The sequence below is a fragment of the Nocardia sp. NPDC049190 genome, assembly GCF_040648115.1.
Lineage (GTDB): Bacteria > Actinomycetota > Actinomycetes > Mycobacteriales > Mycobacteriaceae > Nocardia.
Map to the genome: position 1 here is coordinate 165,921 of NZ_JBEZDE010000004.1, position 57,671 is coordinate 223,591.

The window sequence follows — 57,671 nt, forward strand, 5'->3', positions numbered from 1 at the left end:
AAGGTCCTCGTGCTCAACCTCGCCGCCGAGCCCGGGGAGACGGCGGGTTTCTCCGCGGAGCGGCATCTCCATGTATTGTCCCAGCACGCACCGGAGTTCGTGGTCGACGAGGTCCTCGTCGATTCCGGGTCCGTGCCGGAGGGGCGCGAGCGAGAACACGTGGCCAGAGCTGCCGAACAGTTGCGGGCACGGGTAACTTTCTCCGCTGTCGCCGAAGCGGGAACGGACCGGCATCATTCCGGAAAGCTTGCTGCCGCACTGGATCAAGTTATCCGGCAACCCCGGCCGCAAATGGCAGGTCTTCGAGTCGAGGGACGGCACATGGGGCAGGATGTGCGTTCCGGGTTGGGTGGAAAGGAGCGCGTCTCGTGGCGATGACAGCCGATGTGAAAGACGAGCTGAGCAGGCTCACGGTGTCGCAGGTGAGTTCCCGCAAGGCGGAGCTGTCCGCCCTGCTGCGTTTTGCGGGCGGCCTGCACATCGTCAGCGGCCGGGTGATCGTCGAAGCCGAGGTGGATATGGGCTCCATCGCGCGCCGGCTGCGCCGGGAGATTTTCGAGCTATACGGCTACGGCTCCGATGTGCACGTGCTCGGCGCGGGCGGGCTGCGCAAAACCTCCCGATATGTGGTGCGCGTGTCGAAGGAGGGTGAGGCGCTGGCCAGACAGACCGGTCTACTCGACGTGCGCGGTCGTCCGGTGCGCGGGCTGCCCGCGCAGGTGGTCGGCGGCAGCATCGCCGATGCCGAAGCCGCCTGGCGCGGAGCGTTTCTCGCACACGGCTCGCTGACCGAACCGGGGCGTTCCTCGGCGCTGGAAGTCAGCTGCCCCGGGCCGGAGGCGGCGCTGGCGCTGGTCGGTGCGGCGCGACGGCTCGCGATCACCGCCAAGGCCCGCGAGGTGCGCGGTACCGACCGCGTGGTGGTGCGCGACGGTGAGGCCATCGGTGCGCTGCTGACCAGGATGGGGGCGCACGGCACCAGGATGGTCTGGGAGGAGCGCAGGCTGCGCCGCGAAGTTCGCGCGACGGCGAACCGGCTGGCGAACTTCGACGACGCCAATCTCCGCCGCTCGGCGCGGGCGGCGGTGGCCGCCGCGGCTCGCGTGGAACGCGCGCTCGAGATCCTCAGCGAGGACGTGCCCGACCATCTCGCCGCGGCGGGAAAACTCCGGGTGCAGCACCGGCAGGCATCGCTGGAGGAGCTCGGCCAGCTCGCCGACCCGCCGATGACGAAAGACGCTGTGGCGGGTCGCATTCGGCGTCTGCTGTCGATGGCCGACCGGCGAGCCAAGGAACTCGGCGTGCCCGACACCGAATCGGCCGTCACGGCCGACCTGCTCGACGAAGCCTGAGCCGGATGTCCCGGCGGGCATCGGTCGGGGCGGCGGTCGTTCAGGAGCGGCACACGGCTGCGACCTGGCATCCCGTTCGTCCGAATGCCAGGTGCGTGTCGGCGAGGCAACAGCAGGGCACTAGGGTGGGTACGGCATCGGAATGACCCCGCTTGAAAGCTGAGGAGCGATAACGTGACTGTCCGGGTAGGCATCAACGGCTTCGGTCGTATCGGACGCAACTTCTTCCGGGCGGTGGAGGCGCAGAAGGCGCTCGGCACCACCGACATCGAGATCGTCGCGGTCAACGACCTCACCGACAACGCGACCCTCGCGACCTTGCTCAAGTACGACTCGATCCTGGGCCGCCTGCCGAAGGACGTCTCGCTGGACGGCGACGACACCATCGTGGTCGGCGAGCAGCGGATCAAGGCGCTGGCCATCAAGGAGGGCCCCGGGGCGCTGCCCTGGGGTGACCTGGGCGTCGACGTGGTCGTCGAGTCCACCGGCATCTTCACCGACGCGACGAAGGCCAAGGGGCACATCGCAGCGGGCGCCAAGAAGGTCATCATCTCGGCACCCGCCAAGGGTGAGGACATCACCATCGTGATGGGCGTCAACGACGACAAGTACGACGGCAGCCAGAACATCATCTCGAACGCCTCGTGCACCACCAACTGCCTCGGTCCGCTGGCCAAGGTGCTCAATGACGAGTTCGGCATCGTCAAGGGCCTGATGACCACCATTCACGCCTACACCCAGGACCAAAACCTGCAGGATGGCCCGCACAGCGACCTTCGTCGTGCCCGCGCGGCCGCTCTGAACATCGTGCCGACCGGCACCGGGGCGGCCAAGGCCATCGGCCTGGTGCTGCCGGAACTCAACGGCAAGTTGGACGGCTACGCGTTGCGTGTGCCGGTCCCGACCGGCTCGGTCACCGATCTGACCGCGAACCTGGCGAAGTCCGCCTCGCTCGAGGACATCAACGCCGCCTTCAAGGCTGCCGCCGAGGGGCCGCTGCAGGGCATCTTGAAGTACAACGTCGACCCGATCGTGTCGAGCGATATCGTCACCGACCCGCACTCGTCGATCTATGACGCGCCGCTGACCAAGGTCATCGACGACCAGGTGAAGGTCGTCTCGTGGTACGACAACGAGTGGGGTTACTCGAACCGTCTCGCCGACCTCATCGGCCTCGTCGGCAAGTCGCTCTGACGCATATGACCATCAAGACACTCGCGGATCTGCTCGGCGAGGGTGTCGAGGGTCGGGGCGTACTCGTGCGCTCCGACCTGAACGTCCCCCTCGACGACAATGGACAGATCACCGATCCCGGCCGGATCGTCGCCTCGGCGCCGACCATCAAAGCGCTGGTCGAGGCGGGCGCCAAGGTCGTGGTGACCGCCCATCTCGGTCGGCCCAAGGGGGAGCCGGACCCGAAACTCTCGTTGGCACCGGTAGCTGCCAGGCTCGCCGAAGAGCTGGGTCGCAATGTCCAGTTGGCCGGTGACGTGGTCGGTCAGGACGCACTCGCGCGGTCCGAGGGCCTCACCGACGGCGACGTGCTGCTGCTGGAGAACATCCGCTTCGACCCGCGTGAGACCAGCAAGGACGACACCGAACGCGGCAAACTCGCTGCGGCGCTGGTCGATCTGGTCGGCGACGACGGCGCGTTCGTCTCCGACGGCTTCGGCGTGGTACACCGCAAGCAGGCGTCGGTGTACGACGTGGCGAACCTGCTGCCGCACTACGCGGGCACGCTGGTCGCCGCCGAGATCGAGGTGCTGGCCACGCTGAGCGAGGACCCGGATCGGCCGTATGCGGTGGTACTCGGCGGCTCCAAGGTCTCCGACAAACTCGCCGTCATCGAGGCGCTTGCTCCGAAGGTCGACACCCTGGTGATCGGCGGCGGCATGTGCTTCACCTTCCTTGCTGCACAGGGCCTTTCGGTAGGTACCTCGTTGCTGCAGGAGGAGATGGTGGACACCTGCAAGAGCCTGCTCGAGCAGTACGCCGACGTCATCCACCTGCCGCGCGACATCGTGGTCGGCGACAAGTTCGCCGCGGACGCCGAGTCGGAGGTGGTGTCGGCACACGAGATCGAGGACGGCTGGATGGGTCTGGATATCGGCCCTCAGTCCGTAGACCGTTTCGGGGTGCTCCTGACCGAGGCGAAGACCATTTTCTGGAACGGTCCGATGGGTGTTTTCGAGTTCGAGAAGTTCTCGGCGGGCACCCGTGGGATCGCCGAGGCGATCGTGACCGCCACCGGCAAGGGCGCGTTCAGCGTCGTCGGCGGCGGTGACTCGGCCGCGGCCGTGCGTGCGCTCGGGCTCCCCGACGACGGTTTCTCGCACATCTCCACCGGTGGTGGCGCCTCGCTCGAGTATCTGGAGGGCAAGCAACTCCCCGGCATCGCGGTGTTGGAGGACTGAGCATGGCACGCAAACCGCTCATCGCGGGCAACTGGAAGATGAACCTCAATCACCTCGAGGCCATCGCTCTGGTGCAGAAGATCGCGTTCGCGCTGCCGGAGAAATACTTCGACAAGGTCGACGTCGCGGTCATCCCGCCGTTCACCGCGCTGCGCAGCGTGCAGACGCTGGTCGAGGGAGACAAGCTGCTGCTCACCTACGGTGCGCAGGATGTCTCGGTGCACGAATCGGGCGCCTACACCGGTGAGATCAGCGCAGGCATGCTGGCCAAGCTGGGGTGCGCCTTCGCCGTGGTCGGGCACTCGGAGCGGCGTCAGTACCACAACGAGGACGACGTCACCGTCTCGGCCAAGGCCAAGCAGGCGCTGAAGCACGGGATCATTCCGATCGTGTGCATCGGCGAGGGCCTGAATGTCCGCGAGGCGCAGACGCACGTCGAGTACAACTTGGAGCAGTTGCGCGGCTCGCTGAAGAGCTTGTCGGTGGACGACATCGCGAAGATCGTCATCGCCTATGAACCGGTATGGGCGATCGGCACCGGCAAGGTCGCGACTCCCGCTGACGCGCAGGAGGTCTGCGGCGCCATTCGCGCGGAGTTGGCGCAACTGTCCTCGTCGGAGATCGCTGCGGAGGTCCGGGTCCTCTACGGTGGCTCGGTGACCGCAAAGAACGTCGGAGAGTTGGTCGCCCAGACCGACATCGACGGCGCCCTGGTCGGCGGCGCATCGCTGAAGGGCGACGAGTTCGCCACCCTCTCCGCGATCGCTGCTGGCGGCCCCTTGCCCTGACCTGACCACGGGACGACGCGCACAGCCCGGTATCACACGCCGTGATGCCGGGCTGTGTCGTGGAGGTGACCTCCGTCAGGTGAGCGGATCACCGATCGGGAGTGACCGCCCGAAAGAAGGATCCGACGCTTACTGCGCGTGTAACGTCAGGCCCTTGCCGTTCCCGTTGCGCAGGGTCAACGTATCGGCGTCGACCGTGGCGATGACCTTGCCGTCCAATGCTTTCAGCACCGCCTGTTCGACCTCCATCGCCTCGGAAGAGCACAGCATCTTGGTGGTAGCGATACGGAAGGTGATCTCGGAACCCGATACGTCGGCGCTGCCGGTCATGCGGTTGCACCCCGTCGCACCGGAGACGCTGCCGTCCTGGGCGATGGTGAGGGCCGGTTTCACATGGTCGATCGCCTGCGAGCGGATCTGAGCATCCGCGGTGATCAACGCGATGACGAGCCACGAAGTTCCCTTGATGGGCTTGTCGGGCTGGGCGACCTTCTTGTCGAACAGGGTGACGGTGCGGTTGTCGCCCCGCAGCGTGAGCCTCGCGCCCTCGAGCCGCCAGTTGGGCGGGGAGTGCAGCAGGTCGGCGAGCCACGCGTCGGCGCCAACGCGCTCGCCAGCGCAGGCCATGAGTGTGCTGGCCAGACCCGAAACGTGCACCGTGTGGTGGTCCAGCGTGACCGCCCCGGTGTGCTTGTTGCAGCCCGCGTCGGCGGAGATGCGGCCGTCGGTGAAGCTGATCGTCAGCGGCCCGCCGCCGGGGATCGGTGTGCCCTCGACACCGGTGGAGACGAAAGTGCGGCCCATCGGGCTCGGCGTGCTGACGTTGTTGTCCGGTCCGCCGCAGGAGCACGCGACGATCATGCACAGGGCGCAGAGAGCGACCGGACCGACTCGCGCGAAGAGTGCCGCCATGGGGAGATGCTACCGACGTCACCGACACACGGGTAGCCACGACGGGGCTTGGCCGAGTGCACAGGCAAGGTGTTGCGAAAGTCACTGTGACAGCGAGTCGGACGTCGGTGGGCTTGTCGAGCCGCACGCGTCCGCGACATCCGAACTCATGAGATGACCTGATAGTCATAGGATCTGTGTTGTGCACCGATGCTTTCCGATCACCCCGCCGCCCGCTTCCTGAGCGAGGTGTAGGTATCCAGCGCGCCACCGACAGGTGAGTGCGCGCTTCGGGCATTGCTGTGCACCTCGCTTCCGCGACCAGTTCCTCTACTTTGTCGCAGGAGAGCGATCTTTCATGTCCACACCTGTCTGCACGGGCGGCCGTTCCGGGCTGGTCTACCTCGTCGGCGCCGGAATGCTGTGGGGCACCGGCGGCCTACTCGGCACGCTGTTGCACCGGGCCACCGGTCTGTCCCCGATGTCGGTGGCCACCTGCCGGCTCGCCGTCGGCGGGCTGTTGCTGGTGGCCCTGCTCGTCACGACCGGGCGGCCGTGGCCGCGAAACTCGTTGGCGTGGCGCAGAATCGGCGCGGTTGCCGTGCTCGCGGCGATCTTTCAGGCGTGCTACTTCGGCGCCGTCGCGGCTGCCTCGGTCAGCCTTGCCACCCTGATCACCATCGGCATGTCCCCGGTGGTGGTCGCCGTCGTGGAACACGTGACCGGAAGGCGCGCGGTGAACCGACGCCGTGCGGTGACCATCGGCATTGCCCTGTGCGGGCTGGCGTTGCTCGTCGGTGTTCCGTCCGGCGGGCCGAGTACGGGCAGTGTGCTCGCGGGCGTTGGCTTCGCGTCGGCGGCTGCGGCGGCCTTCGCGACGGTCACCGTGATCAACGCGGCACGGGTGCCGGGGCTGGACGCGATGACCACCACAGGTCTCGGGTTCACCGGTGGCGCGCTGCTACTTGCTCCGTTCGCTGCCAGGGCCGGGCTCGCGTTCGATCCGACCCCGGTCAGCATCGTGCTGGTCCTGGCACTGGGGCTGGTGCCGACCGCAATCGCCTACTCGCTGTATTTCCGTGGACTCTCGGACGTCGGCCCCGGGATCGCCGCTGTGCTCGCACTGCTCGAACCATTGACCGGAACAGTGCTGGCAGTGGTCGTGCTCGGTGAACGGCTCACGACATCGGGTTTGGCGGGTGCCGCGTTGCTCATCGTGGCACTGCTGGTCGCCGCGTCACCCGCGCGGGCGGACAGGGGTGACCTGGATGCCGCTCGGGGATGCGCATAGTCCGCGCGGATTCCTGTGCACGGGGAGCGACACTGCGGTCAGACCGCCCACCATCAGGGCGCAGCCGACGACGTCGGTGGGCGATAGGTGCTCGTCGAGCACCAGCACGCCGAGTAACGCGGCAGTCAGGGGTTCGGCGAGGCCGAGGGTGCCGACTGTGGCGGCACTCATGCGAGTCAGGCCGGCGGAGAACAGCCAATACGCGGCGACCGTGGTCGCCAGGCTCAGCCAGGCTATGAGGCCGAGAGTCCGAGTGTCGGAGAGTCCGGCGGTCTCGGCGAGCATCCAGGGCAGCAATATCACGGCGCCGACGGTCAGGGAGACGGCGGAGAGCGTCGGTAGATGCATTGTCGGGTTATCGGCCGCCAGTCGCTTGGCGCAGACGGTGTACAGGCCGTAGCAGGCGCCGGCGACCACTCCGAGCAGCAGGCCGAGGGGATCAGCGGAATGACCGTCGACCGGGGTCATCAGCAGGGTGCAACCAGCGACAGCGGCGCCTGTGCTGACCAACCAGGCGGCACGTACCCGCTCACCGGTGACCCACCGTGCTGCTACACCGGTGGTGACCGGGGCGGTACCCAGTGCGATCACGGTGGCCAACGCTGCCCCGGTCCGTGACACGGCGTACAGGAAGGCTGCCTGGTATACGCAGGTCGACAGCGCGCACATCAGCACGTACGGCCGTGCCGAGCGGGCCGCCACGGCGCGCAGTCGGGTCAGGTCGCGCGCCGTCACGGTCCACAGCACCACGCCTCCGACGAGCATCCGCCATCCTCCCAGGGCCGCCGTTCCCAGCGGGCTGTCAGCCAGCACCTGGGCAGGCCCGACCGTGCCCCACAGCAACGCTGCACCGAGTACCAACCCAGCACCGGCTGTCGTTCCGTTCTTCTGAATAATCATGACGCGGTACGCTAGGTAAACATCTGGGATATTGCACTATGTGCCGAACTTAATGTGGCGAATTGGAGATTTCGTGGAACTTGATTTGCTGGACCGTGCGCTTCTGCGAGAGCTACAGAACGATGCACGGCAGACCAACCGGGACCTCGCCGCCAAGACCGCAGTGTCTCCCTCCACCTCGCTGGAACGGGTGCGACTGCTTCGCGAGCACGGTGTCATCACCGGCTACCACGCCGCCCTCGACCTCGAAGCTGCCGGGCGTCCGGTCCAGGCCCTGATCTCGGTCCGCATCCGACCGCCGGCCCGCCCGGTCATCGAAGGGTTTCGCGAGTGGGCGGCGGGGCTGCCCGAGACCATCGGCCTGTTCGTCACCTCGGGCGCCCACGACTTCCTCATCCATATCGCGGTCCCGGACGTCAACGGGGTGTACGCGTTCGTCATCGACCGCCTCACCGAACGCCGTGAGGTCGCGGACGTGCAGACCACCATGGCCTACGAACACGTCCAGTCCCGCTGCATCGAACCCGCTGGTCCCGCCCGCTCCCGCACCGCCCCCCAGGGAACCCGCTGACTCGCCGGACGGCCCTTGTATCCACCGACCGCCATCCACCCCTGCGGAGCTGTTCCTGTCCACCGCTAAGCTTCGGCAAGTGAACGCTGCCGCACCGACCGTCTCAGGCTCCACCTGGGCGCCGATGCGTTCGTCGGTGTACCGCGCATTGTGGGTCGCCCAACTGGTGTCGAACCTGGGCACCTGGATGCAGACCGTCGGGGCACAGTGGATCGTGGTCGACGAACCCAACGCGGCGGCGCTGGTGGCGTTCGTGCAGACCGCTATCACGCTGCCGGTGATGTTGTTGGCCATTCCTTCCGGAGTGATCGCCGACCTGGTGGACCGGCGGAGGCTGCTGCTCGGCGCGCAGTCGACGATGGCGGTGTTCGCGGTGGTACTGGTGATCTCGACCGCGACCGGGCACACCACCCCCGCGGTGTTGCTGACCCTGCTGTTCCTGCTGGGCTGCGGGCAGGCGCTGACCGCGCCCGCGTGGCAGGCGATCCAGCCGGAATTGGTACCGCGCGAGCAGATTCCCGCGGCTGCGGCACTGGGCAGCATGAACATCAACATCGGAAGGGCCGTCGGCCCCGCGCTGGCCGGCGTGTTGGTGTCGCTGGCCGGTCCGACGCTGGTGTTCGCGCTGAACGCGGTGTCCTTCGGCGGGATAGTCGCGGTACTCACCGTGTGGCGCAGGCCGGTGACCGATCGGAGATTGCCCACCGAACGCCCACTCGCGGCGTTGCAGGCGGGCACCCGGTTCATTCGGGCCGCACCGGCGATCCGTCGGGTGCTACTGCGCTCGATCCTGTTCATCGCACCGGCCAGCGCGGTGTGGGCGCTGCTTCCGGTGATCGCTCGGGATCGGCTCGAGCTGTCGTCCGCCGGTTACGGCCTGATGCTCGGTGCGCTCGGGGTCGGCGCGGTGCTCGGCGCCGCCACGTTGTCGCGACTGCGAAGTCTGCTCACGCCGACACAGCGGCTGGCCACTGCCGCGATTTTGTTCGGGCTCGGGACAGCCGGAACCGCTGTGCTGCGAAACGTGCCGGCGGTCCTGGTTTTGCTGGTCTTCGCCGGGCTGGCTTGGCTGCTCGCGATGTCCACGATGAACGCGACCATGCAACTGTTGCTGCCCGCCTGGGTACGTGCGCGCGGGCTCTCGGTGTATCTGCTGGTATTCATGGGCGGCCAGGCGATCGGCTCGCTGGTCTGGGGTCTGGTCGCGAACGCGCTCGGCTCGGTGTCGGCGCTGCTGTGGGCCGCGGCGCTGCTGGTGGTCTGCGCGTTGAGCACCGTCTGGCTACCGATCCGGCACGACCCGGAGGAACTCGACCTGACCCCGTCGGCGTTTTGGCCGGAACCGCAGTTGGTCGTCGAACCCGATCCCGATGACGGCCCGGTGCTGATTCTGCGCAACTACGACGTGCCGCAGCAAGACGTCGAGGAGTTCCTGGCCGCGATGGTGTTCGTCGGCCGTTCTCGGCAGCGCACCGGCGCGATGGAGTGGCGGCTCTACCGTGACGTCGGGGTGATCGATCGCTTCGTCGAGGCGTTCGTCGTGCGGTCCTGGGCCGAACACATGCACCAGCATCAGGTTCGGCTCACCGCCCAGGACCAGCTTCGCGAGCAGGCGGTCGCACGGTTCACCACCGGCGACGAGGACCAGGCCACCCACCTCGTCGCGGTGGATCGGCGCTAGCCGAACCGGGTGCGGCGGCCGCACGGCGTGCGGGTGCGTGCCTGATTCGGTGGGATTCCGCCGACCGCATACACTGTCGGGCATGCGGATGTTCCTGGATATCCTCCTGATCATCACCAGCGTGCTGCTGGTGCTGCTGGTGCTGCTGCACCGCGCCAAGGGTGGAGGTCTGTCCAGCCTGTTCGGCGGCGGTGTGCAATCCAGCCTGTCCGGTTCGACCGTCGTGGAGAAGAACCTCGACCGCATCACCATCTTCACCGGGGTGATCTGGCTCATCGCCATCCTCGGTATCGGACTGGAGATCAAGTTCGCCTGACCTGACTGGTCACCACGCTCACCGGACGGTGCGATCGCGGCGATGACGAAAGCGGCCCGACGACTGGTCCAGGGCAGGCCCGGTACTACCCCCGAGCGGGTCCGGTAGTGGCCTGTGGCAGGACCCAGCGCCGCGCCCCCCGCGGTCGCGGCATCGTGCACACCGTGGCGGCCGCGCCGCCGATCGACCTCATCATGCCGATCGTTCGGTGCCGGCCGCTGCCACCGGACCGGTGTGACCACGCCGTAGCCGCCGCCCTCCGAGCGGTGATCCGGGCCAGCCGGTCCTGCGTACTTGTCCGGCGCACTCCGGCGTCGCCTATCGCAATGTCGAGTACGCGCAGCTCCACCTGGTCTGGTGCGCTCGGCCAGGCTTGTGGCGTTCGGAACAACGCTTTCTCGCCGTGGTCTGACTGCGGTCATTCGGCTCGCGGAACACGTCCGTCGATATCGGTGAAGCCGTAATAATCGGCGAGATCCGCTACCCGCCAAGCTGATCCGGTACGAGCGCGGCGCCCCGGGTCGGTGGCCAATGCGACGACCGCGCGCCCGGGGAAGTGTGGCGTCTGCGCCTCGGCGAGATCGAATGTCCCTTCGCCGGGCAGCGTGATCAGACGCCGCCCATCGGAATCGGCCGGAACTGATTGCAGCAGTTCGGTATTCACTATTCCAGGCCATAGCGAGACCACGGTCACTTCGGTCTCGGCAAGGTCGTGCGCCAGGTCGGCGGTGAGCCGGTCGAGTGCGGTCTTGGCGACTCCGTAGACCGCGTTGTGTAGGTATCTCCGCGCGCCGGGAGAGGAGATGTTGACGATCAGCCCGGCCGACTCGATCAGTAGCCCGGCGGCGAAAAAGGTCGCCACGTAATGTGATCGAACGCCCACGTCGAAGGTCTCGTCCCATGCCGTCGGGGGAACCTCCCAGAAGGGCTTTCCGAGCCTGCGGGCGGCGGCGGGGGAGTTGTAGACGTTGTTGACCAGCACGTCCAGCCTGCCGTGTTCGGTGCGGACCAGCTCGAACAACCGCTGCACCGCGTCGTCGTCCCGGTGGTCGCAGACGAACGGGATGCCGACGCCGCCCGCAGCGGCGATCTCGGCGGCGGTTTCGTGTACGGTGCCCGGCAGCTGACCGGGCGTGACCGAGCGTCCGGTGACGAACACCGTGGCGCCTGCCGCACCCAGTTCCAGCGCGATTCCTTTGCCGATGCCGCGGCTGGCGCCGGTGACCACCGCGAGCTTGCCTTCGAGCCTGTCGGGTATTCCACTCACGAATCCTGGACATTACCGTGAAACAAGAACGCGTTCTATGTTACGGAGGCCGGAGTGGAGTTCGCGCAGCGGTTCGTGACGACGAACGGGATCCGCATGCACGTCACCGAGCAGGGGGAAGGTGCGCCGGTGGTCTTCTGCCACGGATTTCCGCACACCTGGTACGTCTGGCATCGCCAGCTTCCGGCAGTCGCCGCCGCGGGCTATCGCGCCATCGCCCCGGACCTGCGAGGCTACGGGCAGACCGACATCCCCGATGACCTCGAGGCCTACACGAACCGTGCGGTGTGCGCGGACCTGCTCGGTCTGCTCGACGATCTCGGAGCTGAACAAGCCGTGTTCGTCGGCCTGGATTTCGGCGCCGCCCTGCTGTGGGAGCTGGCGTTGCGGGCGCCGGAACGGGTGCGTGGCCTCATCGTCCTGAACAACCCGTTCACGCCTCGACCGCCACGCGCCCCCTCGCAGCTGTGGTCGAAGGCGGCCGCGCGACACTTCCTGCACCTGAACTACTTTCAGACCCCCGGCATTGCCGACGCGGAACTCGGCGCGTGCCCACGCGAGTTCCTCGCCCGTGTGTACTACGCGCTCAGCGCCGATTATCACTACCTGGACACCTGGCGCTTCCCCGCCGAGGACACCGGATACCTCGATGTCCTTCCCGCGGCGCCCACCTTGCCGTGGCGCTGGCTGAACATCGACGAGTTGGACACTCTGGCGCGAGATTTCGAGCGCACCGGGTTTACCGGCGGATTGAACTGGTATCGCAGCCTGGACCGTAACTGGGAGCTGACCGCCGACTTCGCCGGCGCAGAGGTCACGGTCGCGACGTACTTCCTGTACGGCGATCGGGACCCCGACATGGAGGGCTTCAGCGGCCGCGATCCGCTGGCGACGATGCGCGAGCACGTCCCCGGCCTCCGCGAGGTCGCCGAGATCGCCAACGCGGGCCACCTCGTGCAGTTGGAGCGCGCCGCGGAGGTGAACGAGCTGATCACCGCGCATCTGCGGGATCTCGACGCGCATCCCCCCGGTGCGCTGTTCTGAGTTCAAATGCCCTTGGGCTCAGTGCTGTTCACTGTCGGTGGCCACCGTTACTGTCTGGTGAATGAGCTATTGTCTGAGCGTCTACGTCGTCGAACTGGACAGAACCTCCGGCGCCATCGGGTCTGGGGACGACAAGCTCCGGCGAATGATCGGTGGCCGTTTCAAGGCTCAGCTGGCCCACGACGACGACTGGTTCGCCGAGGAGATCGCGAATGGCGCGCCCACCCGATGCGACGCGGTGCGCGCCGTCATCGATGGCGGCCCTTTCGATCCGTCCTACGGGTTCCAATACGGCTATGCCTATCAAACGATCTGCCAGTTCTACGGCAGGTTTGTGGACACCCGATACTTCTCCGCCTTCCGCGGCCGCTGGCTCGACCACGTCGACGACGGGCTCGCCGCACTCGGCATCAAGGCGATCAGCGTTCGTACCTTCATGTACCACGCCCTGCCCTCCGGGCTGCCTCAGCCCGAAGGCCTGCCCGGCTACGGCGAATGGAGTCCCGAACAGTGCGCCGAAGCCCTGGTCCAATGGGAGTCGACCACGCCGTGCGACCGTGAGGCGGTCGACCACGAGGTGTTGGCCGCCATCGAATCCTGCATCGCATGGATTCGTGAAGCCCAAGCCCGCCCCGGCTGGGGCATCGCCGGGTTCTTCTTCTGAAGCGAGGGCTATCGGTATTCCGCGGCCAGTTTCGGGTAATCCGACCAACGGGGCAGTGGCCGATAGTCGAGGTAGGCGGTGAGGCGGTCGAGCAGGTATTGCCAGCGCGGGCCGACGGCGCTCGCGTCGGCGGGGTAGAGATGACGGCGGGTCAGCTCGACAGTGGTGACTACGCCGACCTGGGTCATGCTGGCCTCGAGCAGGCAACCGTCGATGTGCACGACCAATTCGTGGGGCGCCTGACAGTGGTCGACGCGCACGGCGATCGGGCCGGAGATGGGACCGTCGAGCGGCTCGATCGTGAGGTTGCCGTTGCCGCCGACGACGGTACCGAACCAGCGGGCGAGCTGGCTGCGCTCGGTGGCCGCCGACCATACCTCCAGGACCGGCTTGCGGAAGGAACGCAGATAGTGCAGGAGCACCAGATCGCCGTCCCCGGTGCGATCATGCTCCGGCCGTACCTCTCCGAGCATGGACATCGTGGTCATCGCCGTGTCCTTTCGCTGCTGGTCACCGTCACCATGACGGTATTCCACTATTCCTCGGTCGAATCGAATTCCCGGGAAACCAGCGCGCCGGCGTGCCGTCGGTGCGCACGGGTGACGTCAGCGAGGAGTTCACCCGCCGCGGTTTCGATCACGCTCTCAGCGAGCAGGACGGTGTCGGCGGCCGGGCCGAGCGGGACAAAACTGTCCTCGCTGGCGACCCGCGCGACACGACCCGCGAAACCCGCATCGATCAGGGCCGTGCACACCGCCTCGGACACGCCACCGGAGCGGCGGGTTTCGTCCGCGACGAGGACACGACCGGTTGCGCGGGCGTGCCGAAGCAGATCATCCACCGGCAGCGGCGCTAGCCAGCGCAGGTCGAGTACGCGCGCGTAGATGCCGCGCTCGGCAAGTCGGTGTGCGACGCGCAGGCACATCGGCACGCCATTGGCGAAACTGACCAAGGTCAGATCGGCGCCGTCGCCGTAGACGCGAGCCCGCCCGATCTCGACGTGCTCGGCCGGGCGAGCGGGCGCGAGCCAGCCGCCGTCGCCGGGCCGGTACAGATCGCGAGTGTGATACAGCGCGATGGGCTCCAGGAACAGGCACACTCTGCCGTCCACCCGGGCCGCGGACACGCAGGTGCGCAGCATGGCCGCGGCATCGTCGGCGCGCGACGGTGACGCGAGGATCAGGCCGGGGATATCACGCAGTGCGGCGATCGAGTTGTCGTTGTGGAAGTGGCCGCCGAAGCCCTTCTGGTAGGCGTACCCGGCGATCCGGACCACCATCGGGTTGCGGTAACGGCCATCGGAGAAGAACGACAACGTGGCTGCTTCACCACGCACCTGGTCCGCGGCGTTGTGCAGGTAGGCGAGGTACTGGATTTCCGGGATCGGCACGAATCCGGCCAAACCCGCGCCGAGCGCGGTGCCGAGGACGCTCTGCTCGTCCAGAAGCGTATCGAAGACGCGGCGGGCGCCGAACCGCTTCTGTAAGCCTTTCGTCACGCCGTAGACTCCGCCCTTGCGGCCGACGTCCTCGCCGAAGACGAGTACGTCCCGATCGCGGATCAGTAGGTCGGTGAGCGTGAGATTGATCGACTGGGCGAGGGTCGTCGGATCGCCCGGCGTTGCCGGGTGGGGCACATCGTGCGTGGTCGCGGTGACCGGTGGCCTTACCCGCCCGTTGTCCGCGGTGGCCGACTGTCTATTACCGGAGAGCGCGGCGATCCGCAGTACGTCGGCACGCACCAGGGCGGGGCGCAGTGGTGCGATCGGAGCGGTCACCGCCGTCGTTGAGCTGAGTTTCGGTGCACGCCAGACTTTTTCGGCCGTCGCAGCGGCCTGGCGGCCGAGGTCGTCGTAGCGCTCCACCACTTCGGCGGGTGTCGCGGCGCCGGAGGTAACCAGTAGCCGTGCGGTCGCAAGCACCGGGTCGCGCAGCATATCGGCGGCGATGTCGGCCGGTCGACGATATGCGGCCTCCACATCCGAGCCCGCGTGGCCCAGCAGGCGGACGGTCTGTAGCCGCAGGAACGCGGGCTCGCGGCGGTCCCGGACCCACTCGGCGGCGGTGGCCGCGGTCGTCAGCGCGTCGCGCGGATCGCATCCGTCCGCGCTGAAGTACGCCAAACCGGGCCGGTGGCTGTATGCCTGTTCGATCCAGTCCGGCGGCGTCGGCACGCTGATGCCGATGCCATTGTCCTCGCAGACGAACAGGATCGGCATCGGAATTCCTTGGTGGGCGGTGTGCACGGCGGTGTTGATCGCACCTGTCGCAGTGGAGTGGTTCGCGGACGCGTCGCCGAAGCTGCACAGCACCACCGAATCCGACGGCCACGGTGCGGGTACACCCAGCCGCGCCGCGCGATCGATCGCGAATGCCAGCCCCACCGCACGCGGGAGGTGTGAGGCGATGGTGGAGGTCTGCGGGATGATGTTCGCTGCCGCGCTGCCGAATACCTTGTGCCGCCCACCGGAAATGGGATCCGCCGCCGCGGCGACCACCCCCAGCAACACGTCCCGGATCGGGTCGAGGCCGGGCACGCTCCGGGCGCGATGCGCGAAGAACGCCCCCGACCGGTAGTGCAGCAAGGCGGGATCGGAAGTTCGCAGGGCAGCGGCCAGCGCCGCGTTGCCCTCGTGGCCGGAGGATCCGATGCTGTAGTACCCGCGCCGGGAACTGCCGAGCCGGCGCGCCGCGAGATCGAGATGTCGACTCGTCGCCTGCGCGGCGAACAGCTCCAGGCATGTTGCGCCGGTAATCGTGCTGCCCGGCTCGATCGGCTGACTCGTCGGACGCTCCGGCCGCGGGGAAAGCGCCGAGATCGCGATACGGAACTGCTCGTCCAGATCCGTTGCCTGATCGGTCATCGAACGATCATCCCGTAGAACTGTGCCGGTCGGATGCCTTATCCGACGGCGTGCTTCCGGTAGTGGACGAAGTTTTGGACAACTGTCGATTCCTGCTGTGCGGGGTGGGGTGCGGGCCGCGGCGGGCGACGGCCCGCACGATCAACGCAACGCGGTCCTCGCCTCCTGGTCCACCAGCCACGTGGTGGAATCGATACCGGTGGCGCCCGCCGCCGGAATATCCACCGGGTCCGCACCGCCGAGGGCGGCGGCGACGGCCTCGGCCTTGGCCGCGCCGCTCACCACCAGCACCACATGGCGAGCGCGACGGATAGCGGGCAGGGTCAGCGTCACCCGGACCGGCGGTGGCTTCGGCGAATCCGTCACGGCGACAACGAGTTCGTGCTCCTCGCGCACCGCATCGGTGTGCGGGAACAGCGAGTTCACATGTCCCTCGCCGCCCATGCCGAGCAGATGCAGGTCGAACGCGCCGTGCTCGGCCAGATAGGCGTGCACGACCGCCGAGTACTCGGCGGCGGCCTCCACCGGGTCCGGGTATTCACCGTCGGAGGCTGCCACCGGATGCAGCCGCGCCGGGTCCACCGGCACGTGGTCGAGCAGTGCCTGTCGGGATTGCAGATCGTTGCGGTCCGGATCGCCCGCGGGGACGAATCGCTCGTCGCCCCAGAACACATCGAGCCGGGACCAGTCGATGTCGCCGGGCGACTTGCGCACCCGCTCGAGCAGCCCGATGCCGGTGCCGCCGCCGGTCAGCACCACCGACGCCGAGCCCCGCTCCGCCTGGGCTGCGACGACGACCGCGACGAACCGGACCGCCGCCGCGGCGACCAGTGCGTCGGGGTCGGCGTGGACCTCGACGGTATCACCGGGGAATGTCGAATCGGTGTGGTCACTCATAACTCACCTTCTCGATTCCGGCCAGTGCCTCCGCGTAGATCTCATCGGCATCCAGCCTGCGTAGTTCCTCGGCGAGGCAGTCGCGAGTCTCCCTGCGCGCCAGCGCGATCCGCTGGTCCGGTTCGCCGGTTCGGGTGAGCGTCGCGGTGCGGCCGGTCTGCGGCCGCTCGATCGCGATCGCGGCCGACGTGCGGTGCACCTCCACGCGTAGCGCACCCGAGCGGCGTACCACCGGACATCCGAGCCGGCCGGCCAGCCAGCCAGCCAACATGTCCAGCGCGGGCTCGTTGCGCAGCCCGGACACCAGCACCGACTCCACCGGCTCGAACGGCGGTTCGTCCAGCGCAGCGGCCAGCAACGCGCGCCAGTACGTGATCCGGCTCCACGCCAGATCGGTATCTCCGCTCGCGTAGGAGGCCAGTCGCCCCTTGATCGTCGCCTGCGGATCGGCGGCGAATGTGGCGTCGGTGATGCGACGGGTCGCCAGGCGCCCCACCGAGTCCTTGGACGGGAATTCCGGGGCACCGCGCGGCCACCAGGCGACCACCGGGGTATCCGGCAGCAGGAACGGGATGACAACACTGCTTTCGTGGTTGACCAACTCGCCCCGCAGCCGAAGCACTATCACCTCTGCCGCTCCCGCGTCGCCGCCCACGCGGATCTGCGCGTCCAGCCGAGTCGGGGCGTCCCGGTCGCAGCGCGCGAGCACCACCACTCGACAGGGATGTTCGCGGCTGGCATCGTTCGCGGCGTCGATCGCGTCCTCGGCCTCGGAGCTGTCCAGCGTGCACACGACCAAGGTGAGCACTCGGCCCATGGTGGTCACGCCATTGCTCTCCCGTAACTGCACCAGGCGCTTGGTGACCTCACCGGTCGTGGTGGCAGGCATGTCGACGATCATGGCCGCCGCCATTCCCGCCCGGTGCGGGCGAGCATCTCGTCAGCCGACGGCGGCCCCCAGGTGCCCGCCTCGTACTGCTCGGGTTTACCGTCGGCGGCCCAGTGCTCGAGCACCGGATCCAGGATGCGCCAAGACAACTCGACCTCCGCATTGACCGGGAAAAGTGAGGGCACCCCGAGCAACACGTCGAGGATCAGACGCTCGTAGGCCTCGGGGGAGGACTCGGTGAACGCCTCGCCGTAACTGAAGTCCATGTTCACGTCGCGCACCTCCATACCGGAGCCCGGCACCTTCGAGCCGAACCGCGTGGTGATGCCTTCATCCGGCTGGACCCGGATGACCAGTGCGTTCTGCCCCAGCTCCGCTGTCATGGTCTGGTCGAACGGCAGATGTGGGGCCCGCTTGAAGATGACCGCGATCTCGGTCACCCTGCGACCCAGCCGCTTTCCGGTGCGTAGGAAGAACGGCACGCCGGCCCAGCGCCGGGTGTTCACCTCGAGCGAGATCGCGGCGTAGGTCTCGGTGCGCGACTCCGGGTCGAACCCCGCCTCGTCCAGCAGGCCGACCACATGCTCGCCGCCCTGCCACCCTTCCGCGTACTGTCCACGCGCGGTGGTCTCATCGAGTGGCTCGATGAGCTTGGTCGCCGAGAGCACCTTGATCTTCTCGGTCTGCAGTTGCTTGGGTTCGAAGCTGATCGGCTCCTCCATCGCGGTGAGCGCGAGCAGCTGCAGGAGATGGTTCTGGATCACGTCCCGCGCCGCGCCGATACCGTCGTAATAGCCGGCGCGACCACCCAAGCCGATGTCTTCGGCCATGGTGATCTGCACGTGGTCGACGTAGTTGGCATTCCAGATCGGGTCGTAGAGTTGGTTGGCGAAGCGCAGCGCAAGGATGTTCTGCACCGTCTCCTTGCCGAGGTAGTGGTCGATGCGGAACACCGTCTCCTCCGGGAAAACCCGGTTGACCAGAGCGTTGAGTTCCTGGGCGCTGTGCAGGTCATGCCCGAACGGCTTCTCGATCACTACCCGCCGCCAGGGCTTGCGGCCCGCCTCGTCGGTGCCCGTCGGCTGCGCCAGCCCATGCTGGGAAAGCTGATCGAGCACCAGGGGGAACATATTCGGCGGGATCGACAGGTAGAAGCCGTGGTTGCCGCCCGTGCCGCGTTCCTTGTCCAGGGTTGCCAAGGTGTCGGCAAGGTTGGCGAACGCGGCGTCGTCGTCGAAGCTGCCCTGCACGAAGCGGATTCCCTCGGCGAGGTGGTCCCAGACCTCCTGGCGGAAGGGGGTGCGCGCGTGCGCCTTCACCGCGTCGAGGACGTGCCCGGCGAATTCGTCATCGTCGTAATCGCGGCGGGCGAAGCCGACCAGCCCGAAGCCCGGGGGCAGCAGCCCCCGGTTCGCCAGGTCGTAGATGGCCGGAATCAGCTTCTTGCGGGAGAGGTCACCGGTGACTCCAAAGATCACCACACTGCACGGACCCGCGATGCGCGGGAGCCTTTTGTCCCGCTTGTCACGAAGCGGGTTGTGCCGGGAAATCGTGGCTGGTTTGCCCGTAGCGGCAGTGCCGGCCACCGGATCAGCTGTTCCCGGTCGAGGCCGAGTTCAATTCCTCGGCCGTAGCGGAAAGCAACTCCTCCCAGGACTTCTCGAACTTGTCCACGCCCTCGCGCTCGAGGACCGCGAACACGTCGTCCAGGTCGATGCCGAGCGCCTCGAGTTGGTCGAAGACCTCTTTGGCGGCTGCGGCAGTGCCACTGACAGCATCCCCGCGGTTCTCGCCGTGATCGGCCACGGCCTCGAGGGTCTTCTCCGGCATCGTGTTGACCGTGTTCGGTGCGACCAGTTCGGTGACGTACAGGGTATCGGGGTAGTCCGGGTTCTTGACACCGGTCGAAGCCCACAGCGGCCGTTGCCGATTCGCGCCGGAGGCGGCCAGGTTCACATAGGTGGAGGTGTGCTCGCCGCCGTCGAACACATCCTGGTACTCGGCGTAGGCCAACCGGGCGTTGGCGACACCGGCCTTCCCGCGCAGCGCGAGCGCCTCCGCGGTGCCGATCGCCTCCAGCCGCTTGTCGATCTCGGTGTCCACTCGGGACACGAAGAACGACGCGACCGAATGGATCTTGGCCGGATCGTGTCCGGCGGCCTTCGCCTTCTTCACACCCTCCAGATATGCGCCCATTACCGCCCGGTAGCGCTTGACCGAGAAGATCAGCGTGACGTTCACACTGATGCCCTCCCCGAGCACCGCGGTGATCGCCGGCAGGCCTTCCTCGGTGGCCGGGATCTTGATGAACAGATTGGGCCGGTCGACGATCTTCCACAGTTCGACAGCCTGCGCGGTGGTCTTCTCCGCATCGAACGCCAGACGGGGGTCGACCTCGATCGAGACCCGGCCGTCCACGCCGCCGGTCGCTTCGTACACCGGGGCGAACACGTCACACGCTGCCCGGACGTCGTCGGTGGTGATGGTGCGGATCGCGGCGTCGGCGTCGGCACCTCGGGTGGCGAGCTCGCTCACCTGGCTGTCGTAGGCGTGTCCCTGGCTCAGTGCACCCTGAAAGATCGTCGGGTTCGTGGTGACCCCGACAACGCTGCGGGTGGCGATCAAGTCGGCCAGGTTGCCGGATTGGATCCGATTCCTGGACAGGTCGTCGAGCCACACGGATACTCCCGCCGCGGCGAGGGCGGCGAGGTTTTCGTTCTGTGCCATGAGCGCTTATCCCTTCACGTTCTCGAGCGTGCGCTGCGCGGCGGCAACGACGGCTTCCGGTGTGAATCCGAATTCGCGGAACAGAGTCTTGTAATCGGCGGAGGCGCCGAAGTGCTCGATCGACACGATCTCACCCGCGTCACCGGCGAACCGGTGCCACGGCATCGCGATACCGGCCTCGACCACGACACGGGCGGCGACCGCGGGCGGGAGCACCTCGTCCCGGTAAGCCTTGTCCTGCGCGTCGAACCACTCCACACACGGCATCGACACCACACGAGTTCCGATGCCCTGCTCCTCCAGCGTAGTGCGGGCGGCCACGGCGAGCTGGAGCTCTGATCCGGTAGCGATCAAGAGCACCTGCGGAGTGCCGGTGGACGCCTCGGCCAGGATGTAGCCGCCCTTCGACACGCCTTCGTAACTGGTGCCCTCCTGGATCGGCAGCTCCTGGCGGGTCAGCGCCAGCGCCGAAGGGCCGTCTTGATGCGGCAGTTCCGAGACCGAGAAGTGCGAGGAGTGCTCACTGCTGTCGCGTTCGAGAATGGTGCGCCAGGCGTAGGTGGTCTCGTTGGCGTCGCCGGGACGAACCACATTCAGACCGGGAATGGCGCGCAACGCGGCCAGGTGCTCGATCGGCTGGTGCGTCGGACCGTCCTCGCCGAGCCCGATCGAGTCGTGCGTCCAGACGTAGATCGCGGGTACCCGCATCAGCGCGGCCAGACGCACCGCTGGACGCATGTAGTCGCTGAACACCAGGAAGGTGCCACCATAGGGCCGGGTCGGACCGTGCAGCGCGATTCCGTTGAGGATGGCGCCCATCGCATGCTCGCGGACCCCGAAGTGCAGCGTCCGGCCGTATGGGTTGGCCTTCCACATCCCCGTCGAGATCGACTCGGGGCCGAAGCTCGGCTCGCCGGACATGGTGGTGTTGTTGGACTCGGCGAGGTCGGCCGAACCGCCCCACAGCTCCGGCAGCACCGGCGCGAGCGCGGCCAAGACCTTGCCGGACGCCTTGCGCGTGGCCATACCCTTCGGATCTGCTTCGTAGGTCGGCAGATTCGTCGCCCAGTTCTTCGGAAGTCGTCGCTCGGTGAGGCGATCGAACAGCGCCTTGTTCGCCGGGCTCGCCGCCGCCCACGCGTCGAACGACTGCTGCCATTGCCGGCGCGCGGCCCGACCGCGCTCGACAGCTCCGCGCGTGTGCGCGATGACCGCATCGTCCACCTGGAAGCTCTGCTCCGGATCGAACCCGAGGATCTTCTTGACGGCGGCCACCTCGTCGGCGCCGAGCGCCGCGCCGTGGGCCGCGCCGGTGTTCATCTTGTGCGGGGCCGGGTAGCCGATGATCGTGCGCAGCACGATGATCGAAGGCTTGCCGGACTCCGCCTTGGCGGCGGCCAGCGCGGCCTCGATCGCGACGACGTCCTCGCCGCCCTCGACCACCTGCACATGCCAGCCATAAGCCTCATACCGCGTGGCGACGTCTTCGGTGAAGGCGATGGTGGTGTCGTCCTCGATGGAGATCTTGTTGTCGTCGTAGATCACGACGAGATTGCCCAGCTGCTGGGTGCCCGCCAGGGACGACGCCTCGGAGGTGACGCCCTCCTCGAGATCACCGTCGGAGGCGATCACGTAGATGAAATGGTCGAACGGGCTGGTGCCCGGCGCAGCGTCCGGGTCGAACAACCCGCGCTCGCGCCGCGCCGCCATCGCCATACCGACGGCCGAGGCCAGGCCCTGGCCGAGTGGGCCGGTGGTGATCTCGATGCCGTCGGTGTGCCGGAACTCCGGGTGGCCCGGGGTGAGCGAACCCCACTTGCGCAGGTGCTCCAGATCGACCAACTCCAGACCGAAACCGGCCAGATACAGCTGGATGTACTGAGTGAGGCTGGAGTGACCACACGACAGCACGAACCGGTCCCGGCCCACCCAGCTGGGATCGCTGGGATCGATGCGCATCGTGCGCTGGTAGAGCGTGTACGCCAGCGGCGCCAAACTCATCGCGGTACCAGGATGACCGTTCCCGGTGTTTTGCACCGCCTCCGCGGCAAGCACCCGAATGGTGTCGACGGCCTTGGTGTCCAGATCCGTCCAGTCGTCCGGGTAGTTCGGCTGAGTGAGGGCGCGGATGTCGTCTGTGATCGACACGACCGAGATTCTCCTGACGTTGGTTTCGTCGACGGCGGATGGGTTACTGATGGCGATGAACGCGCACCAGCTACGGCATGCAAACCGGTTTCCCCATCTACCCTAGATGTGCTCGTTGACCGGCACAGCGGTAACCCTGTGTGTGTTGGTTTCGTAGCGTGCTGTGTTGGATCGGCAGTGCCTGCTGTGTCGGATCGGCAGTGCCTGCTGTGTTGGATCGGCAGTGCCTGCTGTGTTGGATCGGCAGCGCCTTGGGCGCTGCGGGTTCGCGGCCCCTTTGTGGCTCGCGTCCGAGCGGCCGAGACTTGCGCCTTCGGCGCGTGCGCTTCGGTCGCTCGGCTCGATGGCCTCGCGCGTTGGTGGCACGTGGGTTGGGAACGGTGCCTTGTGGGTGGCAAACCGTGTGGGGTGGGAGGGTTCCTGGTGGGGGGTCGTGTAGGCAGTGCGGGCTGCGCAGGTGGTCGCGTCGTTCGTGGCGGTCGGTGGCTGCACGAGGAGGGGATTCGAGGTGTCCGAAGGGCGTATGGAGGGGGAGGCGGTAGGTGGTGGAGGCTTCGAGCGAGGGTGGTCGGGGTTGTCTGGATCAGCTGGTCTCGTCGGTCGCATGCCGGCGGGGTGTGCGGGGTGAGGGGAGAGGGAGGGCTGGCGGGGGTCTACCATCCTCTGTAGTAGTAGCCGCGCTGTACCGGGTCGGAGCGGGTGCTGGGGCGGACGAAGGTCCGGTACCGGCGCATCCTTACCCTCCGGTAGGGGCGCGCTGCTGGTCTATGCCGGATGCGATGCACAGCGTGCGAGGAGAGACAGTGCGGATTGGGCAACAGCCGGGTGGTGATGGCGCACACGGCTCCTCCGCGACGACGCTGACGGACCGGTTCACCGGGCCGGGCCTACCGTCCCGACTGATCCGCCGGATGTTGGCGTACATCGCGCTGACCAAGCCCCGCGTGATCGAACTGCTGCTGGTCGCCACCATCCCGACCATGCTGCTGGCCGAGCGGGGCACGGTCGACATCCGGTTGATCCTGGCCACGCTGTTCGGCGGCTGGATGGGCGCGGCCAGCGCGAACACACTGAACTGTGTAGCCGACGCGGACATCGACAAGGTCATGAAGCGCACCGCCAAGCGGCCGCTGGCCAGGGACGCGGTGCCGACCAGAAATGCCTTCGTGTTCGGCGTGGTGCTGGGTGTCGGCTCGTTCGGCTGGCTGTGGTGGCAGGCCAACCTGCTCAGCGGCCTGCTCGTCGTCGCGACGATCCTGTTCTACGTCTTCGTGTACACGCTCGGCCTCAAGCGCCGTACTTCCCAGAATGTGGTGTGGGGCGGTGCGGCGGGCTGCATGCCCGCTCTGGTCGGCTGGTCGGCGGTCACCGGAGGCATCGGGTGGCCGGCCATCGCACTGTTCGGCGTCATCTTCTTCTGGACGCCACCGCATACTTGGGCGCTGGCCATGCGCTACAAGGAGGATTACCGCGCGGCGGGCGTGCCGATGTTGCCCGTGGTCGCCACCGAGAAGGCGGTCACCAAGCAGATCGTCGTGTACACCTGGCTGACCGTGCTCACCACGCTGGCCCTCGTCCCCGCGACCGGTGCGGTGTACGCGGCCGTCGCGCTGGTGGCCGGGGCGTGGTTCCTGCTCATGGCCCACCAGCTGTACGCCGGTGTACGGCGCGGTGAATCGGTGAAGCCGCTGCGGCTGTTCCTGCAGTCGAACAATTATCTGGCCGTGGTGTTCTGCGGCCTCGCGGTGGACTCGGTGCTCGGCTGGGACACCATCGGCAGCGTCTTCAGCTGATCGCGCCGAGATAGCCGTCCGGTCGCACGAGCACCTGGGCCCCCGCGGTCGCGGCGTAGGCGGCGTACGCGTGCCCGTCCACGTCTACCACGTGCGGCCCTGCCACCTGTGTTCCCGGACGGGCCACCGTATACGCGCGGATCCCCGGTGCCGCCACGGCGGTTACGCCGAATGAGAGCAGCGTCGCGTGTCGTCCTCGGAACAGGTCGAACAGTCGAACCGGCCGTCCCGCTTCGTCTTCCAGCGGTGCGTCCGGCGCACGATCTCCCACGGCCGGCGTTCCGGGTGCGGCGGGATCGCGGTAACTGATGTCCAACTGCCGGGTTTCCGGTCCGCGCTGCATCGCGTCTTCGTCACCGTCGACGAGCTTGTCCAGCAAGTCGGAGCTCAGCCCCAGCACCCGGGCGGCAACCGCCCTGCGCTCGGATTCGTAGCTGTCCAGCAAGGTATCGTCGCCGGCGAGGGCGGCGGCCGGTTTCCAGCCGAGGTTGTAGCCGTCCTGGATGCCCGTGTTCATTTCTTGGCCGCCGGTGGGCGGATGCACGTGCGCGGCGTCACCGGCGAGGAAGACGGGTCCGTCCCGGAATCGTCGCGCGAGACGGACATTCGGCCGCCACACCGTGACCCAGGTGAGGTCGGTGAGGGTGATGTCATCGCGTCCGGAATAGTGGTTCAGGTAGTTCTGCAGCAGTTCGAGGCTCGGCTGCGTCTCGCCTGTGAACGGCGCGGCGAACTGGAAATGATGTCCGCCGGGCAACGGGGACAATGCGATCCCCGCCATCGGCCGGTCCGGGGCGGCGAACCAGTAGCCGAACTCGTGGTCGAGCGCATCGGCTCGTACGTCGCCGAGCAACATCCGGATCGACTCGTCGGTGCTGCCTTCGAAGGGGATGCCCAGCATGGTGCGTACGGTGCTTTTGCCGCCGTCGGCGCCGATCAGATAGGTGGCGCGCACAGTCTCGCCCGCGCCAGCTAGCTCCAGCATCGCGGTGACGCCGCTGTCGTCCTGGTCGAAGTCGACGAGTGTGGTGTCGAGTTCGACCTGCACGCCGAACTCGGCGAGCCGATCACGCAGGATGCGCTCGGTTCCGGACTGGCCGAGCACCCACGGGTTCGGGTACGGGATGGTGGGCGTGGGCTCGATCGGCTCCCACATTCTGCGCGTGGTGACGAACGTGCCGTCGAGGTGAACTCGCATCTGCGGCGTCGGCATTCCGGCGGCGTGCACCGCGTCGAGCACACCCAGGTCGTCGAATACCTCCAGAGTTCGTGGCTGGATGCCGTCACCCCGGGAACTCGCGAAGAATTCTGCGGCCTTGTCGATGATTCGCACCGGGATGTTTCGGCGGGCGAGATCGAGAGCGAGGGTGAGGCCGGTGGGACCGGCTTCGCCGACCTGGGGCTACGCCTGCCCAGTACGCCCGATGCCAGCTTGGCGATGATGTTTCTGCTCACGCAGAGTCTGCTGACAGCGGTCGAGGACGGCACCGTCGACCTGACCGACGAACAGGCGGTGGACGGCCTGACCCGGTTCGTCTACCGCGGGCTCACCGGGCGAGATTTCTGAGCGGTAGTGGGAAATCCCCCGAATCACCCACCGCCGTACTTCCGGCCCGGCTCAGGGAAGAAGAACGATGGAACCCGTGGTCTTGCGGCCTTCCAGGTCGCGATGCGCTTGCTCGGCACGGGCGAGCGGGTAGGTCGCGCCGATCCGGATGTTCAGTGTGCCGTCGGCAATCGCCGCGAGCACATCGCCCGCGCGCCACGTGAGTTCGGCGCGGTCGCGGATGTAGTGCGCGAGGGTCGGGCGCGTAATGAAGAGTGAACCGGCCAGACCGAGACGTTGCGGGTCGAATGGCGGTACCGGGCCACTGGCGCCGCCGAACAGTGCGAGCATGCCGCGTACGCGCAACGAGGCGAGACTGGATTCGAAGGTCGCGGCGCCGACGCCGTCGTAGACCGCGGCCACACCGACGCCGTCGGTGAGCTTGCGCACCTGCTCGGCGAGATGCTCGCCGTAACGCAGTACCTCGGCGGCGCCTGCCGCTCGGGACAGCGCCTCCTTGTCGTCCGAGGACACCGTGGTGATCACCCGGACGCCGCGCGCGGTGAGGAGCTGGGTCAGGATCAGCCCGACACCGCCTGCCCCCGCGTGCACCAGCACGGTTTCCCCTGGCGCCGGTTTGTAGATCGACTCGATGAGATAGTGCGCGGTCATTCCTTGCAGCAGCGCCGACGCGGCCACCGGCGGATCGACGCCGTCCGGCACCGCGAGCGCGTCCTGGGCGTTGACCGCCACCTTCTGTGCGTAACTTCCCGGCGCGGCCGCCCACGCGACCCGGTCACCGACCGCGAACTCGGTCACATTCGCGCCGATCTCGGTGACCACGCCGGTGCCTTCGGCGCCCGGGATGTAGGGGACGTCCTGCGGGTAGCGTCCGCTGCGGATGTAGGTATCAATGAAGTTGATGCCGATCGCCTGCGAATCGACCAGCAGCTGATCGGGCCCGATCTGCGCATCGGGTACCTCCACGTATTTCAGGACCTCTGGACCACCGTGTTCGGAAACCTGAATAGCGTGCATGAAATACAGTTCTACACCCAAAGAGGCGGGCCGCTTCCTACCGGTCGGTAAACTGCCTGCCATGAGTGTTCGAACCGCCACCGCCCCAACGAGACTGTCGGCGTCCCTCATCGACTCGGTCAAGGGTTTCGTCGCCGACCACGGCAAATCGGCGACGGCGGTACTTCAGCCACTCGGGCGCGTCGGCGTCCGGGTCACCCTGGTGGGCGCCGACGGGATCCTGGGTGACCGTGTTGTCGCCGACTTGGACACTGCCGAAGAACTGGTCGCCGTCGTCGACGGACTTACCGAGGCCGATGAGTGGGATCGCGAGCTCGTCTCGATCGTCACCCCGCGTCAGGGGCACTGGGCCAAGATGGCGGGATGGGTCGCCCGGCAAACCCGTTTCCCCACCGCACGCAACGAGAACTCCAGCCGTGCGTAGTCGGATTACTCGGCTGTCTTGCCGAGTCGCCGCGGTCTTGGTCGCCGGGGGGACCGCCCTTGTCGAAGTAGCGATTCCGGCGGTTGCGCAGCCGGACAACGGTGTGGCGACAGTGGTGCGTGCCTGTACACCTGGGGACTATCCCCCGTACTCGATCGGTGACGGTGCCGGTGGCTACCGCGGCGTCGATATCGAACTTGCTCGCGGATTCGCCGCCGCACTCGGTCGTCCGATCGAATTCGTGCCCGTGACCTGGGCGACGTTGAAGACGGATTTTGTCGAGCGAAACTGCGATATCGCGGTTGGTGGCATCTCCGACCAGGCGTCGCGTCATGCCTTCGCCGATTTCTCGATCACCTACGGGACCGATGGCAAGGCTCCGATCACCCGCCGCTCGAACGGTGCTGCCTACTCGTCCATCGAGGAGATAAACCGTCCCGGCGTACGGGTGATCGCGAATCGTGGTGGGACGAACGAGGAATTCGCGCGCACGAACTTCCCGCAAGCGCAGCTCACGTTGTGGCCCGACAATCTGACCATCTTCGGTGAGATCGAACAGGGCCGCGCCGATGTGTTCGTCACCGACGCGGTCGAGGGCCGCTATCGAGTTCGTCAGCACCCGGACCTGCAGGTACTGCACCCGGAGACGCCCTACGACTCGTTCGGCAAAGTGCTGTTGGTTCGAAAGAACGATCTGGTTGTGGCCACCGCGCTCAACGCCTACTTGGCGACCCAACTTGCCACCGGTTCGGTGGACCGGCTGTTCGACCAGTGGATCGGGCCGACCGCGTCCGCCGGCTGAGCGTGTTTCGGGGCCGTCGGCGGTGTGAGTTCGCCGCGGTCCGACGCCGATGTCCGCACCGGCCCGAAATGCCTGTGCGACTTCGCTCGCCATGCGCTCCGGCTCGGCTCCGGCCGGCACCTCTATGGCTGACCAGCGTCCGTACGCCGATGGAATCTCGAAATTCGTCGTGATGCCAAGTGTTCGGCTCCGCGACGTCAGTTGTCGCCGGAATGATTTCGCAGACGGTCGACGCCCCAGTACACCAGCCCTCCGGCGATGCTCAGGTAGAGGACACCCGCTGCGATCACCATGATTCCGTAATCGATTGCCCAGCTCGGGATTCTGACGATCGACAACAGCGCGGCGACCATCATCACAAGGCCGAGACCGACCGAGATCGGCGCGAGTGGCGCGAGTTCGGCGTCATGATCGGAGGGGGATAGATGCTCGCTCATGCTGATTGGTCCTGTTCGGGGTTTCACGGTTCGCGGCAGACGACTACCGGGCACGGCGCATGGTGTAGCAGGTTCTGGCTGGTCGAGCCCACCAGAAGTCCCGTAAGGCGGTTGTGCCCCCGGCTGCCGGTCAGCACGGCCTGCGCCCGCTCGGCGTACTCGAGCAATGCCCGCGCGGGCGGGCTCTTCTGGACGACCTTGGTTACGGTGACGTCCGGGTACTTCTCGCTCCATCCGGCTACGCGCTCGGACAGCAGTTCCTGTTCCTGCTCGGCCAGCGTGGCCCAGGCGTCGGGCACCGGTGTCCATTGCAGCAGGTCGGGATCGTTCCAGGCGTGCAGCGCGAGCACACCGACGCCGAGTACCGACGCCAACTCGAATGCCTCGCCGACTGCGGCCGAACTACCGGGGCTTCCGTCGACGCCGACCAGGACGGGCCGGTGGTCCGGCAGCGGGCGATCGGTCTTTCCACGCCACACGGTCACCGGACAGGTCGCCTTGTTCGCGACCATGAGCGCGGTGGACCCGAGCAAGAGTGTGCTGAGCCGGTCACCGAGGTCGGCGGCTACCACGATCATGCGCGCGGTGACACTGTGCTCGATCAGGATGCGGGCGGGAATGCCGTCCTCGACGACCTGATGGACCTCGACCAGCGGGTGATCGCGGTGCACGGCCGCGCATGCCTGTTCGACTTTGTGCTTCGCCGCGGTCCGAAGTTCAGGAAGCATCAGAGTGGTCTCCGCCAGCGCCGTGGCGGTCAGCGGACGGTCGAACGAGGGAGCGACGCCGAGTAGCACCAGTGGAACGCGCTCTCGGTCTGCCAGGGTTGCTGCCCATCGCGCGGCGGCCAGGGCGGTGGCGGTGCCGTTGATTCCGACGACGATTGCCTGGTGGTCCGCTCGGGTGCTCATCTGGTCTCCGGTTGATCGCTTCGACTGTGTCCTCCACATTCGCAGGCGGATCGGGCGGACAACGGGGTCGCTGGGCACCGATGGCAGGGACCTAAGGCCTCATCCTCCGCACCCTATCGGGCAAATCGGGCGATGGCCCGGAGGATCGCAGTGCGCATGGCAGGGCTGCCGGTATGCCCGGAATCCTCGATGACCTGCAGTTCTGCGTCGGGCCATGCCTCGGCCAGCTGCCACGCGGTGTACAGCGGGCCACTCAGGTCGAGCCTGCCGTGGATCAGCACACCGGGGACGCCCGCCAGCCGGTGCGCGTCGCGCAACAACTGCCCGTCCGCCAGCTACGCGGCGTTGGCGAAGTAATGCGTGCAGATCCGCACGAAGGCCAGTCGGTCAGCGTCCGGTTTGGCGCTGTATTGACCTGTGCTGCCGAGGTTTTCGTGCGCGATGACGGCGTCCTCCCAGGCGCACCACCGCTCTGTCGCCAGCTCGCGGGTCGCCGGGTCGGGACTTTCGAGCAGGCGGCGATAGGCTTCGACGAGATCGCCGTCGCGGTCGGCCGCGGAAACGCCGTCGCGGAAGGCTTCCCATTGTTCGGGCAGCAGGCGCGCGACGCCGCGATAGAGCCAGTCGATCTCTTCGGGTCTGGTCATCGTCACGCTGACGAGTACGATCTCGCTGACCCGTTCCGGGTGGCGTTCGGCGTAGGCGAGGATGAGCGTAGCGCCCCAGGAACCGCCGTAGAGCAGCCATCGGTCGATCCCGAGGTGCTCACGGAGCCGTTCCATGTCAGCGAGCAGATGGTCGGTGGTGTTGTGCGCCATGTCGACCTGGGGGTCCGCGGCGTGCGGCAGGCTTTCCCCGCAGCCGCGTTGATCGAACAGGATGATCCGGTAGGCCGCCGGGTCGAACGACCTTCGCGCGCCGCGCTTTCCTCCGCCGCCGGGACCGCCGTGTACGACCAGGGCTGGTTTGCCCTGCGGGTTGCCGCTCGTCTCCCAGTAGATCCGCTGGTCGTCGCCGACGTCGAGTAGCCCATGAGCATACGGCTTCGACAGCGGGAAAGGGTTCCGGGGCTTCCGATTTCGGATCAGGCGTCAGCACGACCGGCTACCGTACCCGGGCCGGTCGGTCAGGCCGCGTGTGTCGCGGGATCCATCGCCGGCGCGCCGACCCGTTCCCTGGTACGCAGCGCGGCCCACAGCGCCGCGGTCCCCGCGGTGCAGGCCGCGGCGCCGCCGACGTGCAGGACGACCAGGGCCGCCGGGACATCGGTGAAGTACTGCACTACGCCGATCAGCGCTTGCGAACAGACGAGTGCGAGCAGCACGAACAGGCGGGTGCGCACGGCCGGCGCGCTGCCGACGGCGAACAGGCCGAAGGCCAAGCCGACGAGCAACGCGAGATACCCGACCAGCAGTTGCGAGTGCAGGTGCACCAACGTGACGATCTCGACCTGCAACCGTTCGACGGGACGGTCGATGCTCTTGTCGCCCGCGTGCGGCCCCGCCGCGGTCACCAGGGTGCCCGCGATCAGCACGGCGCTGAGCGCGACACCGCTGATTCCGGTGAGCCAGCGTAGCGGCGCGGGCGCCTGCACGGTGTCGATGCCGTCGTCGGGTTCGTCGATCTTCGCGTACAGCACCGTGGCGAGCCAGACCATGACCATGGACGCGAGCAGGTGCGTCGCGACCGTCCACCACAGCAGGCCGGTGCGCACCGTGACGCCGCCGATGATCGCCTGCACCACCGTGCCGCCGGGCATCAACCACGCGTACACGAGCACCTCGCGGCGGCGCCGCGCGCGGGTCACCGCGAGCACCACCAGTGCGGCGCACAGTGTGACAGCGAAGGTGAGCAGTCGGTTGGAGAACTCGACTGCTTGGTGGATGGCGGGAACCTCGGAGACCGCGACCGGGGTGAAACTGCCCGGGAAACACTGAGGCCAGGTCGGGCAGCCGAGTCCGGACGCGGTGACCCGGACCACGGCGCCGGTGACCGAGATGCCCGCCTGGGAGAGCAGGACCGCGACCGCGATCAGGCGCTGCACCCGCAGTGAGGGCAGCGGCAGCGTGTCGACGAGTCGCAGGAATGCGCGATACAGCACGTCGAAAATGGTAGCCGGGACCGATTCGGTGGACGCACCCGGTTTACTACATTCCGTCGTTGGTCGGGTCAGTGGAAGCGGAACAGGCGGGTCGCGAGCGCGCCGGAGACCACGCCCCACAGCGCGAGTACGACCAGTCCGAACCAATCGACGCCGGTGCGCATCGCGTCCTCCAGCGATACCGCCAGTGCGCCCGAGGGCGCCAGCCGGGCCAGTACGGTCACTGCGGTCGGCAAGTCGTCGGCGGCGAACACGATGCTGGCAATGCCCAGCATGACGAACCAGAGGATGTTCGCCAGCGCGAGGACGACCTCCGCTTTGAGGGTTCCGCCGAGCAGGAGTCCCATCGCCGCGAAGGTGGCGGTGCCGAGCGCGATCACGACGGCGCCCAGTAGCAGCCCGGCTGGGTCCGGTCGCCAGCCGAGCGCGAAGCCGATCATGCCGAGCAGTATCGCTTGCAGCACGACGACAATGAGCACCGCCGCGCTCTTGCCGGCGATGACGCCCCAGCGGGGCAGCGCGGTGGCGCCGAGCCGCTTGAGCGCCCCGTAGCGGCGGTCGAAGCCGACCGCGATGGCCTGGCCGGTGAACGCGGTGGACATGACGGCGACCATCATCACCGCGGGCACGATCTTGTACACCCGGTCCGCGCCGAGGTCGCCGAACGGCAGCAAACTCAGGCCGACCAGCAGCGTGATCGGGATCAACATGGTCAGCAGCAGTTGTTCCCCGTTGCGGAGCAACAGGATCAGCTCCAGCCGGGTCTGCGCGATCATCATCGCCGAACGCGAGCTGGACCGTGGGGCGGGAGTGAACGTCCCCGGGGCGAACCGGTTGTCGGTCGGATCGTGTCGGTTCATCCGCGCAGATCCCGTCCGGTCAGTTCCAGGAAGACGTCTTCGAGGCGACGCTGATCGATCCGGATGTCGGTGGCCAGCACGTCCATTCGCGCGCACCACGCGGTGACCGTCGCGAGTACCTGCGGGTCGATTTCGCCCTCCACCAGATACGTGCCGGGGGTCGTCTCCCTGGGCGCGAACCCTTCCGGCAGAGCCGCTTTCAACAGTTCGAGATTCAACTTCGGTGGGGCGCTGAATCGGAGCTGCCCGGCCGCACCGTGCGCGGTGACCTCGGCGGGGGTGCCGGAGGCGACGATGCGACCGTGATCAATGATCACCAGTTGGTCGGCCAGCTGCTCGGCCTCGTCCATCACGTGCGTGGTGAGCACGACCGCCACTCCGTCCCGGCGCAGGGCGTCGATCAGCTCCCACACCATCAGCCTGGCCTGGGCGTCCAGCCCCGCGGTCGGCTCGTCCAAAAACACGATCTCCGGCTTGCCCACCAGCGCGCAGGCCAGCGCGAGCCGCTGCTGCTGGCCACCGGACAGGCGGCGGTAGGGGGTGCGGCGGTTGTCCTGCAGGCCGAGTGTGTGCAGCAGCCATTCGGGGTCGAGGGGATCGGCGGAATAGGCGGCCACCAAGTCGAGCATTTCGCCGGCCCGTGCACCCGGGTACGCACCGCCGCCCTGCAGCATCACGCCGATGCGGGGGCGCAGTCGTTCGGAATCGGCCACCGGGTCCAGGCCGAGTACTCGCACCGAACCAGCATCCGGCGCGGCGAATCCCTCACATATCTCCACGGTGGTGGTCTTACCCGCGCCGTTCGGGCCGAGTAATGCGAGCACCTGCGCCGGCTCGACCTCGAAAGTCAGACTATCCACCGCCGTGGTCTCGCCGTAACGCTTGATCACGCCCTCGACACTGACGGCGGGTCCGGAGGAAACGGTCACGATGTCACACCGTAAGAGGTGGGCACCTGTGACGGAGCCGACGCCCCCATCTGCCCCCGCCAGGGCAGCGTGTGGCGAGTGACCACGATGAACAGCACCCCGACGGTCACGGTGGCGATCGCGGCGCCGACGATCTGGAAGACCTCGAGGTCGGCGCCGCGCGGCATCAGGATCACGCTGACGATCGCCGAGAACGCCACTGCCGGAACGCGGAATACCGGTCGGGTCGCCCATGCGGCCAGCGGGACGATCGCCCACAGCAGATACCAGGGCTGCACCACCGGGAACAGCAGCACGATGGCGCCGAGCGCCACGCCCAGCGCGCCGACCGGATGCAGCCGCCCGGTGCAGGTGGCGACCAACATGCGCACGGTGAAGAAGCCGGCGACCACGGCCGCGATCGGCCGGGTGATACTCAGCAGTGCGGTGGTGTGGTCGCCGAGACCGAGTAGTACTCCGCCGAACCCGGTGATGATGCCGAGCACCGTCGGCAACGACATCCAGCTGCGCACGACGCTCGCGGTGTTCAGCGTGTATATCCACCCGAACCCGAGGCCGCTCACCGAACTGATGAAAAGAGTCGTGCCGATGGCGATCGCGCCGAGTATGGCTGCCGCGATCGCGACTGAACTCAGCGATGCGCCCCAGCGTCTGGCCAGGGCCATGCCGACGAAGCCGAGCACGATGATCGAGGTGAACTTGATCGAGGAAGACAGCGTGATGATGACCGCTCCGCTGATCAGCCAGGCGTAGGCGCGTCCGTCGAAGGGGTGGGTGTCCTCGACCGCCCGCAGGCAGAATTCCAGGCCGGCCAGCATCAAGCCCAGCATCAGCGCGTCATTGTGCACACCGCCGACCAGGTGGAACAGCACCAGCGGGTTGGCCGCGCCGAGCCACAGCGCGCTCACCGGTGCGACGCCGCAGCGCACCGACAGTCGCGGCAGCGCCCAGACGATCAGCGCGACCCCGCCCAGTGCCAGTATTCGGTGTACCCACACGCCCGCGATGATGTTGTCGCCGGTGAGTTCGGCGATGCCGCGGCCGATCCAGAGGAACAGGGGGCCGTAGGGCGCCGGGGTGTCGCGCCAGATGGTCGGGACGTTGTTGGTCAGAACATTGTCGATCCCGAGTCCCGCGACCGGACCTTCCTGATAGGGGTCGATGCCGCGTGCGGCGATCTCGCTCTGTGCCAGATAGGAATACACATCGTTGCTGAACAGCGGCGGCGCCACGCTGAGCGGGATGAGCCACAGCAGTAGCGTGCGATCCAGTTGCGAGCGGGTCAGCCGGTGAACAGGGGAGCCGCCGATTCCGCCGACCGCGAACCGACCCAGCAGCAGCCACGCCAGGACGACGATGACAGTGCCGGTCATGCACATGGCCAGCGAGCCGGTGTGCGCGCGGGCGAAGATGCCGAGAATTCGGACACCCGAGGTCGGATTCTGGTGTACCGGCTGCGCGCCGATGCCGAGTGCGCTGATCGCCATGAGCACTGTGCCGGTCGCGCCCATCAGGCGGATTCGGTCGAGCTGGACCAGTTCGTTGTGGTCGAGGCCGGGCACCTCCGACTCGTCCCGGTGCAGTACCGCGATCGTGTGGTCGGCCGTGGGCACGTCCAGTCCGAGTGCCCGGCGCCCGAACGCCAGTGTGCTGCGCCGCGCGCCCTCCAGTACCGCCACGAGACGAAGCCTAATGGGCCCGGCGGTACGGAGCCCGTTCGAAGCCCCGCATCGGGCCGAACGACCGTGCGGCAGCTCTGCGGTCGGCGGTGGCCGTCCCCCGACCGGAAAGGCGCGAGGCTGGTACCGACCGGGAGCGCCCGGGCTCCGGGCGCAATCGACACAGGGTCGACGTCGGCGCAGCGGAACTCGACGTTCGAAAGCGGGGACAGCACGCGCTCGAGCGCCTTTCTCGAGACCTGCCGGTCGATGAATCCGCGCGACACCCGTCGGTTCGTGACCGCCCGATAGACAGCCTTGAAGGCGCGACTCCCTTCGTTACCTGATGGTCGGCGTCACCGGGCTCCCAAGGGTGTTGTGGCCGCGGTGCGGTAGAACTCGGCTGCGGTGACGGTGGCGGGGACGGCGAGTTCGGTGGCGACCGCTGTGATGGCGGTGTCTGCGACAGTGAGGTCGGCCTGGCCGTCGGTCGTGAAGAACGGTGCGATGAACCTGTTGTAGTGGCTTCGGACCTCGGCCGCGGTGTGTCGGCCGAGGAAGGTCTGGATGTGCCGCACCGTGGTGTCGGGATCGTGGTGGATCACCTGCAGGGCGCGCCGGTGAGCGCGCACGACCGCCTGGACCCCGGGGTCGTCCGGCTGGACGTGGGTGGGGTCGACGGCCACGCCCACGGTGGGGATCTGGAAGTGGTCGCCGACCCAGGCCAGCACCTGCCAGCCGTGCTCGGCGGCCAGTGCCTCCGGTGCCACGGTGCTCCCGATGAAGGCAGCGTCGATCGTGCCGTCGTGCAGTCGACGTAAATCCATGCCGTAATCGCCGGGCGCCCGGACGACGCAATCGACGTCCTGGTCCGGGTCGAGGCCGGCGGTGCGCAGCACGATGCGAGCGAAGCACCCGGGCGCGGTGTGTGGGGCGTGTACCGCGAGCCGTCGTCCGGCCAGATCGGTCAGGGAACGCAGGCCGGGGCGGGCGAGGAACCAGAACAGTGGGCGCTGGGTGTTGACGGTGAGCGCTACCCAGGGGATATCGCTGGTCAGCCGGGACAGCAGTGCCCGGCCGAGCCCGATGGTGGCGCCGCGGCGTAGCCGCTGCTCGTCCCAGGCGCAGCCGTCGCGCAGTGCGACGTGGACACCTTCGTCGGTGTAATAGTCCTCCTGGTCGGCGATGTAGGCGATCAGTTCCTCGTGCAGGCCCCGCCCGACGTAGGCGAGATCGATGGTGTGCATGACCGTCTCCCTCTCTGATATCGCTCAGTACATGGCCATTCCGCCGTTGACCGCGGCGGTGGTGCCGGTCATGAAGGCGTTGTCCTCGCCGGCGTAGAAGGCGACCACCTGAGCGACGTCGGCCGGTCGTGCCAGGCGGCCCAGCGGTGTGGCGGCCACCTGCCGCTGCGTCTGCTCCGCGTCGAGCACGTGCGACATCTTGGTCTCGGCGACCGGGCCCGGTTCGACGACGTTGACGGTGATGCCCGCAGGGCCCAGCTCCTGGGCCAGGTAGCGGGCGAACTGCGTGAGCGCGGCCTTGGCCGTACCCAGCGCGATCATCCCGGCCCGAGGCTGGCGGCTCAGGCCGGTGCCGAGATAGATCAACCGTCCCCAGCCCTGGTCGGTCATGGCGGGCAGAACGGCCTTGGTGACAACGAACGCCGCGCGGATTTCGTCGTTCAGCTTGCCGCCCAGTTCCGCCCAGACCATCTCCTGGAACGGTTTGATCGCGTACGGGGTGAGCGCGTTGTGCACGAGCACGTCGACCCCGCTCCACTCGGCCGCGACGTGTTCGATCATCGTGTCGACCGCGGTTGGCTCGCGCACGTCTGCCTGTACGGCCATGGCCTGGCCGCCGGTGGCTTCGATATGGGCCACAACTTCCTCGGCTGCCTGGGCGCTGTGCAGGTAATTGACCACCACTCGCATCCCGCGCGCGGCAAGCGGGCGTGCGGTGGCCGCGCCGATTCCGCTGCTGGCCCCGGTCACCAATGCCACCCTGCCGGTTGCCTCACTCATGAGTCCGACTCCTTGTCACTGCCGGGGCAGATTGCCCAGTAGGCACTGTGTTCACGGTCGCGCGGAAGCAGCATCGGATACCAGGGGGCGGGCCGTCGCCGCCATCGGCATGACCGTAGGCGACCACGTTCTCCCAGCTGTCGCGGTGAACGTCGTGGTCCGTCGATTTCGCGGATCAGCCGTCCCCGCCAGCGGACCACACCGGCTGCCGGACCTTCGACCAGGTTCTACAAGACGCAAAGTTTGGAAGCGGATCCGGCGGCGAACTGGTGACAACGCCGAGGACGCCGGTGCGGCCATCCCGGACCTGAGGGCGCAACCACCAATCCACACCCATCGCCCGCACCCACAGAGTGCCGAGTTCGACGAACAACGCCCCTGCCCGCAGGTACATCACCATCGTACGGTCGCGTCCACCCCGCCACCGAGCAGTTGACGAACAAACCGCCCAGCTGTGTGAGCGGCATCGGGTCAGGTCGAGTGTGACGCATCGCACTGCGATCCGTTTCATGCCGCGCTGAGGTCGCGTGGCATGCGGTGATCAGCCGGTGAAGGAGCGGTCGCCCGCCGAGCCGTTCGGGATCGGGTGACATATCCGCAGGTCAGGGCCCGGGAGATCGGTCCGATTTACCGGAAAGTGCGCGAATCGGCGTGCGGGCCGCTGCGCTGTGTGGTCTCGGAGCGCCACCGTCTCTCCGTACCGCGCTGATCCGCGCAGGTCACCCTGCCCCGAAGTCAGGTCACCCTTATTAGATTTCGGGAAATAATTCCGCCACACTGATGTTGTGAAAACCGTGGGTTTGCGGAGAGGCGACGGAGGGGCTGGTCGAAAGGCCGGTACCTGGTCGGTCGCCGCGCCCGCGACGGTCGGCGCTGAGGGGCATACCCGCGCCGCCATCGTCCAACTGCTCTTGGAGGAAGGGCCGATCACGGCGACCGCTATCGGGAGCAAGCTCGGCCTGGCTCCGGCGGGCGTGCGTAGGCACCTGGACGCGCTGATCGACACCGGTCAGGCGCGGGCCAGCCGATCGGCGCCGTGGCAACAGAAGGGACGTGGCCGCCCGGCCAAGCAGTATCAGCTCACCGCCGCGGGACGGGGCACGCTGGGCCACGCCTACGACGACTTGGCGGGCGCCGCCATCCGGCAACTCGGGGAAATCGGCGGCGAGAAAGCCATCACCGAGTTCGCGCGCAAACGAGCCCGCACGATCGTGGCCGGGATCGAACCTGTCGGGCAGCACACCGCTGATTCGCAGAACACCGCGCATACCGAGGCCAAGGCCGAGGAGATCGCCGAGGCGTTCACCGAAGCGGGTTTCGCCGCCACCACCCGCAAGGTGGGCGCGGGCGTACAGATCTGTCAGCACCACTGTCCGGTCTCGCATGTCGCCGAGGAATTCCCGCAACTGTGCGCGGCCGAACTCGAAGCGTTCCGCGAGCTACTCGGAACCCACGTCCAGCGGCTGGCCACAATAGCCAACGGCGACTGCGCCTGTACTACGCATGTGCCGCTGCTGAGCTTGCCGATCGCCCAGAACAACACGTCAACACAAACCGCTGCACAGCCCGCAGCGGTACGAACGAACGACTCCGGAAGGAGCGCCGAATGACGACGACCACCGACCAGGTGCAACCGCTCACCCAGGAAGAGACCATCGCGTCGCTGGGTAACTACGGTTACGGTTGGGCCGACTCGGATGTGGCCGGCGCCAGCGCGCAACGAGGTCTGTCCGAGGCGGTTGTCCGTGACATCTCGGCGAAGAAGAACGAACCGGTATGGATGCTGGAGCAGCGCCTGAAGGCGCTGCGCATCTTCGATCGCAAGCCCATGCCGCACTGGGGTTCGAACCTCGACGGCATCGACTTCGACAACATCAAGTACTTCGTACGCTCGACCGAGAAGCAGGCCGCGTCCTGGGACGAGCTACCCGAGGACATCAAGAACACCTACGACAAGCTGGGCATCCCGGAGGCGGAGAAGCAGCGCCTGGTCGCCGGTGTCGCCGCGCAGTACGAGTCCGAGGTCGTCTACCACCAGATCCGCGAGGACCTGGAGGCGCAGGGCGTGATCTTCCTGGACACCGACACCGGTCTCAAGCAGCACCCGGAGATCTTTCAGCAGTACTTCGGCTCGGTGATCCCCGCGGGTGACAACAAGTTCTCCGCGCTGAATACCGCCGTGTGGTCGGGCGGGTCGTTCATCTATGTGCCGCCGGGCGTGCACGTCGACATCCCGCTTCAGGCCTACTTCCGGATCAACACCGAGAACATGGGCCAGTTCGAGCGGACCCTGATCATCGTCGACGAGGGCGCCTACGTGCACTACGTCGAGGGCTGCACCGCGCCGATCTACAAGTCGGATTCGCTGCACTCCGCGGTGGTCGAGATCATCGTGAAGAAGGGTGGCCGTTGCCGCTACACGACCATCCAGAACTGGTCGAACAACGTCTACAACCTGGTCACCAAGCGGGCCAAGGCAGAGGCGGGCGCGACCATGGAGTGGATCGACGGCAACATCGGTTCCAAGGTCACCATGAAGTACCCCGCGGTCTGGATGACCGGCGAGTACGCCAAGGGCGAGGTGCTCTCTGTCGCGTTCGCCGGTGAGGGACAGCACCAGGACACCGGCGCGAAGATGCTGCACCTGGCGCCGCACACCTCCTCGACCATCGTGTCGAAGTCGGTGGCGCGCGGCGGCGGTCGCGCCTCCTACCGCGGCCTGGTCCAGGTGAACAAGGGTGCGCACGGTTCCAAGTCGACCGTGAAGTGCGACGCGTTGCTCGTGGACACGATCAGCCGCTCGGACACCTACCCCTACGTCGACATCCGCGAGGACGACGTGACCATGGGACATGAGGCGACCGTCTCGAAGGTCTCCGAGGACCAGCTTTTCTACTTGATGAGTCGCGGCCTCACCGAGGACGAGGCGATGGCGATGGTGGTGCGCGGCTTCGTCGAGCCGATCGCCAAGGAACTGCCGATGGAATACGCGTTGGAACTGAATCGGCTCATCGAGCTGCAGATGGAAGGGGCCGTTGGCTGATGGCGACTGGTGTGATGGCAGCGGTCGAGGGCGAGAACCCGACGCCGAAGCCCGTGCAGAACCCCGGTGCCGGCGCCGCGACCAACAAGGGTGAGGTCTTCACCTCATACGATGTGGACGCTTTCGAAGTGCCCTCCGCGCATGACGAGGCGTGGCGCTTCACGCCGCTGCGCCGCCTACGCGGCCTGCACGACGGCACCGCGGTGCCCGATGGCCGGGCGACCGTCGAGGTCGGTCCGGCGGCCGGTGTGCACGTGGAGACCGTCGACCGGAGCGACGCCCGGGTCGGCGCGGCGGGCGTGCCCGCGGATCGGGTTGCCGCCCAGGCTTATTCGGGCTTCGATTCGGCCACCATCGTGTCGGTCGGTGCGGAGACCGAGGTCGCGGCGCCGATCGTCATCACGGTCACCGGGCCCGGTGCGGGGAAGACCGCCTTCGGTCACCTGCAGATCAGGCTGGACAACTTCGCGGTCGCGACCGTCGTGATCGACCAGCGGGGCAGCGGAACCTACGCCGAGAATGTGGAATTCGTACTGGGTGACAGCGCCAAGCTGACGGTGGTCGCGGTCCAGGACTGGGCCGACGACGCGGTGCACGCCACCGCGCACCACGGCAAGCTGGGCCGTGACGCCACGCTTCGGCACGTGGCGGTCACCCTCGGTGGCGATCTGGTGCGCCTGACCGCCACCGTGCGCTACGACGGCCCCGGCGGCGACGCCGAGCTGCTCGGCCTCTACTTCGCCGACGCCGGCCAGCACTTCGAGCAGCGTCTGCTCGTCGACCACGCGGTCCCGAACTGCAAGTCGAACGTCCTGTACAAGGGTGCGCTGCAAGGCGATCCGCAGTCGCCGAAGGGTGATGCCCGCACCGTGTGGGTCGGCGACGTGCTGATCCGGGCCGCCGCCGAAGGCACCGACACCTTCGAGGTGAACCGCAACCTGGTGCTCACCGACGGCGCACGCGCCGATTCGGTGCCGAATCTGGAGATCGAGACCGGCGAGATCGTCGGTGCCGGACACGCAAGCGCAACCGGGCGTTTCGACGACGAGCAGCTGTTCTATCTGCGCGCCCGCGGTATTCCGGAGGACGTCGCCCGCCGTCTGGTGGTGCGCGGATTCTTCCACGAACTCATCCAGAAGATCGCGGTGCCCGAGATCCGGGAGCGGCTGGAGTCGGCCATCGAAGCCGAGCTCGCCGCGATCGGCGTCTGAACCCGAACCACCCACCCTGCAAAGGAATTCGAAACGCGATGACCATCCTGGAAATCAAAGATCTGCACGCGGAGGTCGCCAACCCGGACGAGTCCGGTGCGCCCATCAAGATCCTGAATGGTGTGAACCTCACCGTGAAATCCGGTGAGACGCACGCCATCATGGGCCCGAACGGTTCCGGCAAATCGACCCTGTCGTATGCCATCGCCGGACACCCGAAGTACACGGTGACCCAGGGGTCGATCACCCTCGACGGTGAGGACGTCCTGGCGATGTCCGTCGACGAGCGAGCGCGGGCCGGTCTCTTCCTGGCGATGCAGTACCCGGTCGAGGTCCCCGGTGTATCGATGTCGAACTTCCTGCGCACCGCCGCGACCGCGGTGCGCGGCGAGGCCCCCAAACTGCGGACCTGGGTCAAGGAGGTGAAGGAGTCGATGAGCGAGTTGGAGATCGACGCCGCCTTCGCCGACCGCAGCGTGAACGAGGGATTCTCCGGCGGCGAGAAGAAGCGCCACGAGATCCTGCAGCTGAGCTTGCTCGAGCCGAAGATCGCCATCCTGGACGAGACCGATTCCGGCCTGGACGTCGATGCGCTGCGCATCGTCTCGGAGGGAGTCAACCGCTACAAGGAGCGCGAGAACGGCGGCGTGCTGCTGATTACGCACTACACCCGCATTCTGCGCTACATCCAGCCGCAGTTCGTGCACGTCTTCGTCGGCGGCCGCATCGTCGCCGAGGGCGGTGCCGAACTCGCCGAAGAACTCGACGCCAACGGCTACGTCCGCTTCACGCACAACTCACCCACCCCGTCGGCTTCGCCGACTGCCGTTCCCCAGTCCGCTACCGCTGGAGCCTGACATGACCGCTACGGTCCGCACTCTCGACGTCGCCCGGATCCGGGCCGACTTCCCGATCCTGAGCCGCACGGTTCGGGACGGGAAGCCGTTGGTGTATCTGGATTCCGGCGCGACTTCGCAGCGGCCCGTCGCAGTACTCGACGCCGAACGGGACTTCCTGACCACGCACAATTCGGCGGTGCACCGCGGTGCGCACCAACTGGCCGAAGAGGCCACCGATGCCTACGAGAACGCCAGGGCCACCATCGCCCGATTCGTCGGTGTCGACGCGGGCGAGATAGTGTTCACCAAGAACGCGACAGAATCGCTGAACCTGGTGACCTACGCGTTCGCCGACGACCGGTTCCCGTACCACCTAGGTCCCGGCGACGAGATCGTGATCACCGAGTTGGAGCACCACGCGAATCTCGTTCCGTGGCAGGAACTCGCGCGCCGGACCGGTGCCACACTGAGGTGGTACGGCGTTACCGAAGACGGCCGAATCGATCTCGATTCGCTCGAATTATCTTCCGCCACCAAGGTTGTCGCGTTCGCTCACCAGTCGAACGTCACCGGTGCGGTCGCGCCGGTCGCCGAATTGGTGCGCCGAGCACACGCTGTCGGTGCGCTCACCGTGCTCGACGCCTGCCAGTCGGTGCCACACATGCCGGTGGACTTCCGGGAACTCGGCGTGGACTTCGCCGCCTTCTCCGGGCACAAAATGCTCGGGCCCTCGGGCGTGGGCGTGCTGTACGGCCGCCGTGCGGTGCTGGAGGAGACCCCGCCGTTCATTACCGGCGGCTCGATGATCGAGACGGTCACCATGGAACTCACCACCTACGCTCCGCCGCCGCAGCGGTTCGAGGCGGGTGTGCCGATGACCTCACAGGTGGTCGGATTGGGCGCAGCGGTGCGGTATCTGGAGGCGATCGGCATGGATGCCGTCGCGGCGCACGAGCACACCCTCGTGAGTGCCGCGCTGGACGGGCTCGGCGCGATCGACGGAGTGCGCATCATCGGTCCGACCGACAATCTCGACCGTGGTGGCGCGGTGTCCTTCGTGGTCGACGGCATCCACGCACACGATGTCGGGCAGATCCTGGACGACGAAGGAGTGGCCATCCGGGTCGGGCATCACTGTGCCTGGCCACTGCATCGGCGTTTCGGCATCGCGGCCACCGCACGCGCCTCGTTTGCGGTGTACAACACCGTGGACGAGGTGGATGCGCTGGTTGCCGCGGTGCGGAAGGCTCAGAGCTTCTTCGGAGTTGCATAAGTCATGCGCATGGAGCAGATGTACCAGGAAGTGATCCTGGATCATTACAAGCACCCGCACCATCGCGGGCTGCGCGAGCCGTTCGGTGCCGAGGTGCACCACGTCAATCCGACCTGCGGTGATGAGGTGACCCTGCGCGTCCAGCTCGATGACAACGGCGATGTCGCGGACGTGTCCTATGACGGCCAGGGCTGTTCGATCAGTCAGGCCGCTACCTCGATCCTCACCGACCAGGTGATCGGACTGCCGGTCCAGCAGGCGCTGAAGGTCGTCGATTCCTACGGCGAGATGATCTCCAGCCGCGGCACCATCGAGGGTGACGAGGATATGATCGGCGACGGTATCGCCCTCGCCGGTGTCTCGAAATACCCGGCGCGTGTCAAGTGCGCGCTGCTCGGCTGGATGGCATTCAAAGACGCGGTGGTCCGGATCACCTCCGCGGAAGAGGCCAAGCGGATTATCGGAAACGGGGAACGTCATGAGTGAGACACCAGCAACCGAAACGGTCGAAGAGGTCGAGTTGTCGGCAGACGACATCAAACTCCTCGAGGACATCGAAGAGGCGATGCGCGACGTCGTCGACCCGGAGTTGGGCATCAATGTCGTCGATCTCGGGCTGGTGTATGGACTACGGGTCGAGGAGGACAACACCGCCATCCTCGACATGACCCTCACCTCGGCCGCCTGCCCGCTCACCGATGTCATCGAAGACCAGTCCCGCAACGCGCTCGTGCGTTCGGGCCTGGTCGAAGACCTGAAAATCAACTGGGTCTGGATGCCTCCGTGGGGTCCGGACAAGATCACCGAAGACGGCCGCGAGCAATTGCGCGCCCTCGGCTTCACTGTCTGAGCCCGCACGGCGGAGTGGTCGCCCACGTCGTGGGCGATTTCTTCCGGTACGTACTCCCAAGGGCGCGTACGGGAGGCGCCGGGTCGATGGACGCCTTGGTGGAGTCGCAAGGATGGATCGGTGGCGCCGACGCGGGGTAAGCCCTCGGCGCGGTGCGGACATTGTGGTCAGGTCATGGACCGACAGCCGGAGGATGCACCCATGTCCAGGCGGAAGGTCGTGAACAGGTGCGGGTCCTCGCGATCAGGGTGTCGCCGATCCAACTGGTAGCGGTTGCCGAGACCGAGATCCCCGGTCGCACCCGACGCCGGTTCGTGCCGCGTACGAAAGAGTCGCAAAAACCATTGGGGCGCAACCGGATACTGTAAATTCGGGCGTTCTGGACCATGATCACCTCGGCACTCGCTTCGTGGCAACGGGGGAGAAACGCGTGTTGGTGCTGGGTCGAGCCGCGCTCGGCGCGGTCTTGACGTCGGCCGCTGTGATCACCACCGAGTGGCCCGCCGCCGCGACCGGCCGGCACGGCACCGCCGCCGTGTCGCGCAGCACGGGAAAAGTAGTGGCCGCCATCGACGAGCCGAGCTGGGTAACCGCAGACGCCGCCGCGATCCGGGACTGTGGTCACTACGACTGCCAGATCATGGTGCGGTTCGTGAATGCGTGCGCGGCTGTCGCGCGGGGCGCCGATGTCACGGTGCGGAATGGGCGCTGTCGCGGTTGGAGGCCGAGCGGCTCGCCGTAGCGAAGTTCGGACCGCGCGCCGCCCTTCCCGGATCTCGGCAGCGCTTGCCCGCGCCCTGCCCGGGTCGTTCTGTCCACGTGCACGAGCTGGCGAGTCGTGATCGGTGTCGGAAGTCGTCGTCGCGCTGCGCCGCATGGAGCCGCTGCACCGCGGCAACTCGGTGCGGGCTGGGCTGTGTCGAGATTGTCGGTGTACCGCTTTGGACAAATCGGATGAGCTGGACGATGATCTGAGCTCGGAGCCGGTTCGATACGGGGAGGATCATATGTCAGTGCCGCGCAAGGCTGCCCTCGGCGTCGTTGTGGCGTCCGCCGCCACCTGCGCCTTCGTCGGCAATGCCGCAGGTGAAGCAGGTGCTGCCGGGGATTACTATGGCGCGCTTGCTCTTTCGTCGAGCACCGGCGCTGTCACATCGGCGGTGAACTATCCGGACGCCGCGGCGGCGGAGGCCGCGGCGCGCACCGAGTGCGGTGTCCGGGACTGTCGCGTGGTCGTGCAGTTCTGGAACGCCTGCGGGGCCGTGGCCCGCGGTGCGGATGGCCGCTACGGCTGGGCGTGGGCCGCCACCCGCGCCGAAGCGGAACGTCGCGCCATCGATGTCCTCGGCCCCAGTGCGCCGCCCTTCCCTGACCTCGGCAGTGCCATTCCCCGCGCTGCGAGCGTCCGCCTGACGGCCTGCACGGCGACCGCAGGGCAGGCCGGAGCGTCCGGGTAGTGGTGGTCGAAGTTCTCGCCGCCCCGCCCGTCCGTTTGCGGTTGCTCAGCGGCGCGGCATATTTCGGTCCACTCGGCTGCCGCGGTACTGGGCGTCCTGCCCGTCGGCGATAAGGACTTGTCGACCGCTCGCTCCGGGTCGTCGAGCCTGCCCGACGAGCCGTCGTGACTGGACGGTAAGCGAGATCTTCCTCAGGTCGGATATTGATCAGCGCAGGTCGCGGCGCCGGAAGGCGGTCAAGCCGACGATCAGCAGTGCCAGGTCGATCAGCAGCATCCAGATCACCGGTCCGGCCTGGAATTCCTGACCCGGAACGCGCGGCGTATGGGCGAACGGTTCGAGGTCGAGCACCCACTGGGGGCACCCGGAGATCGATCCGAGCAGCAACAGCGCGATGAAACCGACCAGCACGCCCCACGCCATCGGGGTGAATCGCGGGACCAGACCGAACAGCGCCACTGTGAGCGCGGCCAGCATCCAGATCGCGGGTAGCTGAATCAGCGCGGCACCCAGGACACCGGGCAGCTTTCCGCCGATATCGTCGGCGGCGAGGCCGTACACGATTCCGGCGACGAATCCGGCGACCGTGATCGCCACCGCGGGGCCGATCAGAGCGAATATGATGTGGCTTGCGGCCCAACGGGTCCGGCTGACCGCGGCGGTCAACACCGACTCGCAGCGCAGCGCGCTCTCCTCGTTGTGCAACCGTAGGCTCGCCGAGATCGCCAGCGCGGCAGTACCGACCGCGAGCATGGTGAACGCGAGGGTGATGAACGACTCCTCGAGTGCTTGCGAGCCGCCCATTCGGGTGAACACGTCTGTGACGGCGGCGCTGTCGCCGAGTTCGTCGCCGATGTTGTGCACAACGCTGCCGATCAGCACCGCGTACAGGCACAGCCCGGTCGTCGCCACGAGCAGCACTCCGCGGTGCAGCCGCCATCCCAGCCCGAATACTCCGGTGAGCGTGGCCGCGGCCCCTGGCCTTCCGGGGCGTTCTGCGATCAACCCCGCACCGAGGTCCCTGCGGCGCAGTAATGCGTAGGCGCCGATCGTCAGGACGGCCGCGGTGGCCAGATGCAGTAGCAGCACCCACCAGCGTTCCTGCGCGTAGGGACGGACCTGCAGCGACCATCCTTGTGGGGAAAGCCAAGTCAGGACGCCGTTACCCGCGTCGCCGACCGCACGCAGCGCGAACGTGGCGCCCACAGCGCCGAAGGCGATCATGCGGGCGATGCGGGCGCCGGCGCTCAGTTGCGCGGCAACCGCGGCAACCGCGCCGAATACGATGCCCGAGCCGGCCAATGCCAGCCCGAACGCCACCGATCCGGCCGGGGAGACGTCGGTGGTGAGCAGACCCGTGGTGCCGATCAACCCGGTGGCCAGACACGCGCCGAAGCTCAGGATCAGCGCGGCAGTCAGGTTCGCAGAGCGTCCGACAGCGGTGGATTCGAGCAGCTCGGCACGGCCGGTCTCCTCGTCGGCTCGGGTGTGCCGGATGACGGTGAGTATCACCGCGACCGCGATCAGTGTGTGGAACATCCCGGCTTTCCAGATGCCGACCGCGCCGAGGCTGTCGTTGTCGATGACCCCGTACATCGCTCGCTGGGCAGGGCTGCCCATGATCGAGTTCATGAACGAGGCGCGATCGGCCTGGCTGGGGTAGACGCTGTCGATGCTGCCGATATAGACCGAGGCCAGCGGAACCGACAACAGCAGCACCCACAGTGGCAGGATGATCCGGTCCCGCCGCAGAGCCAGCCGCAGCAACTGGCCGGTTCCGGCGAACTCGGATGTCTTCGCCGCCGCGGTGGAGTGCTGAGGACGGGCAAGCGTCGCGGTGGTCATGCCGTCACCTTCTGCGGCTCACGTCCGTCGACTTGGTAGTGGCGCAAGAACAGCTCTTCCAGCGTGGGCGGCTGGCTCACCAGGCTGCGCACTCCCAACTCGCCCAATGTCCGGATCAGCTCGCCGAGGTGCGCGCTGTCCACTCGCGCGTGCAGCACATTGCCCTCGATGGAAAGATCCACGACGCCCTCGATTCGGCTCAGATCGCCGGGATCGTGGGTGAGTTCTGCCGTGATCGAGGTGCTACTCAGATGCCGCATCGCTGCCAACGTGCCGCTCTCGACGGTTTTGCCTGCCCGAATGATCGTGACGCGCTCGCACAACTGCTCCACCTCCGACAGGATGTGGCTCGACAGCACTACGGTGGCGCCGCGGTCGCGCGCTTCGGCGACGCACCCCCGAAATACCTGTTCCATCAGGGGGTCCAGACCGGACGTCGGCTCGTCCAGCAGCAGCAGATCGGCGTAGGACGAGAAGGCCGAGACCAACGCGACCTTCTGTCGATTGCCTTTGGAGTAGGTCCGCGCCTTCTTGCGCGGATCGAGATCGAAGCGCTCGATCAACTCGGCGCGGCGCTGCTCATCGATCCCGCCGCGCATCCGGGCCAGCAGGTCGATGGTCTCCCCGCCGGTCAACGACGGCCACAACGTGACATCTCCTGGCACATAGGCGATGTCATGATGCAGCGCGACGGCATCGGCCCAGGGGTCACGGCCGAGCAGCGTCGCGGTTCCGGACGTCTTGCGCAGAATGCCGAGCAATACTCGAATGGTGGTGGACTTTCCTGCGCCGTTCGGGCCGAGGAAGCCATGGATTTCTCCTTGCTTCACTTCGAGATTCAGTCCGTCCAGTGCATGCACGCGGCCGAATTGCTTGTGGAGGTCCCGCACTTCGATCACGTTGCTCATTAATTCTCCTTATCGGAATTAGTGGATGCGGTCTTCGCGCGCTCGGCGAGCAAGGTGTCCAATGCCATCCGGTCGGTGAGCAGCCCCTCGGTGTAGATCTCGACTCCGGGCAGCATCATCTGATCGCCATAGGCGCGTAGTGCCGCGCGGAAATCGGTTTTACCCTCGTCGTCTTGATGCAACTGCAAGAACAGCATCAGGCCGCCACCGCCGACCGTCGCCAGGTAGCGAGCTCTCGCCTTTGGATCCCGGCTCGGCCGTATCGTGCCCGCCGCCACGCCTTCGGCGAGGTACCGCTCGGCGTCGGCGACCGAACGCTCGAACAACGATCTGGCCAGAGCGCCTCCGCTTTGGTAGCTGCGCACGATGTAGGCGATCACCGGCGCGAACACCTCGATCTCGGCGAGCGCGGTGAGTAGTCCGGCCGGGGTGGGGTTGCGCATGTAGTCCGACTTCGTTTCCCGCACGATGTCGAGCACGTACGCGTCGCATTCCTCGCGTAGTTGTTTCTTCGACCCGAAATGGTGGTTCAACAGCGCGGGCGAAACGCCGGCGGCAGCCGCGATGGCGCGAACTCCGGTGGAAAACCCTTGCTCGCCGAATACGACGATCGCCGCGTCCCGGATCCGGGCTCGTGCGGTCAGATCTATCTCGGAAGGTTTCGCTGAACGCATGTACAGCATACTAAACATGTGTACAGGCAGCGCGCAAGAGGTGGCCTCAAGCCGAGGGTGTGCGTCGAAATTCGCCCTGCCGCAGCCGAAGTCGACCCGCAGACACCGAGGCCCGGTCGACCTCGACGACGTCCGTGCCGGAGCCGGTCGATGATGACCCGAGTCGCGGTGGCCGATGGCCGGTGGTTCGGCACGCTGCGGGCTCGTGTACCGACTTCTCCTGCACGGGTGATCGTGAGCCGGTGCTGGCTCGTGGCATCGACGATGGGGTTCGATTGTCGGAGTCGGGCGAAAGACCTGCGGGTCGAGGTGCGCGGCGGCGATGATGCGGGGGTGGACGAGCAGACATACGTGCGGACTCGGCAGTCGCTGCACGCAGCGGCGGAGTTACTGATCGCGGGCCCCCAGCATCGGGAATCGGGCACCGTCCGGTTGCGGATCGTGCCCGGGGGATTCGGGGGCGTGCGGTGGCCGGTGTCCATCGTGGGCACCGAACTCGTGTGGCCCGAAGGGCGGACAAGGCTGGCGGGGACCTTCCGCGAGGTCGCCCAGACGGCGGGCTTCGAGCCGGGAGCGCCGCAACAGGTGTACACGGACACGACCGGGACCGATCCCGACACGGCAATCGACCTGGACAGTTCGTCGGCCGGTCTGATCGAGGAGTGGTTCACCCTCGGGGACGAGGTATTGGGCATCCTCGCGCCGGATGTGACGCCGGTGCTGTGGCCAGAGCACTTCGATCTCGCGAGCGCCGTCACCGAGGTGAATTACGGGATATCGCCGGGCGACGCCGCCCACCCCGGTCCGTACGCTTACGTCGGACCGTGGACGCCACGCACCGGAGCATTCTGGAATGCCCCGTTCGGTGCGCTGCGTCCGCATGTCGAAGTGGACTCCAGTGCCGCACTGCTGGAGTTCTTCGAGGAAGGTCGCGCCCGCGCGACTGAGGGCTGACGGCCGGATTGTGCTGGAAGCCGGCTATCCGGGCGCTGCGGTGTCTCGGTGCACGGGAGACGTCCTGCCCTGGTATCAGCAGGTTACGGCCGCACGCACAAGGTCACGCGCCCTTCCGGGCGGCGGTCTTCTTGGCGGTCTTCTTCGCCGGCGTCTTCTTTGCCACGCCGCTCTTGGACGCGGTCTTCTTCGCCGTCTTCCTCGGCTCCGCCGGTTCGGAACTCTCGCCGCCGCTCGACCGGCGTCCGCTCGCTTCGAGGCTGCGCTGTAGTGCGGCGACGAGGTCTACCACCTCGGCATCCATCGCACTCGGCGCTGCCTCGGGCTGCTCGGGCACCTTCCCGGTGCCGCTGGCGATCGCCTCGTCGAGCAGGCGTTTGAGTTCGATCTGGTACTCGTCGGTGTACTGGTCCGGATCGAAGTCGTCGGACATCGTCTCGACCAGCGTCTCGGCCATCTTGATCTCCTGCGGCCGCGGCTCGGCGACGCCGTCCAGTGATTCGAAGTCGACGGCGCGGACTTCGTCCGGCCACAGCAGTGTCTGCAGTACCAGGACACCGTCACGAACACGCAGTGCCGCGAGCCGAGTCTTCTGACGGAGCGTGAAATGCACAAGGGCGGTGCGGTCGATCTGCTCCAGCGTCGTGGCCAGCAGAACGTAGGCCTTCGGTGTGCTGGAATCCGGTTCCAGGTAATAGCTCTTGTCGAACAGGATCGGGTCGATCTGATCCGAGGGCACGAACTGCAGTACCGGGATCTCGTGTTTCTCCGCCGCAGGCAGCTTCGCGAAGTCCTCGTCGGTCAGGATCACCTTGTCGCCGTCCGGAGACTCGTAGGCTTTGTCGATATCGGCGAACTGGATGGACTTGCCGCACACGGTGCAGACGCGGTCGTATCTGATCCGACCTCCGTCCTTGGCGTGCACCTGATGGAATCGAATGTCGTGGTCCTCAGTGGCGGTGTATACCTTCACCGGGACATTCACCAGCCCGAATGCGATCGAGCCCTTCCAGATCGACCTCATGCATTCCATCATGGCCGAACCGCTACGACCCGCGTGTGTGAACCGGAATCCCGAGTGTCGCGGCGGCGAAATGCCGTCGTAGCCGCCAGGGCAGCGCGGCGAACAGCGCCCGCATCGCCGCGACAGTGCCGTTGAGGTCGGTGCGACCCGACAGATACGCACATTGCGCGGCCGGGGGCAGCGTGAAGAAGGTGTCGAAGAACACGGGGATATCGGTGGGCGGCAACGCCAGCACCGCCCGCAGCCCGGCGGCGCGCAGGTAGTGCACGGCCCGCGCGGCGGCCGGCCATACGTCCTGGCCCGACGCCACCGCATCCGCGGTGGCCAGTGTGGTGGCGACGCTGAATCCGGTCGCAGGGTGCAGGAAGCCGCCTGCCGCCCCGAATGCGTGTCTGCCTGGTCGTCCGCCCTGGACCGGGAAGCGAACTCGCTCGACCGGCTCCGAGCCGGTGAGCTGGATGCCACGGGAGCGTAATCGCTGGTGCAGGCGTTCACGCAGTTCAGTGCCCGGCAGCGCCGGACGCCCGGCCAGACAGGTCTCCTCCAGCAACATCCGCCCAGCACCCAGCGGCACCGCGTAGAGGAACGACGGCGGCGCGTCGGGCGGTGCGCCATGGTCGGTGCGCCAGTCCATGAACAGCGGGTCGAGTCCCGCGCAACGTTCGGCGGCCAGCATCAGGCCGTAGGCGGTCTGCTCGGCACGTGCGGGTGACCGGGCGATGCCACGTGCGTCGATGACACGGCCCGCCGTGATAGTTTCGCCCGATGCCAGGGTCACGCTGCCGGGCGTGATCTCGACCGCGCGGTCCGCGATCACGCGCGCCCCGGTCAGGTCCAGGGACTGCCACAGTCGGGCGGTGTCGAGTACGGCATAGGCGCGGTCGAGCGAGTGCGCACGGGTTCCCCAGGCCATCGGCCGTTGGACCATGGCGGCGACGACCTCCGGCGCGAGCCAGTCCGGCAGCTCATCGGCCCACGCCGCGTAGGTGGCCGACCACGCACGGTCCGGCGCGGGATCGACGGCGGTGATCATGAGTCCGCGCGCCAAGCCGCGATGTGCGAGGGCGCGCCCCGCCGGGCCGAGACCGCAGACGACGAGGTCCGGCGTCATGCTGTGGCCCGTCGGTCCTGCGCAGGTGCGCCTCGGTGCATCATCTGATCGGCCTCTCGTTCGCTTGCTCCGTGTCGGAGCCTAGCCGCCGTGTCGATGCGATCCGGGGCCCCGGCATCCCTCCGGTCGCGGGCGATCGCCTCGCGTGGCAGGTGATCGCCGTTCGAGGGCGGTGCCCGGATCGTCCGTGCGGATATGACGCGGGATGTGTTCGCGCGCACTGGGTTTTCGCTCCGCGTTGCTAGGATTCCGGAGCGCTGGCGCATGCTCCCCGGCTCCGGTGTCGAGGTGGCAGAAGGCGTTCGGCGTACCGGTGCGTCGTGGTGGCGCGTCGGACAGGTGGTCTACCGGCGACACCGCGGAAGTCCGAGGACGAGACGGTGCGGCGCAACGAGTTAGGGGTAACGCAGTGTTCGAGCTGACCAGGCGGCGCAGCCGGTGGATCCTGGGCGTGTTCGTAGTGCTCGCGCTGGCGATGGGAAGTCTCGGCGCGACGTTGTTCGACCAGGTGCAGGGCGGTGGCTATATCGACCCTGACAGCGAATCCAGCCGGGCGGCAGCGCTGCTGCGCGATACCTTCGATCAGGCCTCCCCGAACCTCGTATTGCTGGTGCAGACACAGACGTCGGTGGACGACGACGCCACGGCCATCGCTGCGGCGCAGCTGGCGGCCGAGCTGACCTCGGCCTCCGACGTCACGAACGTCACCTCGTACTGGACCGACAAGACACCCGCGCTGCGCAGCGCCGACGGCACGAAGGGCCTGATCGTGGCCGGTGTCCTCGGCGAGGCGGCCGAGACGGACAAGCGGGTGGGTGAACTCGCCGAGCGATTCGGCGGCACGCACGGCCCGCTCGAGGTACGGGTCGGTGGCTACGCGATGCTGCTGCACGAGACGGCGCAGGAGAGCCAGAAAGACATCCTCCTCGGCGAGTCCATCGCCTTCCCGATCATGCTCGTCGCGCTGCTGCTGGTCTTCGGAGGCCTGGTGGCGGCCAGCCTACCGCTGGCCGTGGCTGTGATCACGGTGATGATCACGGTCGGCGTGCTCTGCCTGATCGCGAGTATCACCGACCTCGCAGCGACCGCGACCACGGTCGCCACCCTGCTCGGCCTCGGCCTGGCGATCGACTACAGCCTGCTGATCGTCGGCCGCTACCGCGACGAACTGATCGCCGGGCAGCAGCCCGCGGCCGCGGTGGTGGTGACGATGCGCTCGGCGGGCCGTACCGTCGTCTACTCGGCCGTCACGGTCGCCATCGCGTTGTCGGGTCTGCTGTTCTTTCCGCCGCTCGCCGTGCGATCGATGGGGTATGCCGGGCTCGTGGTCACGGTGGTCGCGGCGGTGGTCGCGCTGACCGTACTGCCCGCGATGCTTTTCCTGCTCGGCACCCGAATCGACAGCGCCCAGCTGTGGTGGTTCCTGCGCGCGGCCCGGCCCGCGCCGGGCGAGGGCGCCTGGCATCGCCTCACCCGCTTCGTGATGATGCGGCCGGTGCCCATCGGCCTTGCGGTCACCGCGTTGTTGCTGGTGCTCGGCGTGCCATTCCTCGGTGTGAATCTCGGCTTCCCCGATGAGCGTTCGCTGCCGGAGTCGATGAACAGCCGCCAGGTCAGCGAGACGATCCAGCGTGAATTCATCGCCACCGAGCAGCACGCCATCGTCGCGGTGTTGCCCGAGAGCGCTTACAGTGCAGCGGGATTGGACGCATACGCCAGGAAGCTGTCGGAGCTCGAGAACGTCCGCCGGGTCGACACCGCCACCGGTGGCTACAGCCAGGGCGGACTGCTCGCCGTCCCCACCGCGGCCCACGACCGATTCCGCTCGGTGAACGCGGCCTACCTCTCCGTGGTCCCGGACAGCACCGCTCCCGCGGTGCTGGAGCGGATCGCGCGTGATGTGCGCGCGACGCCCGCCGGCACACCGGTGCTGGTCGGCGGCGTCGCCACGGTGAATGCGGACGCGACCGACTCGGTGATCTCGACGCTGCCGTACGCGCTCGCCTTCATCGTGCCGATCATGCTGGTAGTGCTGTTTCTGCTCACCGGAAGCGTCGTGTTGCCGCTGCTCGCGGTGGTGCTCAGCGCGCTGAGTCTGATCGCGACCTTCGGCGTGCTGGTCTGGATCTTCCAGGACGGGCATCTGGCCGGGCTGCTCGGCGTCGCCAGCACCGGCGACCTCTCGCCGATGGTGCCGATCGTGCTGTACGGCGTAGCGTTCGGGCTCGCCATCGATTACCAGGTATTCCTGCTCGCGCGCATCCGCGAGGAGTATCGGCGCACCAGATCCAACGCGCTCGCGGTCACCTCGGGACTGGAGCGGACCGGCCGGATCGTCACGGCGGCCGCGGTGCTGATCTCGCTCGTCTTCCTCGGCTTTCTGGCTTCCGACCTCAGCTTCATGGCGGTGTTCGGCATCGGTCTGCCACTTGCCGTGGTGGTGGACGCGACGTTGGTGTGCGGGTTCCTGCTGCCCGCGGCCATGGAACTGCTCGGTGACTGGAACTGGTATCTGCCGCACCCGCTGCGCGCCCTGCGCGAACGCTCGGGCATCGAGGGAAGGCTGCCCGCACCCGGGACACCCGGGCGAGAGGATTGGCTCCAGCCCGTCCGGCTTTGACCTCGGCGCTGGTCAGAGTCCGCCGGTGGACAGCAACCCGCCGTCCACCCGCACTGTCTCGCCGGTAATCCACTCCGCCTGGTCCGAGACCAGGAACCCGATCAGGCGCGCCACATCCTCTGGACTGCCCAACCGCTTCATCGGGTAGGCCTGCGCGGCCCGCTCCTCGTCGGCCGAGTACAGCATGTCGGCGAACTTCGTCTTGACCACGCCCGGCGCGACCGCGTTGACCCGAATCTTCGGGCCGAGCTGCCAGGCGAGTTCTTCGGTGAGGCGGATCAGGGCGGCCTTGGACGAACCATAGGCACCGATCACGCCGGTGGACCGGATGCCTGCCACGCTCGCGACGTTGACCACGGCGCCGCCATGGTCGCGCATCCATGCCTTGAATGCCTCCTGGATGTAGCCGAGGGCCGCGACCACGTTGACATCGAAGATCTTGCGTACCGCATCCAGGTCGGCGTCCATCAGCGAGCCGAACACCGGGTTGATGCCGGTGTTGTTGATCAGCACGTCCAGCGAACCGAATTCCGCGACTGTGCGCTCGACCGCGGCCGCCCGATCCTCGGCAGCACCGGAGTTGCCGGCCAGTGCGACGATCTGGCCTCGGTGTCCCAGGGCGCGCAGTTCCGCGGCCGCTTCCTCCAGCGCATCTTTCTTGCGTGCGGTGATCAGCACATTCGCGCCGCGGCCGAGCATTTCCGCCGCCACCGCCTTGCCGATGCCCCGGCTGGCCCCCGTGACCAGAGCGCTTCTACCCAACAGATCCGTACTCATGCCATGAGACGCTAGTGCAGCTACCCGTCCGATCCGTTACCGCCGTCACATGCGCGGTGCTGAGTGGCGGGGCTGCGGTCGACCCTGGGTAAAATCGTTGGTTCATGTGCGTATCGGGTCGCACAATCGAGCAGCAACCATTCAGCACCACCGATCCGCAAGGAGAAGCCTGTGATCACCGCGACCGACCTGGAGGTCCGGGCCGGAGTCCGCACCCTACTGTCGGCCCCAGGCCCGGCGCTACGGGTGCAGGCGGGCGACCGGATCGGGCTGGTCGGGCGCAATGGTGCCGGCAAGACCACCACGCTGCGGATCCTTGCCGGCGAGGGTGAACCCTACGCGGGAAAGATCCTGCGCTCCAGCGATATCGGCTATCTGCCGCAGGACCCGCGCGAGGGCGACCTGGACGTACTGGCCCGCGACCGGGTGCTGTCCGCGCGTGGCCTGGACACGCTGATCCGTGAGATGGAGAAGCAGCAGGCGCTGATGGCCGAGGTCGCCGACGAGAAAGAGCGGGACAAGGCCGTCCGCAAGTACGGCAGGCTCGAGGAGCGCTTCGCCGCTCTCGGCGGCTACGTCGCCGAGAGCGAGGCCGCCCGCATCTGCCACAGCCTCGGGCTCCCTGATCGGGTGCTCGGCCAGGCGCTGCGCACCTTGTCCGGGGGACAGCGCCGCCGGATCGAATTGGCGCGCATCCTGTTCGCCGCCTCCGACGGCAGCGGCGGCCGTTCGGACACGATCCTGCTGCTCGACGAGCCGACCAACCATCTCGACGCCGACTCGATCACCTGGCTGCGCGGCTTCCTGCAGAACCACGACGGTGGGCTGATCGTGATCAGTCACGATGTAGAGCTGCTTGCCGACGTGGTGAACAAGGTGTGGTTCCTGGACGCGGTGCGCGGCGAGGCCGATATCTACAACATGGGCTGGAAGAAATATCTGGACGCCCGAGCCACCGATGAGCAGCGCCGTCGGCGTGAACGTGCGAACGCGGAGAAGAAGGCAGGCGCCCTGCGCGCCCAGGCGGCCAAGCTCGGAGCGAAGGCGACGAAAGCCACTGCGGCGCAGAACATGGCCAAGCGCGCCGACCGCTTGATGGCCGAACTGGACGATGTGCGCATCGCCGACAGGGTCGCCAGGATCAAGTTCCCCGAGCCCGCGCCCTGCGGCAAGACGCCGCTGATGGCCGAGAACCTGACCAAGGTCTACGGCTCGCTGGAGATCTTCACCGGCGTCGACCTGGCGATCGACCGCGGCAGCCGGGTTGTGGTGCTCGGCCTCAACGGTGCGGGCAAGACCACGCTGCTGCGCCTGCTCGCCGGGGTCGAGCAGCTGACCGCGGGCGCGCTGGTGCCAGGGCATGGCCTCAAGGTCGGGTACTTCGCCCAGGAGCACGACACCCTCGACGACAACGCCACCGTGTGGGAGAACATCCGCCACGCCGCACCGGACGCGGGCGAGCAGGATCTGCGCGGACTGCTCGGCGCATTCATGTTCTCCGGCCCACAGCTGGAGCAACCTGCGGGCACCCTCTCCGGTGGTGAGAAGACCCGTCTAGCGCTGGCCGGTCTGGTCTCTTCGGCGGCGAACGTGCTGCTGCTCGATGAGCCGACCAACAACCTCGACCCGATCTCCCGGGAGCAGGTGCTCGACGCGCTACGCACCTACGCCGGCGCCGTCGTCCTGGTCACGCACGACCCTGGCGCAGCGGAGGCATTGTCTCCGGAACGGGTGATTCTGCTTCCGGACGGCACAGAAGATCATTGGTCGGCCGAATATCTGGAACTTATTCAGCTTGCGTGATTTTCATCACACGAACCCGTTGATCATGGCCTGCTGAGTGCTTAGCCTGGAAG

General features: G+C 67.3%; 53 protein-coding genes and 1 pseudogene (1 of these 54 only partly in view). 27 read left to right on the top strand and 27 right to left on the bottom strand.

Translation table 11 applies throughout. From position 1 onward, the window contains the following. From yvcK to tpiA, 5 genes are all read left to right on the top strand, one after another. Positions 1-378 carry the final stretch of a uridine diphosphate-N-acetylglucosamine-binding protein YvcK gene (gene yvcK, locus AB0B25_RS06110; RefSeq protein ID WP_357175435.1) on the top strand. It extends 669 nt beyond the left edge of the window, so only the last 378 of its 1,047 coding nucleotides appear in the window; its start codon lies off the left edge, out of view; its stop codon occupies positions 376-378. After that, entirely contained in the window at positions 369-1,352 is a 984-nt protein-coding gene (whiA, locus tag AB0B25_RS06115) for a DNA-binding protein WhiA (protein ID WP_357175437.1), read from the top strand. Before yvcK ends, whiA begins: the two co-directional genes overlap by 10 nt. A gap of 174 nt (positions 1,353-1,526) precedes the next feature. After that, positions 1,527-2,546 carry a type I glyceraldehyde-3-phosphate dehydrogenase gene (gap, locus tag AB0B25_RS06120; protein ID WP_357175440.1) on the top strand — a complete coding sequence of 340 codons (1,020 nt, stop codon included), beginning with the start codon at positions 1,527-1,529 and terminating at the stop codon, positions 2,544-2,546. 5 nt (positions 2,547-2,551) lie between these two features. Beyond that, positions 2,552-3,766 (top strand): phosphoglycerate kinase, encoded by a 1,215-nt coding sequence (locus tag AB0B25_RS06125; protein ID WP_357175443.1) that lies wholly within the window; start codon positions 2,552-2,554, stop codon positions 3,764-3,766. A gap of 2 nt (positions 3,767-3,768) precedes the next feature. Next, the gene (gene tpiA / locus AB0B25_RS06130) at positions 3,769-4,554 is read left to right on the top strand and encodes a triose-phosphate isomerase (protein WP_357175445.1); all 786 of its coding nucleotides are present in this window, start codon (positions 3,769-3,771) and stop codon (positions 4,552-4,554) included. A 129-nt stretch (positions 4,555-4,683) separates the two neighbouring features. Here the strand turns inward: tpiA and AB0B25_RS06135 are convergent, their stop codons facing one another. Next, positions 4,684-5,466, bottom strand: a complete 783-nt coding sequence (locus AB0B25_RS06135) for an META domain-containing protein (RefSeq protein WP_357175448.1) — start codon at positions 5,464-5,466, stop codon at positions 4,684-4,686. A 337-nt stretch (positions 5,467-5,803) separates the two neighbouring features. On the opposite strand from AB0B25_RS06135, the gene AB0B25_RS06140 reads away from it, so the two are divergent. Next, entirely contained in the window at positions 5,804-6,736 is a 933-nt protein-coding gene (locus tag AB0B25_RS06140; protein ID WP_357175450.1) for an EamA family transporter, read from the top strand. Here AB0B25_RS06140 and AB0B25_RS06145 read toward each other — a convergent pair. Next, positions 6,683-7,636, bottom strand: a complete 954-nt coding sequence (locus AB0B25_RS06145; protein ID WP_357175453.1) for an EamA family transporter — start codon at positions 7,634-7,636, stop codon at positions 6,683-6,685. The two genes, AB0B25_RS06140 and AB0B25_RS06145, sit on opposite strands and share 54 nt — an antisense overlap. A gap of 73 nt (positions 7,637-7,709) precedes the next feature. Between AB0B25_RS06145 and AB0B25_RS06150 the strand changes: the two genes are divergently transcribed. From AB0B25_RS06150 to secG, 3 genes are all read left to right on the top strand, one after another. Continuing rightward, the gene (locus AB0B25_RS06150; protein WP_357175456.1) at positions 7,710-8,207 is read left to right on the top strand and encodes an Lrp/AsnC family transcriptional regulator; all 498 of its coding nucleotides are present in this window, start codon (positions 7,710-7,712) and stop codon (positions 8,205-8,207) included. A gap of 79 nt (positions 8,208-8,286) precedes the next feature. Beyond that, positions 8,287-9,888: an MFS transporter gene (locus AB0B25_RS06155; RefSeq protein WP_357175459.1), complete on the top strand. Its 1,602-nt coding sequence runs from the start codon at positions 8,287-8,289 to the stop codon at positions 9,886-9,888. Between the two features lie 82 nt (positions 9,889-9,970). Next, complete coding sequence (secG, locus tag AB0B25_RS06160; RefSeq protein WP_357067777.1) at positions 9,971-10,204, top strand: preprotein translocase subunit SecG; 234 nt, start codon at positions 9,971-9,973, stop codon at positions 10,202-10,204. Between the two features lie 418 nt (positions 10,205-10,622). On the opposite strand, the gene AB0B25_RS06165 is transcribed toward secG, so the two are convergent. After that, positions 10,623-11,471: an SDR family NAD(P)-dependent oxidoreductase gene (locus AB0B25_RS06165; protein ID WP_357175461.1), complete on the bottom strand. Its 849-nt coding sequence runs from the start codon at positions 11,469-11,471 to the stop codon at positions 10,623-10,625. A 54-nt stretch (positions 11,472-11,525) separates the two neighbouring features. Between AB0B25_RS06165 and AB0B25_RS06170 the strand changes: the two genes are divergently transcribed. Continuing rightward, positions 11,526-12,515: an alpha/beta hydrolase gene (locus AB0B25_RS06170; protein ID WP_357175464.1), complete on the top strand. Its 990-nt coding sequence runs from the start codon at positions 11,526-11,528 to the stop codon at positions 12,513-12,515. A gap of 61 nt (positions 12,516-12,576) precedes the next feature. Beyond that, positions 12,577-13,179 carry a hypothetical protein gene (locus AB0B25_RS06175; protein ID WP_357175467.1) on the top strand — a complete coding sequence of 201 codons (603 nt, stop codon included), beginning with the start codon at positions 12,577-12,579 and terminating at the stop codon, positions 13,177-13,179. 8 nt (positions 13,180-13,187) lie between these two features. Here the strand turns inward: AB0B25_RS06175 and AB0B25_RS06180 are convergent, their stop codons facing one another. From AB0B25_RS06180 to tkt, 7 genes are all read right to left on the bottom strand, one after another. Continuing rightward, positions 13,188-13,667, bottom strand: coding sequence for a hypothetical protein (locus tag AB0B25_RS06180; protein WP_357175470.1), 480 nt, complete (start codon positions 13,665-13,667; stop codon positions 13,188-13,190). A 47-nt stretch (positions 13,668-13,714) separates the two neighbouring features. After that, positions 13,715-16,042, bottom strand: a complete 2,328-nt coding sequence (locus tag AB0B25_RS06185; protein WP_357175473.1) for a thiamine pyrophosphate-dependent enzyme — start codon at positions 16,040-16,042, stop codon at positions 13,715-13,717. Between the two features lie 141 nt (positions 16,043-16,183). Beyond that, positions 16,184-16,939, bottom strand: a complete 756-nt coding sequence (gene pgl / locus AB0B25_RS06190) for a 6-phosphogluconolactonase (protein ID WP_357175476.1) — start codon at positions 16,937-16,939, stop codon at positions 16,184-16,186. Then, on the bottom strand, positions 16,932-17,840 hold the full coding sequence (gene opcA / locus AB0B25_RS06195; protein ID WP_357175479.1) for a glucose-6-phosphate dehydrogenase assembly protein OpcA: 909 nt from the start codon (positions 17,838-17,840) through the stop codon (positions 16,932-16,934). The genes pgl and opcA overlap by 8 nt, the downstream gene beginning before the upstream one ends. Beyond that, the gene (gene zwf / locus AB0B25_RS06200; protein ID WP_357175764.1) at positions 17,837-19,378 is read right to left on the bottom strand and encodes a glucose-6-phosphate dehydrogenase; all 1,542 of its coding nucleotides are present in this window, start codon (positions 19,376-19,378) and stop codon (positions 17,837-17,839) included. Before zwf ends, opcA begins: the two co-directional genes overlap by 4 nt. A gap of 40 nt (positions 19,379-19,418) precedes the next feature. Further along, on the bottom strand, positions 19,419-20,555 hold the full coding sequence (tal, locus tag AB0B25_RS06205; RefSeq protein ID WP_357175482.1) for a transaldolase: 1,137 nt from the start codon (positions 20,553-20,555) through the stop codon (positions 19,419-19,421). Between the two features lie 6 nt (positions 20,556-20,561). After that, positions 20,562-22,703: a transketolase gene (gene tkt, locus AB0B25_RS06210; RefSeq protein ID WP_357175485.1), complete on the bottom strand. Its 2,142-nt coding sequence runs from the start codon at positions 22,701-22,703 to the stop codon at positions 20,562-20,564. A gap of 803 nt (positions 22,704-23,506) precedes the next feature. Between tkt and AB0B25_RS06215 the strand changes: the two genes are divergently transcribed. Next, positions 23,507-24,496: a heme o synthase gene (locus AB0B25_RS06215; RefSeq protein ID WP_357175487.1), complete on the top strand. Its 990-nt coding sequence runs from the start codon at positions 23,507-23,509 to the stop codon at positions 24,494-24,496. Here AB0B25_RS06215 and AB0B25_RS06220 read toward each other — a convergent pair. Beyond that, positions 24,489-25,829 carry an FAD-dependent monooxygenase gene (locus AB0B25_RS06220; protein ID WP_357175490.1) on the bottom strand — a complete coding sequence of 447 codons (1,341 nt, stop codon included), beginning with the start codon at positions 25,827-25,829 and terminating at the stop codon, positions 24,489-24,491. The genes AB0B25_RS06215 and AB0B25_RS06220 overlap by 8 nt on opposite strands. Positions 25,830-25,928: 99 nt before the next feature. Here AB0B25_RS06220 and AB0B25_RS06225 point away from each other — a divergent pair, with 99 nt between their 5' ends. Then, a complete protein-coding gene (locus AB0B25_RS06225; protein WP_357175492.1) occupies positions 25,929-26,063 on the top strand; it encodes a hypothetical protein in 135 nt (44 codons plus the stop codon). Between the two features lie 51 nt (positions 26,064-26,114). Here the strand turns inward: AB0B25_RS06225 and AB0B25_RS06230 are convergent, their stop codons facing one another. After that, complete coding sequence (locus AB0B25_RS06230) at positions 26,115-27,080, bottom strand: quinone oxidoreductase (RefSeq protein WP_357175767.1); 966 nt, start codon at positions 27,078-27,080, stop codon at positions 26,115-26,117. A 61-nt stretch (positions 27,081-27,141) separates the two neighbouring features. Here AB0B25_RS06230 and AB0B25_RS06235 point away from each other — a divergent pair, with 61 nt between their 5' ends. Both AB0B25_RS06235 and AB0B25_RS06240 read left to right on the top strand, forming a co-directional pair. Next, the gene (locus AB0B25_RS06235; protein WP_357175495.1) at positions 27,142-27,504 is read left to right on the top strand and encodes a hypothetical protein; all 363 of its coding nucleotides are present in this window, start codon (positions 27,142-27,144) and stop codon (positions 27,502-27,504) included. After that, the gene (locus AB0B25_RS06240) at positions 27,497-28,306 is read left to right on the top strand and encodes a transporter substrate-binding domain-containing protein (protein ID WP_357175498.1); all 810 of its coding nucleotides are present in this window, start codon (positions 27,497-27,499) and stop codon (positions 28,304-28,306) included. The genes AB0B25_RS06235 and AB0B25_RS06240 overlap by 8 nt, the downstream gene beginning before the upstream one ends. A gap of 197 nt (positions 28,307-28,503) precedes the next feature. On the opposite strand, the gene AB0B25_RS06245 is transcribed toward AB0B25_RS06240, so the two are convergent. From AB0B25_RS06245 to AB0B25_RS06285, 9 genes and pseudogenes are all read right to left on the bottom strand, one after another. Then, positions 28,504-28,743: a hypothetical protein gene (locus AB0B25_RS06245; RefSeq protein WP_357175501.1), complete on the bottom strand. Its 240-nt coding sequence runs from the start codon at positions 28,741-28,743 to the stop codon at positions 28,504-28,506. Between the two features lie 23 nt (positions 28,744-28,766). Continuing rightward, on the bottom strand, positions 28,767-29,654 hold the full coding sequence (locus AB0B25_RS06250; RefSeq protein ID WP_357175504.1) for a universal stress protein: 888 nt from the start codon (positions 29,652-29,654) through the stop codon (positions 28,767-28,769). Between the two features lie 113 nt (positions 29,655-29,767). Further along, positions 29,768-30,739, bottom strand: a pseudogene (pip, locus tag AB0B25_RS06255) (prolyl aminopeptidase). Between the two features lie 41 nt (positions 30,740-30,780). Further along, positions 30,781-31,755, bottom strand: a complete 975-nt coding sequence (locus AB0B25_RS06260) for a heme A synthase (protein ID WP_357175506.1) — start codon at positions 31,753-31,755, stop codon at positions 30,781-30,783. Between the two features lie 68 nt (positions 31,756-31,823). After that, a complete protein-coding gene (locus AB0B25_RS06265) occupies positions 31,824-32,615 on the bottom strand; it encodes an ABC transporter permease (protein WP_357175509.1) in 792 nt (263 codons plus the stop codon). Then, a complete protein-coding gene (locus AB0B25_RS06270; RefSeq protein WP_357175512.1) occupies positions 32,612-33,544 on the bottom strand; it encodes an ABC transporter ATP-binding protein in 933 nt (310 codons plus the stop codon). The genes AB0B25_RS06265 and AB0B25_RS06270 overlap by 4 nt, the downstream gene beginning before the upstream one ends. Further along, positions 33,541-35,223, bottom strand: a complete 1,683-nt coding sequence (gene mptB, locus AB0B25_RS06275; RefSeq protein WP_357175515.1) for a polyprenol phosphomannose-dependent alpha 1,6 mannosyltransferase MptB — start codon at positions 35,221-35,223, stop codon at positions 33,541-33,543. The genes AB0B25_RS06270 and mptB overlap by 4 nt, the downstream gene beginning before the upstream one ends. A 335-nt stretch (positions 35,224-35,558) precedes the next feature. Next, positions 35,559-36,449, bottom strand: coding sequence for an ABC transporter substrate-binding protein (locus tag AB0B25_RS06280; RefSeq protein ID WP_357175518.1), 891 nt, complete (start codon positions 36,447-36,449; stop codon positions 35,559-35,561). A 24-nt stretch (positions 36,450-36,473) separates the two neighbouring features. Further along, complete coding sequence (locus tag AB0B25_RS06285) at positions 36,474-37,229, bottom strand: SDR family oxidoreductase (protein WP_357175521.1); 756 nt, start codon at positions 37,227-37,229, stop codon at positions 36,474-36,476. 794 nt (positions 37,230-38,023) lie between these two features. Here AB0B25_RS06285 and AB0B25_RS06290 point away from each other — a divergent pair. The 9 genes from AB0B25_RS06290 to AB0B25_RS06330 all read left to right on the top strand — a co-directional run bounded on the left by AB0B25_RS06290 (position 38,024) and on the right by AB0B25_RS06330 (position 45,902). Then, positions 38,024-38,839: a metalloregulator ArsR/SmtB family transcription factor gene (locus AB0B25_RS06290; protein WP_357175769.1), complete on the top strand. Its 816-nt coding sequence runs from the start codon at positions 38,024-38,026 to the stop codon at positions 38,837-38,839. Beyond that, positions 38,836-40,272 (top strand): Fe-S cluster assembly protein SufB, encoded by a 1,437-nt coding sequence (sufB, locus tag AB0B25_RS06295; protein WP_357175524.1) that lies wholly within the window; start codon positions 38,836-38,838, stop codon positions 40,270-40,272. The genes AB0B25_RS06290 and sufB overlap by 4 nt, the downstream gene beginning before the upstream one ends. Further along, positions 40,272-41,483, top strand: coding sequence for a Fe-S cluster assembly protein SufD (gene sufD, locus AB0B25_RS06300; RefSeq protein WP_357175527.1), 1,212 nt, complete (start codon positions 40,272-40,274; stop codon positions 41,481-41,483). Before sufB ends, sufD begins: the two co-directional genes overlap by 1 nt. Positions 41,484-41,521: 38 nt before the next feature. Beyond that, positions 41,522-42,340: a Fe-S cluster assembly ATPase SufC gene (sufC, locus tag AB0B25_RS06305; RefSeq protein ID WP_357175530.1), complete on the top strand. Its 819-nt coding sequence runs from the start codon at positions 41,522-41,524 to the stop codon at positions 42,338-42,340. 1 nt (position 42,341) lies between these two features. Continuing rightward, entirely contained in the window at positions 42,342-43,595 is a 1,254-nt protein-coding gene (locus AB0B25_RS06310; protein ID WP_357175532.1) for a cysteine desulfurase, read from the top strand. 3 nt (positions 43,596-43,598) lie between these two features. After that, positions 43,599-44,081 carry a Fe-S cluster assembly sulfur transfer protein SufU gene (sufU, locus tag AB0B25_RS06315; protein ID WP_357175535.1) on the top strand — a complete coding sequence of 161 codons (483 nt, stop codon included), beginning with the start codon at positions 43,599-43,601 and terminating at the stop codon, positions 44,079-44,081. Then, complete coding sequence (locus AB0B25_RS06320; protein WP_357175538.1) at positions 44,074-44,445, top strand: metal-sulfur cluster assembly factor; 372 nt, start codon at positions 44,074-44,076, stop codon at positions 44,443-44,445. Before sufU ends, AB0B25_RS06320 begins: the two co-directional genes overlap by 8 nt. Before the next feature lie 430 nt (positions 44,446-44,875). Continuing rightward, the gene (locus AB0B25_RS06325; RefSeq protein WP_357175540.1) at positions 44,876-45,187 is read left to right on the top strand and encodes a DUF4189 domain-containing protein; all 312 of its coding nucleotides are present in this window, start codon (positions 44,876-44,878) and stop codon (positions 45,185-45,187) included. Positions 45,188-45,452: 265 nt separating this feature from the next. Further along, entirely contained in the window at positions 45,453-45,902 is a 450-nt protein-coding gene (locus tag AB0B25_RS06330; RefSeq protein WP_357067843.1) for a DUF4189 domain-containing protein, read from the top strand. A gap of 207 nt (positions 45,903-46,109) precedes the next feature. Here AB0B25_RS06330 and AB0B25_RS06335 read toward each other — a convergent pair whose 3' ends face one another. From AB0B25_RS06335 to AB0B25_RS06345, 3 genes are read right to left on the bottom strand one after another with little or no spacing between them, the layout of a single operon-like run. Then, positions 46,110-47,747, bottom strand: coding sequence for an ABC transporter permease (locus AB0B25_RS06335; protein WP_357175542.1), 1,638 nt, complete (start codon positions 47,745-47,747; stop codon positions 46,110-46,112). After that, positions 47,744-48,655: an ABC transporter ATP-binding protein gene (locus AB0B25_RS06340; RefSeq protein WP_357175545.1), complete on the bottom strand. Its 912-nt coding sequence runs from the start codon at positions 48,653-48,655 to the stop codon at positions 47,744-47,746. The genes AB0B25_RS06335 and AB0B25_RS06340 overlap by 4 nt, the downstream gene beginning before the upstream one ends. Continuing rightward, positions 48,655-49,329: a TetR family transcriptional regulator gene (locus AB0B25_RS06345; RefSeq protein ID WP_357175548.1), complete on the bottom strand. Its 675-nt coding sequence runs from the start codon at positions 49,327-49,329 to the stop codon at positions 48,655-48,657. The genes AB0B25_RS06340 and AB0B25_RS06345 overlap by 1 nt, the downstream gene beginning before the upstream one ends. Positions 49,330-49,662: 333 nt before the next feature. On the opposite strand from AB0B25_RS06345, the gene AB0B25_RS06350 reads away from it, so the two are divergent. Then, entirely contained in the window at positions 49,663-50,283 is a 621-nt protein-coding gene (locus AB0B25_RS06350; RefSeq protein WP_357175551.1) for a hypothetical protein, read from the top strand. A 103-nt stretch (positions 50,284-50,386) separates the two neighbouring features. Here the strand turns inward: AB0B25_RS06350 and AB0B25_RS06355 are convergent, their stop codons facing one another. Both AB0B25_RS06355 and AB0B25_RS06360 read right to left on the bottom strand, forming a co-directional pair. Further along, a complete protein-coding gene (locus AB0B25_RS06355) occupies positions 50,387-51,307 on the bottom strand; it encodes a Ku protein (RefSeq protein WP_357175554.1) in 921 nt (306 codons plus the stop codon). A 22-nt stretch (positions 51,308-51,329) separates the two neighbouring features. Next, positions 51,330-52,418, bottom strand: coding sequence for a lycopene cyclase family protein (locus AB0B25_RS06360; protein WP_357175557.1), 1,089 nt, complete (start codon positions 52,416-52,418; stop codon positions 51,330-51,332). Between the two features lie 409 nt (positions 52,419-52,827). On the opposite strand from AB0B25_RS06360, the gene AB0B25_RS06365 reads away from it, so the two are divergent. Next, on the top strand, positions 52,828-55,038 hold the full coding sequence (locus AB0B25_RS06365) for an MMPL family transporter (protein ID WP_357175560.1): 2,211 nt from the start codon (positions 52,828-52,830) through the stop codon (positions 55,036-55,038). A 12-nt stretch (positions 55,039-55,050) separates the two neighbouring features. Here AB0B25_RS06365 and AB0B25_RS06370 read toward each other — a convergent pair whose 3' ends face one another. After that, positions 55,051-55,815, bottom strand: a complete 765-nt coding sequence (locus tag AB0B25_RS06370; protein ID WP_357175563.1) for an SDR family oxidoreductase — start codon at positions 55,813-55,815, stop codon at positions 55,051-55,053. 171 nt (positions 55,816-55,986) lie between these two features. On the opposite strand from AB0B25_RS06370, the gene AB0B25_RS06375 reads away from it, so the two are divergent. Further along, entirely contained in the window at positions 55,987-57,618 is a 1,632-nt protein-coding gene (locus AB0B25_RS06375) for an ABC-F family ATP-binding cassette domain-containing protein (protein ID WP_357175566.1), read from the top strand. Positions 57,619-57,671: the final 53 nt, after the last annotated feature.

Excerpts from the sequence above, each read along its gene's own strand:
- AB0B25_RS06125 (WP_357175443.1), top strand. The coding sequence starts at position 2,552 with ATGACCATCAAGACACTCGCGGATCTGCTCGGCGAGGGTGTCGAGGGT.
- tpiA (WP_357175445.1), top strand. The coding sequence starts at position 3,769 with ATGGCACGCAAACCGCTCATCGCGGGCAACTGGAAGATGAACCTCAAT.
- AB0B25_RS06135 (WP_357175448.1), bottom strand. The coding sequence starts at position 5,466 with ATGGCGGCACTCTTCGCGCGAGTCGGTCCGGTCGCTCTCTGCGCCCTG.
- AB0B25_RS06140 (WP_357175450.1), top strand. The coding sequence starts at position 5,804 with ATGTCCACACCTGTCTGCACGGGCGGCCGTTCCGGGCTGGTCTACCTC.
- AB0B25_RS06145 (WP_357175453.1), bottom strand. The coding sequence starts at position 7,636 with ATGATTATTCAGAAGAACGGAACGACAGCCGGTGCTGGGTTGGTACTC.
- secG (WP_357067777.1), top strand. The coding sequence starts at position 9,971 with ATGCGGATGTTCCTGGATATCCTCCTGATCATCACCAGCGTGCTGCTG.
- AB0B25_RS06175 (WP_357175467.1), top strand. The coding sequence starts at position 12,577 with ATGAGCTATTGTCTGAGCGTCTACGTCGTCGAACTGGACAGAACCTCC.
- AB0B25_RS06180 (WP_357175470.1), bottom strand. The coding sequence starts at position 13,667 with ATGACCACGATGTCCATGCTCGGAGAGGTACGGCCGGAGCATGATCGC.
- AB0B25_RS06185 (WP_357175473.1), bottom strand. The coding sequence starts at position 16,042 with ATGACCGATCAGGCAACGGATCTGGACGAGCAGTTCCGTATCGCGATC.
- pgl (WP_357175476.1), bottom strand. The coding sequence starts at position 16,939 with ATGAGTGACCACACCGATTCGACATTCCCCGGTGATACCGTCGAGGTC.
- opcA (WP_357175479.1), bottom strand. The coding sequence starts at position 17,840 with ATGATCGTCGACATGCCTGCCACCACGACCGGTGAGGTCACCAAGCGC.
- tal (WP_357175482.1), bottom strand. The coding sequence starts at position 20,555 with ATGGCACAGAACGAAAACCTCGCCGCCCTCGCCGCGGCGGGAGTATCC.
- AB0B25_RS06230 (WP_357175767.1), bottom strand. The coding sequence starts at position 27,080 with ATGCACGCTATTCAGGTTTCCGAACACGGTGGTCCAGAGGTCCTGAAA.
- AB0B25_RS06235 (WP_357175495.1), top strand. The coding sequence starts at position 27,142 with ATGAGTGTTCGAACCGCCACCGCCCCAACGAGACTGTCGGCGTCCCTC.
- AB0B25_RS06245 (WP_357175501.1), bottom strand. The coding sequence starts at position 28,743 with ATGAGCGAGCATCTATCCCCCTCCGATCATGACGCCGAACTCGCGCCA.
- AB0B25_RS06250 (WP_357175504.1), bottom strand. The coding sequence starts at position 29,654 with ATGAGCACCCGAGCGGACCACCAGGCAATCGTCGTCGGAATCAACGGC.
- AB0B25_RS06265 (WP_357175509.1), bottom strand. The coding sequence starts at position 32,615 with ATGAACCGACACGATCCGACCGACAACCGGTTCGCCCCGGGGACGTTC.
- AB0B25_RS06280 (WP_357175518.1), bottom strand. The coding sequence starts at position 36,449 with ATGCACACCATCGATCTCGCCTACGTCGGGCGGGGCCTGCACGAGGAA.
- AB0B25_RS06285 (WP_357175521.1), bottom strand. The coding sequence starts at position 37,229 with ATGAGTGAGGCAACCGGCAGGGTGGCATTGGTGACCGGGGCCAGCAGC.
- sufB (WP_357175524.1), top strand. The coding sequence starts at position 38,836 with ATGACGACGACCACCGACCAGGTGCAACCGCTCACCCAGGAAGAGACC.
- sufD (WP_357175527.1), top strand. The coding sequence starts at position 40,272 with ATGGCGACTGGTGTGATGGCAGCGGTCGAGGGCGAGAACCCGACGCCG.
- sufC (WP_357175530.1), top strand. The coding sequence starts at position 41,522 with ATGACCATCCTGGAAATCAAAGATCTGCACGCGGAGGTCGCCAACCCG.
- AB0B25_RS06310 (WP_357175532.1), top strand. The coding sequence starts at position 42,342 with ATGACCGCTACGGTCCGCACTCTCGACGTCGCCCGGATCCGGGCCGAC.
- sufU (WP_357175535.1), top strand. The coding sequence starts at position 43,599 with ATGCGCATGGAGCAGATGTACCAGGAAGTGATCCTGGATCATTACAAG.
- AB0B25_RS06320 (WP_357175538.1), top strand. The coding sequence starts at position 44,074 with ATGAGTGAGACACCAGCAACCGAAACGGTCGAAGAGGTCGAGTTGTCG.
- AB0B25_RS06330 (WP_357067843.1), top strand. The coding sequence starts at position 45,453 with ATGTCAGTGCCGCGCAAGGCTGCCCTCGGCGTCGTTGTGGCGTCCGCC.
- AB0B25_RS06335 (WP_357175542.1), bottom strand. The coding sequence starts at position 47,747 with ATGACCACCGCGACGCTTGCCCGTCCTCAGCACTCCACCGCGGCGGCG.
- AB0B25_RS06340 (WP_357175545.1), bottom strand. The coding sequence starts at position 48,655 with ATGAGCAACGTGATCGAAGTGCGGGACCTCCACAAGCAATTCGGCCGC.
- AB0B25_RS06345 (WP_357175548.1), bottom strand. The coding sequence starts at position 49,329 with ATGCGTTCAGCGAAACCTTCCGAGATAGATCTGACCGCACGAGCCCGG.
- AB0B25_RS06355 (WP_357175554.1), bottom strand. The coding sequence starts at position 51,307 with ATGAGGTCGATCTGGAAGGGCTCGATCGCATTCGGGCTGGTGAATGTC.
- AB0B25_RS06360 (WP_357175557.1), bottom strand. The coding sequence starts at position 52,418 with ATGACGCCGGACCTCGTCGTCTGCGGTCTCGGCCCGGCGGGGCGCGCC.
- AB0B25_RS06370 (WP_357175563.1), bottom strand. The coding sequence starts at position 55,815 with ATGAGTACGGATCTGTTGGGTAGAAGCGCTCTGGTCACGGGGGCCAGC.